The organism is Marinobacter sp. es.048, assembly GCF_900188435.1.
Classification (GTDB): Bacteria; Pseudomonadota; Gammaproteobacteria; order Pseudomonadales; family Oleiphilaceae; genus Marinobacter.
The window spans coordinates 2,057,684-2,115,217 of the sequence record NZ_FYFA01000001.1 but is presented as its reverse complement, the minus strand read 5'-3'; the positions used below and the strand labels follow the sequence as shown (position 1 = coordinate 2,115,217).

The 57,534-nt window shown below is 57.0% G+C and carries 54 protein-coding genes and 2 tRNA genes (2 of these 56 only partly in view); 25 read left to right on the top strand and 31 right to left on the bottom strand.

The features are described from left to right. The 8 genes from hpaE to CFT65_RS09755 form a co-directional block, all read left to right on the top strand. A protein-coding gene (gene hpaE / locus CFT65_RS09790; RefSeq protein ID WP_088827838.1) for a 5-carboxymethyl-2-hydroxymuconate semialdehyde dehydrogenase crosses the window boundary here: on the top strand, positions 1–860 show its 3' portion. It extends 676 nt beyond the left edge of the window; the window shows 860 of its 1,536 coding nt (coding positions 677–1,536); its start codon lies beyond the left edge, outside the window; the stop codon is at positions 858–860. Between the two features lie 33 nt (positions 861–893). Then, on the top strand, positions 894–1,865 hold the full coding sequence (gene hpaA / locus CFT65_RS09785; protein ID WP_216360416.1) for a 4-hydroxyphenylacetate catabolism regulatory protein HpaA: 972 nt from the start codon (positions 894–896) through the stop codon (positions 1,863–1,865). Positions 1,866–1,960: 95 nt separating this feature from the next. Beyond that, positions 1,961–2,383: a homoprotocatechuate degradation operon regulator HpaR gene (hpaR, locus tag CFT65_RS09780; RefSeq protein ID WP_088827837.1), complete on the top strand. Its 423-nt coding sequence runs from the start codon at positions 1,961–1,963 to the stop codon at positions 2,381–2,383. Positions 2,384–2,521: 138 nt separating this feature from the next. Then, a complete protein-coding gene (locus CFT65_RS09775; RefSeq protein ID WP_088827836.1) occupies positions 2,522–3,952 on the top strand; it encodes an aldehyde dehydrogenase family protein in 1,431 nt (476 codons plus the stop codon). Between the two features lie 14 nt (positions 3,953–3,966). Then, positions 3,967–5,169 carry a multidrug effflux MFS transporter gene (locus CFT65_RS09770; RefSeq protein WP_088827835.1) on the top strand — a complete coding sequence of 401 codons (1,203 nt, stop codon included), beginning with the start codon at positions 3,967–3,969 and terminating at the stop codon, positions 5,167–5,169. Between the two features lie 10 nt (positions 5,170–5,179). Further along, a complete protein-coding gene (locus tag CFT65_RS09765) occupies positions 5,180–6,406 on the top strand; it encodes a Bcr/CflA family multidrug efflux MFS transporter (protein ID WP_088827834.1) in 1,227 nt (408 codons plus the stop codon). 195 nt (positions 6,407–6,601) lie between these two features. Beyond that, positions 6,602–7,528 carry a 3,4-dihydroxyphenylacetate 2,3-dioxygenase gene (gene hpaD / locus CFT65_RS09760; protein ID WP_088827833.1) on the top strand — a complete coding sequence of 309 codons (927 nt, stop codon included), beginning with the start codon at positions 6,602–6,604 and terminating at the stop codon, positions 7,526–7,528. 236 nt (positions 7,529–7,764) lie between these two features. Next, positions 7,765–9,666 (top strand): FAD-binding monooxygenase, encoded by a 1,902-nt coding sequence (locus tag CFT65_RS09755; RefSeq protein WP_088827832.1) that lies wholly within the window; start codon positions 7,765–7,767, stop codon positions 9,664–9,666. A 187-nt stretch (positions 9,667–9,853) separates the two neighbouring features. On the opposite strand, the gene CFT65_RS09750 is transcribed toward CFT65_RS09755, so the two are convergent. From CFT65_RS09750 to CFT65_RS09690, 13 genes are all read right to left on the bottom strand, one after another. Continuing rightward, positions 9,854–10,600 (bottom strand): sulfite exporter TauE/SafE family protein, encoded by a 747-nt coding sequence (locus tag CFT65_RS09750; RefSeq protein WP_088827831.1) that lies wholly within the window; start codon positions 10,598–10,600, stop codon positions 9,854–9,856. A gap of 129 nt (positions 10,601–10,729) precedes the next feature. Beyond that, positions 10,730–12,220 carry a sodium/proline symporter PutP gene (putP, locus tag CFT65_RS09745; protein WP_088827830.1) on the bottom strand — a complete coding sequence of 497 codons (1,491 nt, stop codon included), beginning with the start codon at positions 12,218–12,220 and terminating at the stop codon, positions 10,730–10,732. A gap of 303 nt (positions 12,221–12,523) precedes the next feature. Next, the gene (locus tag CFT65_RS09740; RefSeq protein WP_088827829.1) at positions 12,524–13,303 is read right to left on the bottom strand and encodes an AraC family transcriptional regulator; all 780 of its coding nucleotides are present in this window, start codon (positions 13,301–13,303) and stop codon (positions 12,524–12,526) included. Positions 13,304–13,403: 100 nt separating this feature from the next. Then, positions 13,404–14,045 carry a dTMP kinase gene (gene tmk / locus CFT65_RS09735; RefSeq protein ID WP_088827828.1) on the bottom strand — a complete coding sequence of 214 codons (642 nt, stop codon included), beginning with the start codon at positions 14,043–14,045 and terminating at the stop codon, positions 13,404–13,406. Further along, a complete protein-coding gene (mltG, locus tag CFT65_RS09730) occupies positions 14,042–15,106 on the bottom strand; it encodes an endolytic transglycosylase MltG (protein WP_088827827.1) in 1,065 nt (354 codons plus the stop codon). The genes tmk and mltG overlap by 4 nt, the downstream gene beginning before the upstream one ends. Positions 15,107–15,111: 5 nt before the next feature. Beyond that, on the bottom strand, positions 15,112–15,930 hold the full coding sequence (gene pabC, locus CFT65_RS09725) for an aminodeoxychorismate lyase (protein ID WP_088827826.1): 819 nt from the start codon (positions 15,928–15,930) through the stop codon (positions 15,112–15,114). An 8-nt stretch (positions 15,931–15,938) separates the two neighbouring features. Further along, positions 15,939–17,186 (bottom strand): beta-ketoacyl-ACP synthase II, encoded by a 1,248-nt coding sequence (fabF, locus tag CFT65_RS09720; protein ID WP_088827825.1) that lies wholly within the window; start codon positions 17,184–17,186, stop codon positions 15,939–15,941. Positions 17,187–17,316: 130 nt separating this feature from the next. Continuing rightward, the gene (gene acpP, locus CFT65_RS09715; RefSeq protein ID WP_008174976.1) at positions 17,317–17,550 is read right to left on the bottom strand and encodes an acyl carrier protein; all 234 of its coding nucleotides are present in this window, start codon (positions 17,548–17,550) and stop codon (positions 17,317–17,319) included. Positions 17,551–17,683: 133 nt separating this feature from the next. Then, positions 17,684–18,427: a 3-oxoacyl-ACP reductase FabG gene (fabG, locus tag CFT65_RS09710; RefSeq protein ID WP_088827824.1), complete on the bottom strand. Its 744-nt coding sequence runs from the start codon at positions 18,425–18,427 to the stop codon at positions 17,684–17,686. Between the two features lie 18 nt (positions 18,428–18,445). Further along, entirely contained in the window at positions 18,446–19,384 is a 939-nt protein-coding gene (gene fabD, locus CFT65_RS09705) for an ACP S-malonyltransferase (protein WP_088827823.1), read from the bottom strand. 112 nt (positions 19,385–19,496) lie between these two features. Further along, positions 19,497–20,498, bottom strand: a complete 1,002-nt coding sequence (plsX, locus tag CFT65_RS09700) for a phosphate acyltransferase PlsX (protein WP_416376641.1) — start codon at positions 20,496–20,498, stop codon at positions 19,497–19,499. 43 nt (positions 20,499–20,541) lie between these two features. After that, positions 20,542–20,721, bottom strand: coding sequence for a 50S ribosomal protein L32 (gene rpmF / locus CFT65_RS09695; protein WP_008174968.1), 180 nt, complete (start codon positions 20,719–20,721; stop codon positions 20,542–20,544). A gap of 101 nt (positions 20,722–20,822) precedes the next feature. Next, positions 20,823–21,377 (bottom strand): YceD family protein, encoded by a 555-nt coding sequence (locus CFT65_RS09690; protein ID WP_088827821.1) that lies wholly within the window; start codon positions 21,375–21,377, stop codon positions 20,823–20,825. A 138-nt stretch (positions 21,378–21,515) separates the two neighbouring features. On the opposite strand from CFT65_RS09690, the gene CFT65_RS09685 reads away from it, so the two are divergent. Beyond that, positions 21,516–22,133 carry a Maf family protein gene (locus CFT65_RS09685; protein WP_088827820.1) on the top strand — a complete coding sequence of 206 codons (618 nt, stop codon included), beginning with the start codon at positions 21,516–21,518 and terminating at the stop codon, positions 22,131–22,133. Here CFT65_RS09685 and CFT65_RS09680 read toward each other — a convergent pair. Genes CFT65_RS09680 through rluC form a run of 3 tightly spaced genes read right to left on the bottom strand, consistent with a single transcriptional unit; the run spans position 22,130 to position 24,915 of the window. Further along, the gene (locus CFT65_RS09680) at positions 22,130–23,173 is read right to left on the bottom strand and encodes a S49 family peptidase (protein WP_088827819.1); all 1,044 of its coding nucleotides are present in this window, start codon (positions 23,171–23,173) and stop codon (positions 22,130–22,132) included. The genes CFT65_RS09685 and CFT65_RS09680 overlap by 4 nt on opposite strands. 39 nt (positions 23,174–23,212) lie before the next feature. After that, on the bottom strand, positions 23,213–23,860 hold the full coding sequence (locus tag CFT65_RS09675; RefSeq protein WP_088827818.1) for an HAD family hydrolase: 648 nt from the start codon (positions 23,858–23,860) through the stop codon (positions 23,213–23,215). Next, positions 23,857–24,915: a 23S rRNA pseudouridine(955/2504/2580) synthase RluC gene (rluC, locus tag CFT65_RS09670; protein WP_088827817.1), complete on the bottom strand. Its 1,059-nt coding sequence runs from the start codon at positions 24,913–24,915 to the stop codon at positions 23,857–23,859. The genes CFT65_RS09675 and rluC overlap by 4 nt, the downstream gene beginning before the upstream one ends. A gap of 595 nt (positions 24,916–25,510) precedes the next feature. Here rluC and rne point away from each other — a divergent pair. Beyond that, entirely contained in the window at positions 25,511–28,708 is a 3,198-nt protein-coding gene (gene rne, locus CFT65_RS09665; RefSeq protein ID WP_088827816.1) for a ribonuclease E, read from the top strand. A gap of 3 nt (positions 28,709–28,711) precedes the next feature. Then, positions 28,712–29,254, top strand: coding sequence for a YecA family protein (locus CFT65_RS09660; RefSeq protein ID WP_088827815.1), 543 nt, complete (start codon positions 28,712–28,714; stop codon positions 29,252–29,254). Here CFT65_RS09660 and CFT65_RS09655 read toward each other — a convergent pair. Further along, positions 29,251–30,129 carry a PHP domain-containing protein gene (locus CFT65_RS09655; RefSeq protein ID WP_088827814.1) on the bottom strand — a complete coding sequence of 293 codons (879 nt, stop codon included), beginning with the start codon at positions 30,127–30,129 and terminating at the stop codon, positions 29,251–29,253. The two genes, CFT65_RS09660 and CFT65_RS09655, sit on opposite strands and share 4 nt — an antisense overlap. Before the next feature lie 131 nt (positions 30,130–30,260). Between CFT65_RS09655 and CFT65_RS09650 the strand changes: the two genes are divergently transcribed. From CFT65_RS09650 to CFT65_RS09640, 3 genes are all read left to right on the top strand, one after another. After that, complete coding sequence (locus CFT65_RS09650; protein WP_088827813.1) at positions 30,261–30,560, top strand: YciI family protein; 300 nt, start codon at positions 30,261–30,263, stop codon at positions 30,558–30,560. A gap of 126 nt (positions 30,561–30,686) precedes the next feature. Beyond that, positions 30,687–31,358 carry a TIGR04211 family SH3 domain-containing protein gene (locus tag CFT65_RS09645; protein ID WP_088827812.1) on the top strand — a complete coding sequence of 224 codons (672 nt, stop codon included), beginning with the start codon at positions 30,687–30,689 and terminating at the stop codon, positions 31,356–31,358. A gap of 4 nt (positions 31,359–31,362) precedes the next feature. Further along, a complete protein-coding gene (locus tag CFT65_RS09640; protein ID WP_088827811.1) occupies positions 31,363–31,653 on the top strand; it encodes a PilZ domain-containing protein in 291 nt (96 codons plus the stop codon). Positions 31,654–31,704: 51 nt separating this feature from the next. Here CFT65_RS09640 and rraA read toward each other — a convergent pair whose 3' ends face one another. Next, positions 31,705–32,184, bottom strand: coding sequence for a ribonuclease E activity regulator RraA (gene rraA, locus CFT65_RS09635; protein WP_088827810.1), 480 nt, complete (start codon positions 32,182–32,184; stop codon positions 31,705–31,707). A 30-nt stretch (positions 32,185–32,214) separates the two neighbouring features. Beyond that, a complete protein-coding gene (ppsA, locus tag CFT65_RS09630) occupies positions 32,215–34,587 on the bottom strand; it encodes a phosphoenolpyruvate synthase (RefSeq protein WP_088827809.1) in 2,373 nt (790 codons plus the stop codon). 171 nt (positions 34,588–34,758) lie between these two features. Between ppsA and CFT65_RS09625 the strand changes: the two genes are divergently transcribed. Next, on the top strand, positions 34,759–35,574 hold the full coding sequence (locus CFT65_RS09625) for a pyruvate, water dikinase regulatory protein (RefSeq protein WP_088827808.1): 816 nt from the start codon (positions 34,759–34,761) through the stop codon (positions 35,572–35,574). 86 nt (positions 35,575–35,660) lie between these two features. Here CFT65_RS09625 and CFT65_RS09620 read toward each other — a convergent pair whose 3' ends face one another. After that, positions 35,661–38,585 (bottom strand): insulinase family protein, encoded by a 2,925-nt coding sequence (locus CFT65_RS09620; protein ID WP_088827807.1) that lies wholly within the window; start codon positions 38,583–38,585, stop codon positions 35,661–35,663. Between the two features lie 99 nt (positions 38,586–38,684). Between CFT65_RS09620 and CFT65_RS09615 the strand changes: the two genes are divergently transcribed. From CFT65_RS09615 to CFT65_RS09605, 3 genes are all read left to right on the top strand, one after another. Then, positions 38,685–39,146, top strand: a complete 462-nt coding sequence (locus tag CFT65_RS09615; RefSeq protein ID WP_088827806.1) for a hypothetical protein — start codon at positions 38,685–38,687, stop codon at positions 39,144–39,146. A 115-nt stretch (positions 39,147–39,261) separates the two neighbouring features. Further along, positions 39,262–40,581, top strand: a complete 1,320-nt coding sequence (locus CFT65_RS09610) for an MORN repeat-containing protein (RefSeq protein ID WP_088827805.1) — start codon at positions 39,262–39,264, stop codon at positions 40,579–40,581. Positions 40,582–40,633: 52 nt separating this feature from the next. After that, on the top strand, positions 40,634–41,719 hold the full coding sequence (locus CFT65_RS09605) for a response regulator (protein WP_088827804.1): 1,086 nt from the start codon (positions 40,634–40,636) through the stop codon (positions 41,717–41,719). Here CFT65_RS09605 and CFT65_RS09600 read toward each other — a convergent pair. Continuing rightward, on the bottom strand, positions 41,679–42,464 hold the full coding sequence (locus CFT65_RS09600; protein WP_088827803.1) for a nucleotidyltransferase family protein: 786 nt from the start codon (positions 42,462–42,464) through the stop codon (positions 41,679–41,681). The genes CFT65_RS09605 and CFT65_RS09600 overlap by 41 nt on opposite strands. Here CFT65_RS09600 and CFT65_RS09595 point away from each other — a divergent pair. Then, positions 42,456–43,307, top strand: a complete 852-nt coding sequence (locus tag CFT65_RS09595; RefSeq protein ID WP_088827802.1) for a 6-carboxytetrahydropterin synthase — start codon at positions 42,456–42,458, stop codon at positions 43,305–43,307. The two genes, CFT65_RS09600 and CFT65_RS09595, sit on opposite strands and share 9 nt — an antisense overlap. Before the next feature lie 96 nt (positions 43,308–43,403). On the opposite strand, the gene CFT65_RS09590 is transcribed toward CFT65_RS09595, so the two are convergent. The 3 genes from CFT65_RS09590 to gltX all read right to left on the bottom strand — a co-directional run bounded on the left by CFT65_RS09590 (position 43,404) and on the right by gltX (position 45,160). After that, positions 43,404–43,479, bottom strand: a tRNA-Glu gene (locus CFT65_RS09590). Positions 43,480–43,486: 7 nt separating this feature from the next. Next, positions 43,487–43,562, bottom strand: a tRNA-Ala gene (locus tag CFT65_RS09585). 113 nt (positions 43,563–43,675) lie between these two features. Further along, positions 43,676–45,160 (bottom strand): glutamate--tRNA ligase, encoded by a 1,485-nt coding sequence (gene gltX / locus CFT65_RS09580; protein WP_088827801.1) that lies wholly within the window; start codon positions 45,158–45,160, stop codon positions 43,676–43,678. 188 nt (positions 45,161–45,348) lie between these two features. Between gltX and CFT65_RS09575 the strand changes: the two genes are divergently transcribed. Continuing rightward, positions 45,349–46,347 carry a zinc ABC transporter substrate-binding protein gene (locus CFT65_RS09575; RefSeq protein ID WP_088827800.1) on the top strand — a complete coding sequence of 333 codons (999 nt, stop codon included), beginning with the start codon at positions 45,349–45,351 and terminating at the stop codon, positions 46,345–46,347. Here CFT65_RS09575 and CFT65_RS09570 read toward each other — a convergent pair. Together CFT65_RS09570 and CFT65_RS09565 are read right to left on the bottom strand one after the other, a co-directional pair. Continuing rightward, on the bottom strand, positions 46,324–47,232 hold the full coding sequence (locus CFT65_RS09570; RefSeq protein WP_088827799.1) for an AEC family transporter: 909 nt from the start codon (positions 47,230–47,232) through the stop codon (positions 46,324–46,326). The genes CFT65_RS09575 and CFT65_RS09570 overlap by 24 nt on opposite strands. 282 nt (positions 47,233–47,514) lie before the next feature. Then, on the bottom strand, positions 47,515–48,201 hold the full coding sequence (locus tag CFT65_RS09565) for a PEP-CTERM sorting domain-containing protein (protein ID WP_088828205.1): 687 nt from the start codon (positions 48,199–48,201) through the stop codon (positions 47,515–47,517). A 444-nt stretch (positions 48,202–48,645) separates the two neighbouring features. Here CFT65_RS09565 and dusA point away from each other — a divergent pair, with 444 nt between their 5' ends. From dusA to CFT65_RS09540, 5 genes are all read left to right on the top strand, one after another. Further along, positions 48,646–49,641, top strand: coding sequence for a tRNA dihydrouridine(20/20a) synthase DusA (dusA, locus tag CFT65_RS09560; RefSeq protein ID WP_088827798.1), 996 nt, complete (start codon positions 48,646–48,648; stop codon positions 49,639–49,641). A 127-nt stretch (positions 49,642–49,768) separates the two neighbouring features. Further along, positions 49,769–50,734, top strand: coding sequence for a transaldolase (gene tal / locus CFT65_RS09555; protein WP_088827797.1), 966 nt, complete (start codon positions 49,769–49,771; stop codon positions 50,732–50,734). A 42-nt stretch (positions 50,735–50,776) separates the two neighbouring features. Then, on the top strand, positions 50,777–51,226 hold the full coding sequence (locus tag CFT65_RS09550; RefSeq protein WP_088827796.1) for a TerB family tellurite resistance protein: 450 nt from the start codon (positions 50,777–50,779) through the stop codon (positions 51,224–51,226). Positions 51,227–51,237: 11 nt separating this feature from the next. Further along, positions 51,238–52,365 (top strand): 3-deoxy-7-phosphoheptulonate synthase, encoded by a 1,128-nt coding sequence (locus CFT65_RS09545; protein ID WP_088827795.1) that lies wholly within the window; start codon positions 51,238–51,240, stop codon positions 52,363–52,365. Further along, a complete protein-coding gene (locus tag CFT65_RS09540; RefSeq protein ID WP_088827794.1) occupies positions 52,362–53,156 on the top strand; it encodes a glycerophosphodiester phosphodiesterase in 795 nt (264 codons plus the stop codon). Before CFT65_RS09545 ends, CFT65_RS09540 begins: the two co-directional genes overlap by 4 nt. Before the next feature lie 56 nt (positions 53,157–53,212). Here the strand turns inward: CFT65_RS09540 and sthA are convergent, their stop codons facing one another. The 5 genes in view from sthA to nqrE are tightly spaced (at most 58 nt apart) and all read right to left on the bottom strand, a layout consistent with a single transcriptional unit that may run on beyond the window. Further along, on the bottom strand, positions 53,213–54,604 hold the full coding sequence (gene sthA, locus CFT65_RS09535; protein ID WP_088827793.1) for a Si-specific NAD(P)(+) transhydrogenase: 1,392 nt from the start codon (positions 54,602–54,604) through the stop codon (positions 53,213–53,215). Between the two features lie 58 nt (positions 54,605–54,662). Next, positions 54,663–54,902 (bottom strand): (Na+)-NQR maturation NqrM, encoded by a 240-nt coding sequence (gene nqrM, locus CFT65_RS09530; protein WP_088827792.1) that lies wholly within the window; start codon positions 54,900–54,902, stop codon positions 54,663–54,665. A 12-nt stretch (positions 54,903–54,914) separates the two neighbouring features. Next, positions 54,915–55,964, bottom strand: coding sequence for an FAD:protein FMN transferase (locus CFT65_RS09525; RefSeq protein WP_088827791.1), 1,050 nt, complete (start codon positions 55,962–55,964; stop codon positions 54,915–54,917). A gap of 9 nt (positions 55,965–55,973) precedes the next feature. Next, positions 55,974–57,200 (bottom strand): NADH:ubiquinone reductase (Na(+)-transporting) subunit F, encoded by a 1,227-nt coding sequence (nqrF, locus tag CFT65_RS09520; protein WP_014577567.1) that lies wholly within the window; start codon positions 57,198–57,200, stop codon positions 55,974–55,976. Positions 57,201–57,237: 37 nt separating this feature from the next. After that, on the bottom strand, positions 57,238–57,534 hold the end of the coding sequence (gene nqrE / locus CFT65_RS09515; protein WP_014577568.1) for an NADH:ubiquinone reductase (Na(+)-transporting) subunit E. It continues 312 nt past the right edge of the window; only the last 297 of its 609 coding nucleotides appear in the window; the start codon falls outside the window, past its right edge — the gene reads right to left on this strand; its stop codon occupies positions 57,238–57,240.

Below are 57,534 nucleotides of genomic sequence, written 5' to 3'. Positions count from 1 at the left end.
GCGTTGGCAAGCGAATGACCGAACACCCTGCCATCAAGGCGGTGGCACTGGTGGGAGAATCCGCCACCGGCTCCCACGTTATGCGCCAGGGTGCCGACAGCCTTAAACGCATGCACTTCGAGCTGGGCGGCAAGAACCCGGTCATCGTGTTTGACGACGCCGACTTCGAGCGGGCGCTGGATGCAGTCGTTTTCATGATCTACAGCCTCAACGGTCAGCGCTGTACTTCCTCGAGCCGTCTACTGATCCAGAGCGGCATTCGTGACAAGTTCCTCGCCGCACTGGAACAGAGAGTACGCAATCTGAAAGTCGGTCACCCGCTGGATCCGAATACCGAAGTCGGTCCGCTGGTCCACACGGAGCATTACGACAAGGTTTCGAGCTACTTCGACATTGCCAAAGAGGACGGCGCCAACATCGCCGTGGGCGGCAAGCGCATCACAGAGGCGCGCGGCGACCTGGACCCGGCCGGCAACTATCTGGAGCCAACCCTGTTCACCGAAGCCACCAGCAGGATGCGCATCGCACAGGAAGAGATCTTCGGCCCGGTACTGACCACCATCACCTTTGATACCGAAGAGGAAGCCGTTGCGATCGCCAACGATACGGAATACGGACTGTCCGGCTATATCTGGACGGAAAACACCGGCCGCGCCATGCGCATGGCCAAGCACGTCGAAGCTGGCATGCTCTGGGTGAATTCCGAAAACAACCGCAACCTGCCCTCTCCGTTCGGAGGCATCAAGATGTCGGGTATCGGCCGCGACGGCGGTGACTGGAGCTTCGACTTCTACATGGAAACCAAGAACGTCTGCATCGCCCACGGGACCCACCGGGTTCCGCAGCTTGGCAAAGGCTGATTGCAGGCTCAAGACCGAAGCAGCCGGAGCCCCATGCCGCGGCACGGGGCTCCGGCCCTTTCGGACTTTTGCTATATTCGCCCTATGAGCGAAGCCAATCACACCGAATGGATTCCCAACATCATCCTGGGACAGGATTACGACAGGCGCTATCTCGATGCGCCCATACATTACGATGTGCTGGAAAATCTGGCTGATTTCTATGGCCGCGACATGCCGGTGCACCGCCACGCCCAGTATGTCCAGATCCACTATATTGATCGCGGTACGATCGATTTCCATATTGATGACAAGGTCTATGAGGTAACCGGCCCCAGCTGTTTCTGCACGCCGGCCTCCATTCCCCATTCCTTCCGCACGGATCCCAGCGCCCGTGGACACGTACTGACGATTCACCAGTCCCTTGTATGGCAACTGATGCAAGACAATGTCGGTCGGGACATTGATACCAGCCTCACTGAAGGTATCTGCCTGGAACGGGACCGGCTGCCCGGGGAGCAGAAAACCCAGTGGGCACTGCTGGCCGGTATCCTGGAGGATATCCAGCTGGAATGGTCCTCGGATCAAATGGGAAAGGAACTGGCACTCAAGAGTCTGGTCCGGCTGTTACTGATCCGCCTGGCCAGACTCTCTTTCAAACGGTCCGCGAGCAGAACCGTCAACAGCGAGGATCTCCGGCTGTTCCGATGTTTCACCGATATGATCGAAGAACACTACCAGGAGCAGTGGCATCTGCCTCGCTACAGCATGGAAATGGCGATTTCGGAAAGCCGGTTGAACCAGACCTGTCAGCGCATTGCCAACAGATCCCCTAAAAAGCTGATTCACGACCGGGTTATTCAGGAAAGCAAGCGCCTGCTTATTTTCAGCAACCTTTCCAGCAACGAGATTTGCTTCCATCTTGGTTTTTCTGATCCTGCCTACTTCTCACGCTTCTTCAAGAAGCACACCGGGATGACCACCCAGCAATTCCGCAAGAAAACAGCGGTGCGCGGAACACAGTAGACATTCCTTAATACATTAATAAAATAGCCCATTGCTACTTTTTTATATGGCTAGCCAGATCGCCAGAGACCGGACCACTAAAGGTAATCCAATTCATGCGCAAGTTTGATGATTCGCTTCCCCTCCGGCTGCTCAAGGCCCGAGAGGCTGCCATGGCCTTTTTCCGCCCCCTGCTTCAGGAAATCCCCCTTACCGAACAGCAATGGCGCGTTATCCGGGCACTCAATGAATTCGAGGAATTGGAATCGAAACAGCTCGCTGAACTGTGCTGCATACTCAGTCCGAGCCTCACCGGAATCATCAACCGGCTGGAACAACAGGGTTACATAAAACGTCGCAAATCACCTGAAGATCAGCGCCGAATCCTGATCAGCCTGACTGACAAAGCCAAAAGCATGTTCACCAGCATGAGCCCGCGCATTGAGGCACGTTATCAAGAGATGGCGGAGCGTTTCTCGCAGGAAGACATGAGAACGCTGGAAGAGTTGCTGAACAAACTCTGTAACGTGAAGCCCTGAAACCCCCTCATGGAGGGCCTGCCTCCCGGACTTGACGACATTGACATTAGATAACATATTAACTAGGTTATTATTTAACATGTTAATTAAATTCGAACAGCACGTCCGCCCCCTCTTCCAAGTGGAGATGACCTCGTAATGCTTCAAGAAAGTTATCGGTACTTCCTCGCCAACACGCCAGTATCGCCGAACCACCTCCTGCCCGTTCATGACAAGTATTCCGGTGAAGTGGCAACCCACGTGGCACTGGCCGATGCCGAAGCCATCGATCAGGCGATAGAGGCCGCAGCCGACGCAGCCGAGCCAATGCGCAAGCTGCCGGCCTTCAAGCGTCAGGCGATCCTCTCCCACTGTGTTAAGCGTTTCGAGGAACGCTTCGAGGAACTGGCCGAGGCACTGTGCATTGAGGCCGGCAAACCGATCAAGGATGCCCGTGGCGAGGTTACCCGGCTAATCGACACTTTCCGCATTGCCGCCGAGGAAGCGGTGCGTATCGGTGGTGAAGTGGTACCGATGGACATCAGCCCGCGTGCCGAGGGTTACACGGGCATGTGGAAGCGCGTCCCCATCGGACCCTGTTCATTCATCTCGCCGTTCAACTTCCCGCTGAACCTGGCAGCCCACAAGGTGGCTCCCGCACTGGCAGCGGGCTGTCCCTTTATCCTGAAACCCGCCAGCCTGACGCCGATCGGCGCACTGATCATTGGTGAAGTCCTGGCTGAAACCGATCTGCCCAAAGGGGCTTTTTCCATCCTGCCGTGCCGCCGCGACGGTGCTGACCTGTTCACCACAGATGATCGGCTCAAGCTGCTCAGCTTCACCGGGTCGCCAGAAGTGGGCTGGGCCCTCAAGGCCCGCGCCGGCAAAAAGCCTGTCGTACTGGAACTCGGCGGAAATGCAGCCTGTATCGTCGACGAGGGCAGCGACATCGACGACGCCGTGGCCCGTATTGTCTTCGGCGCCTATTACCAGTCCGGCCAGAGTTGCATCAGCGTACAGCGCATCATGGTGCATGAGGCCCACTACGACGAAGTACGGGAGAAGCTGACCTCTGCCGTAAAGGGACTGGTCCATGGCGACCCCAAGGATGAAAGCACCTTTATCGGTCCGATGATTTCCGAGAAGGAAGCCACCCGCCTGCATGACTGGGTCCTGGAGGCAAAGGAAGCGGGCGCCACGGTACTGGCCGGGGGTGAGCGCGACGGTGCCATGCTGCAGGCCACTCTGCTGGAAAATGTTCCTGCGGACACCGATGTGAACTGCCAGGAGGCATTCGGTCCGGTCGCGATACTGTCCAGCTTCAGCGATTTCAATGCGGCATTGGACGAGGTCAACAATTCCGACTTTGGTCTGCAAGCAGGCATTTTCACCCGGGATATCTACAAGATTCAGAGAGCCTGGGACGAACTCGAGGTGGGCGGTGTCGTTATCGGCGATGTGCCATCCTGGCGAGTGGACCATATGCCCTATGGGGGCGTGAAGGACAGTGGTATCGGTCGTGAGGGTGTGCGCTATGCTATTGAAGACATGACCGAACTGCGCCTGTTGGTCGTGCGCGACCCAAACTGAGACAGCACCGAAAAATGCCAGCGGACACCCCGGCACGCACACCGTCCATCGCCCTGATGACTCTGATCGCCATGGCTAGTCCGTTGGCGCTCAACCTGTTCGTGCCGGCGATGCCGGACGCTGTGCGGGACCTCGGGACCGAAGTCGGGGTGATCCAACTGAGCTTTACCGCTTACCTGTTCACACTGGCGTTCGGACAATTAATGTCCGGCCCTCTGGCTGACCACTTCGGCCGCCGCCCGATCCTGCTCGGGGGCCTTGTCCTCCACACCGCGGGGAGCCTGCTGGCAGCCCTTGCCCCCGATGTCACGCTGTTGATCGCTGGCCGCGTGCTGCAAGCGCTCGGTGGGAGCGCTGCCATGGTACTGGCGCGCACGATCATCATCGACATCTACGGTCGCGAGGGTGCCGCCAGCCGCATGGGCTATGTCGTCATGGCGATTGCCATCGCCCAGACAATCGCCCCGACACTCGGCGGCTACCTGAACCTCTGGGCAGGATGGCATTCCATTTTCTATGTTTCTCTAGGCATGGGTGCTGTCGCGCTGTTGGTTGCGGCCCTGCAGCTGCCGGAGACCTGTCGCGATAGAAGTGACAGCTTGCGACTGGGGCCCGTCATTCAGCGTTACGCGGGTGTCTTCAGCTCGGGAGGCTATCTTGGCTATGCACTCTCCACCACGTTCATCGCTGCGGCGTTCTACATATTCATGGGTACCTCGCCCTACATCGTCGACAGCCTGGGCGGTAACTCTGCCCTGTTTGGCACCTGGTTTCTCGCGGTTTCACTGGCATTCATGTCTGGCAGTTTCCTGTCGACGCGACTGGCCAGGTACGCCAGCGCCGATCAGGTAATGCTGCTCGGCAACGCGCTTTCACTGACCGGCGCACTGGTACTGTTCGGTTTCGCGCTCGGTGGCGAGCTGAGCTACGGCTCCCTGTTCCTGCCAATGGCAGTGGTTACGCTCGGCCGCGGACTCAGCCAGCCCAACGCCCAATCCGCTGCGATCAGTTGCTCACCGACATCGGCGGCCACCGCTTCGGGGCTGATGGGGTTCATACAGCTTTTGACGGGCTCCGTGATTGCCCAGCTGATGCCGTTGCTTCTCGGTAAAGGTGTACTGCCGATCGCCGCCTGCATCTGCCTGGCCCCCGTAGCAGCGCTCGGCGCGCACTATTATGCGCTTACCCGGCAACACCGCACGAAAGCAGAAGCCTGAGGAGAGCATCATGGTCCCATTGCGACATCCCCGGAAACTGATCGTGCTATTGGCCGCCCTGCAGGCATTCGGGCCGCTTTCCATTGATATGTACCTACCGGGACTGCCGGAGATTGCCGAGGACCTGTCCAGCCCCGAGAGCAGTATTCAACTGACCATCACGGCCTTTCTGGTGGGCCTTTTCATCGGCATGCTGTTCTATGGCCCACTATCGGACAAGTATGGTCGCCGCCCCCTGCTCCTTGGCGGCATTTCCCTTTACCTGCTCGCCAGCCTGGGCTGCGTCCTGGCCCACGACGCCAACCAGCTTGTGGCGCTGCGGTTCGTCCAGGCCCTGGGCGGCGCGGCCGCCTCCGTGCTCGGGCGGGCAGTGGTCCGCGACCTCTTCCCCGTCAATGAAGCCGCCCGTGTGCTGTCGCTGATGCACCTGATCACCATGATTGCCACCCTGATCGCCCCCCTGCTGGGTGGATACCTGCTGCTGATCTTCGGCTGGCGCGCCCTGTTTGTGGCCCTGATGGTGTTCGCCGGTACCGTCCTGGTGATAACAGCCCTCAAGATCCCGGAAACCAACACCGGAGACAGCCGCAGCGTCAGCATCCCTGGCGTCTTTGCCGCTTATTTCCGGATCGTCCGCCATCCCCTGGCCCTCGGATACATACTGTGCATGTCCTTCTCCTTCGCCGGCATGTTTGCTTACATCACCGCGTCACCGTTCGTCTACATCAACTATTTCGGTGTCCAACCCCAGCATTATGCCTGGTTGTTCAGCCTTAACATCGTCGGCATCATTCTTTTCGTCACTATTAACGCCCGGACGGTGCGAAGGACCGGTCCACGCAGGATGCTCCTGATCGGTGCCGGTATTGCGGCTGCCTCCGGCATTGCACTTCTGGTAACCGGATTGCTGGGCCTGGGAGGGCTGACGGCCATCGTCGCCGGTCTGTTTGGCTATGTCGGCGTCACCGGCGTCCTCGGGGCCAACTGCATGGCGAGCCTGCTAAAGCACTACCCACAGCAGGCAGGGGCAGCAGCCGGACTCGCCGTGGCGACCCAGTTCGGGTTCGGGGCGCTGGCAAGTTCCCTGGTCAGCGCCCTTCACGACGGCACACCGCTGCCGATGACACTGGTAGTCGGCCTGGCAGGTCTTCTCTCGGCCTCGGCCCTGGCCGTGGCGCTGCTGTCAGAGTCAGAGAAGGAGCCGGCTCATGCCCCGCTCAAAACCACCGGAAAATAGACGGAGAATCAGTTAATGCCGGGAAACAGAACCGAAAAATGCAATTTTTAACGTGAATACTGCATTTCCTGTCAAAGAGGAGCCAAGAATAATTGGATTATAGAAGTTGGAACCAGGCGCTGCCAATAACAGTCAAAAACAAGGCACGTTGTCACCCAATGCACTCACAACGCTAAACAACAAAAGGAAACTGTCATGGGAAAACTCGCGCTTGCCGCCAAGATCACGCATGTACCCTCCATGTACCTATCCGAGCTGGACGGTCCGCAGAAGGGCTTTCGTCAACCGGCCATCGACGGTCATATCGAGATCGGCCGCCGCTGCCGTGAGCTGGGTGTGGATACCATTGTCGTCTTTGATACCCATTGGCTGGTTAACGCCAACTACCACATCAACTGTGGCGAACACTTCAAAGGTAATTACACCAGTGGTGAACTGCCCCACTTCATTTCCAATATGAAGTTTGAATATGATGGAAATCCTGAGCTCGGCAAAATCCTGGCGGCCGAATGCAATGCTCAGGGCGTAGAAACACTGGCGCATGACAAGACCACCCTCGATCCCGAGTATGGCACGCTGGTTCCGATGCGCTACATGAACGAAGACCGACATTTCAAGGTTATCTCGGTCTCTGCAATGTGTACCGCCCACTACCTGAATGACAGTGCCCGTCTGGGCTGGGCAATGCGCAAGGCGATCGAAGAGCACTACGACGGCACCGTAGCGATTTTTGCCAGCGGCTCGCTATCCCACCGCTTTGCCCAGAACGGTCAGGCACCGAAGTTTGCCACGAAAACCTGGTCTCCGTTTCTGGAACGCATGGATCACGAAGTGGTTCGGATGTGGGAAAACGCCGAGTGGGAAGACTTCTGCGAAATGCTGCCCGAATACGCCGTAAAAGGCCACGGTGAGGGCTTCATGCACGACACCGCAATGCTACTGGGCGCGCTGGGCTGGTCCGAGTATGACCAGCAAGCGGAAGTACTGACTCCTTACTTCGGCAGCTCAGGAACCGGACAGATCAATGCCGTGTTCCCGATATCTCAGGTCAGCGGCGACAAGGTTCCCGGCCCACAGGCCTCTGTTACCGAGTCCTTCATTCCCGGTTCAAGCCGCATCTGAGGGTAGACACCGAAAACGATCACGGCCTGCAACGGCAGGCCGTGATCCGTGACCACCCAAGATAAATACTGAAAAGTGCAATAACCAGCCTGAATTATACATTTCCTGCACAGGCCTAACTCCGCAGAATTGAGTCAGTCCATCACATACCGCCAGAAACCGAAATTCTGTAAGAAGCGGGCGGACCAATCTCCCTACCATCCGTCCGGCCTTGAAAACAAAAAGGAGAAGTCACCATGCAGTTTCACCATCACGGATACGTATCCACCGACCCGAGAGTCGAGGAAGCGTCCGGCACGGGCATTGACCGTCCCGAGACTCTGCCGGATGTTGTCGATGTTCTGATCGTTGGCAGCGGGCCTGCAGGCATGATTGCTGCCGCCCAGTTGGCGAAATTCCCGAACATCACTACCCGTGTCGTCGAACGGCGCTCGGGACGATTGGAAATCGGCCAGGCCGACGGTATCCAGGCACGCAGTGTCGAGACATTCCAGGCGTTTGGGTTTGCCGGAAGAATCACCGATGAGGCCTACCGTATAACCGAGATGGCGTTTTGGGCCCCGGATTCCGATAACCCGGAGCACATCGCCCGCTCCTCGGTGGCGTTGGATGACCCCGGCGGTAAGATCAGCGAGTTTCCTCATCTGATCGTCAACCAGGCCAGGGTTCTCGATTACTTCGCCGAGTTTGCCAAAAACGCCCCGGCACGGCTGGAAACCGACTACGGCCTCGAATTCGTAGGGCTGACGGTTCATGACGGCGAGGAATACCCTGTCGAGGTCACATTGCGCCATACCTCGGGCGATAAAGAAGGCCAGGAATGCACGGTGAAAGCCAAATACGTCATCGGTTGCGATGGCGCGCACAGTCGCGTTCGTGAATCCATTGGCCGCAAGCATATCGGCGCCGTCTCGAATCATGCCTGGGGTGTCATGGATGTGCTGGCCAGCACCGACTTCCCCGACATTCGCACCAAGTGTGCCATTCAGTCATCAAGCGGTGGCAGTATTTTGCACATTCCCCGCGAAGGCGGTCATCTGTTCCGGATGTACGTCGACCTGGGCGAAGTCCCCGAGAATGACAACCACCAGATACGCCAGACCACCCTCGAGACCACCATCAAGAAGGCCAACCAGATCCTGCACCCCTATACCCTGGAGGTGAAGGACTGCGCCTGGTACACCGTCTACGAGGTTGGCCACCGCGTGACCGACAAATTCGATGACGTAGCACCCGGCGAAGAAGGCTCCCGGACTCCGCGGGTCTTCATCACCGGTGACGCCTGCCACACCCACAGTGCCAAAGCGGGTCAGGGGATGAACGTGTCCATGCAGGACGGCTGGAACATCGCCTGGAAACTGGGACATGTGCTGTCGGGCATCGCGCCCGAATCTCTCCTGGAGACCTATTCCAGTGAGCGCCAGGTCGTCGCACAGAACCTGATTGACTTTGATCGGGAATGGTCGAGCTTGATGGCCAAGCCCGCCGAGGAATTCGAAGATCCGCAGGAGTTGGCAGATTTCTACGTCAAAACTGCGGAATTTCCGGCCGGCTTCATGACCGAGTATACGGAGTCGATGATCACCGGCACCACCGCGCATCAGAGCCTCGCTACCGGTTTCCCTGTCGGCAAGCGATTCAAATCAGAGCGGGTAATGCGGGTCTGCGATGGCAATGATGTCCACCTGGGCCACCATGCCACCGCCGATGGGCGCTGGCGGATCTACGCCTTCGCGGACAAGGCGCGTCCCGGGGAGGATTCCCGTCTGGCCGCCTGGGCGGAGTGGCTATACAGCTCACCAGACTCGCCGGTTGTGAAGTACACCCCCGAGGGCTCGGACCTGGACAGCATCTTCGACGTCAAAGTGATCTACCAGCAACCCCACGGCGAGGTCGAATTCGGCCCGGACATCCCGGCCATTTTCGCGCCGAAGGTGGGCCCCTTCCAGGTGACCGACTATGAAAAAGTCTACGCCATAGATCCGGAGATCGACATCTTCGAAACGCGCGGTGTCGACAGAAATGGGGTCGTTGTCGTAGTGCGACCTGATCACTATGTTTCCCAAGTACTGTCATTTAGTGATGTTGATGAGCTTGCAACGTTCTTCGACGGTGCACTGCAACGCAATTTCCGGTAATGACACGCGTTGGATATTTTCGCGCAATGGGAGAGTGCTGGTTTCGGCAAAGCTTCGGGATAAGTTGGTGCCGTTGAGCCAAGGGATTTCCATGCGAAGCGCGGAGTCTGTATATCCTTTACTAGCGCCTATTTAGGGTCAGCCAGGCCGTTAAGCTACACACGGCCTGGCGTTTCGTTATTATCCCCTAGAACAACACCAGCCTTATCATTATAGCGGCCACCATCGTCAGGGTAATCCACTTCACCCACTTTGCGCCCTGCTCACCCATATTCACCCTCGCCGCAACAAAGGCACCAACGACATTACCGACCGCCAGGGTCAATCCCATTCCCCAGCGCACCTGTCCGTTGAACGCAAAAACCAGGAGAGCGGCAAAGGTGAATAGCAAGACGATGAAAACCTTGAGCACATTCACCTGACGCAAATCTATTTTCAGCATGTGGTAAAGAACCACAATGAACAACACCCCGACCCCTACCTGGATAAACCCTCCGTAAACACCAATCACAAACATGGCCAGATAAATCGCAGGCCTGAGACGATCCTTCGTCAGGGGCCTGGTATCCAGCTTTGGCTGAGGGAGAAGCAGAAACACAGATGCTCCTATCATGGCTGCAACCAGCACGAACTGAAACACCGTATCGGCAACCCAGGTAGCCACCCAGGCGCCCAGCAGGGAGCCAACAACCGCCGGGATGGCCAGATGCAAGCTCACCACCAGGTTGCTATGACCCATGCGGTGAAAACTGCTCACCGCCATCACGCTCTGCAACGTGATAGCCACCCGGTTTGTGCCGTTGGCGACCTGTGGCGGCAGACCCAGAAACATCAACAGGGGCAGGGTCAGCATGGATCCGCCAGCTGAGAGAACGTTAATAAACCCGGCAATGCCGCCGATCGACAGTAAAGCCAGGATTTCCGGAACAGTCACTCATCGCGCTCCATCGAGGATTGGAGGATTCGAAAGGAGGAAACCCCCGATCCGGAATCGTTATGACCAAAAAAAGGACTCCCGGAGGAGTCCTTTTCGTTTCGTTCGACGCGTTTTAAGCGTTCTTCTTTACCGCTCGATGTGCTGGTACTCACCCGCATCGGCAGTGGCATTGCTCACCACCAGTATCGCGATCATGGAGGCAATGAAGCCCGGAATGATCTCGTAAACACCGGGACCACCCATGAACTCGCCGTTCCATCCCAGTGAGATCCAGATCATAACGGTGGCTGCACCGACAACCATACCGGCGATGGCACCAGCACCGTTGGTGCGCGGCCACATCAGTGAAAGGATGATCAGCGGGCCAAATGCGGCACCGAAGCCAGCCCACGCGTTAGCAACCAGAGCCAGAACCTGAGAGTTCGGATCGGATGCGATGACGGCAGCGACCAGGCCGACGAGGACTACGCACACACGGCCAATATTCACGCATTCTTTGTCGCTTGCTTCCTTACGCAGGAACAGACGATAGAAATCCTCTGTCAGCGAAGAAGACGACACCAGCAGCTGACTGGAGATGGTACTCATCACCGCCGCCAGCAGAGCCGCATACAGGAAGCCTGTAATCAGCGGATGGAACAGCATATCTGACAGGATAATAAAGATGGTTTCCGGATCCTGTACGTCCATGCCGTTGCGGATAGCGTATGCGCGGCCGAACACACCCAGAGAAATAGCGCCGATCAGGGAAATCAGCATCCAGCTCATACCGATGTTCCGGGCAACCGGTACATCTTTCAGGGTGCGGATGGCCATGAAGCGCACAATGATGTGCGGCTGTCCAAAATAGCCCAGGCCCCAGGTAACCGCAGACAGCCAACCTATGAAGGTCAGGCCTTCCGTCCAGGACAGCAGCGTGGCATCCACTTCATTCAGGGTTTGCGACGCCTGGGCAAAGCCCCCGCCGCCCTCACCGAAGAGCACAACCGCCGGCATGATGACCAGCGCCAGCATCATGATACAACCCTGAACAAAATCCGTCAGACTCACCGCCAGGAAGCCGCCCACGACGGTGTAAGCCAGAACCACACCCAGGGTAATCACAATACCTGCGGCATAATCACTCAGGCCGCCAAAGTTGAAGATACCGGCAAACGCGCTTTCGAACAGCTTGCCTCCGGCTACCAGACCGGATGCGGTGTAAACCGCGAAGAAAATAACGATAACGATGGCCGAAACCGTACGCAGGGACAGGGCTTGTGTCGGAAAGCGATTCGCCAGAAAGGACGGGATGGTAATCGCGTTGCCGTAGTGAACCGTCTGTTCACGAAGACGTGGCGCGACCAGCGTCCAGTTGAAGAATGCCCCCACGAGCAGACCAATACCGATCCAGGCCGACCCCAAACCCGACGCAAACAGCGCCCCGGGCAGCCCCAGGAGCAACCAGCCACTCATGTCAGAAGCGCCAGCGGAGAGCGCTGCCACCTTTGGACTCAGGGCGCGACCGCCCAACATATAGTCCTCAGATGAAGACGTCGCTCTGCGCATTGCAAAAACGCCAATGGCAATCATGAGCGCGAAATATAAAAAGAGACTTATCCAAACACCAATAGCCATAGGGGCTCCTCCGGTTTAATGAGTCGGACTATGTCCGCTCGCAAAGCACATGGATGACCTGACGCCAACTCGCTGCACTGTTCTTCTTTTCTTTCCGAGTTCCATCTCGATTGAAGCAGGAATTTTCCATGTGACAACTTCCTGAACCTGAGCACGCAAAGAAGGTTTGCGACTTGCGCCCCGCTCGCATGCGTGAGACCGGGCTTCAGTCGCTATAACTTAGTATCAGTACGGATTCCGGGCTTACGAAATCCTACGATTCTTTTGCACAATCCTACGGGACTGGGAAACCGCCAGGCCATATCAGGCCACTCGGTCGCCAACCTGCAGTTTTGAGGGCGTAGTCCCTTTGTATTTCCGCAAGGCATTTGTCAATGCGCTTTGAGACGAGAAACCAGTACGGTAACTGATTTCAGACACCGTAAGGGTCGTTGTTGTAAGGAGGGTAGCGGCCTGATCGAGACGTGTCTGTAACAGGAACTGGTGGGGCGTTATGCCTGCCACCTCTCTGAATACCTCATGGAAACGGCTGACACTCAGGCAAGCCTCTCCTGCCATATCTTCGACGGTGATCTTCTTGTGGAGATTTTTGAGAATATAACGACGGACTGCTTCAGAACTGATGGCATTCCGGTTTGAGGGGAAGGAACGGCCTTCGGTGATACGATCGGCCATGCAGTACAGAATGCTCGAAGCCAAGTGCTGCTGTAGCGTTGTATGATCAGGAACGCGGTCGAACTCGCTGGCCGCAAACTGGACCAGCCCATGCAAACGATTGTCCATTTGCAGGGTCCGCGGCTTTTCAAAGACCCGCATCATACGCTCGTAATCAGCGTGTGCTGGAGAGTTGACGGCGGGAGTGAGCGGATCAAGATTGATGACCAGGACATGGTTCTTGTCGTTACCGCGATAATCGTGGCGGGCTTCCGTGGGCACCAGATAAGCTCTCCAAGTGTCCAGTTGGGCCCCTGCCCCATCGACGCTTAACTCGGCTTCGCCGCGCACCCCAATGACAATCTGGTGGTGTTCATGCCGGTGCTGGTGCGCGGCCATGGGAAGCTTCAGAAGTTTCGCGTTAACCATTAAAACTGCCAGCGTTTAACTGAGAATGTACCTCAATTAAAGCAGAACATTACAGAAAGTGCACGAATGGAACTGAAACTCGAGGGAAAACTCACCGTTTTCAGTCAGCCTCTGAACGGCTTAACCAGTGATTCAACAATCCCGAAACCTGCCCGGAAACCTCAGCCAGCGGGCGTGCAGCATCAATCACGTGATACCTGGAGGGCTCGGCCATGGCGCGAGCGAGATAGGTCTCCCTGATTCGCTGAAAGAATTCCAAATCCTCCTGTTCAAAACGATCGAGGTCGCCCCTCTTTCGAGCTCTGGCCATGCCGGTGTCCACGGGGGCATCCAGGACAATCACATGGTCTGGACGGATATCACCCTGAACCAGTGTTTCAAGCAGGGAAATTCGCTCCTCCGGAACACCACGCCCCCCGCCCTGATAGGCAAAGGTCGCATCGGTGAAACGGTCGCATAAGACCCACTGGCCCTGCTCAAGCGCTGGCAGGATTCGGGTATGCAGATGCTGTGCCCTGGCCGCAAACATTAGCAGCAACTCTGCGGTTTCGTTGACCGGTTCATCCCTGGGCGTCAACAAAAGCTCGCGAACAGCCTCAGCCATTGGCGTGCCACCCGGCTCACGGGTGACGATATAATCGACGCCCAGTCTAGCGAGCGTGTCAGCTGCATTCTTCAGCTGGGTCGATTTGCCGACCCCTTCCGTGCCTTCGAAGGTTATGAACTGCCCTCGCACTGTCATCCGGCATCCTCATCAGAATCACTGTTTTTTGGCGCCGGTGAAGAGCGGTAGTCTTCACGCCTGTTCAACTGAAACTCACGTACGGCTTTCTGATGTTCTGCAAGCGTGCGCGAGAATTTGTGGGTGCCGTCTCCCCGGGCAACGAAGTACAGGGCATCACCATCATCCGGGTGCAGGGTCGCATGAATGGCTTCGCGGCCTGGCAGGGCGATGGGAGTCGGGGGTAAGCCATTGATTCGGTAGGTGTTGTAGGGAGTGTGCGTGCGCAGGTCCTTACGCCCAATCCGGCCTTGATAGCTGTCCCCCATACCGTAGATAACAGTGGGGTCGGTCTGCAGTCGCATTCCCTTCTGTAAACGACGGACGAACACCCCTGCCACCTGCTCCCGCTCATGGGGCGCACCGGTTTCGCGTTCCACAATTGATGCCATGATCAGGGCTTCGTATGGATTGTCATAGGGCAGCCCCTCTTCCCGCGCCGCCCATTCCTCGGCCAGTACTGTCTCCATTCGGCTGAAGGCCCGCTTCAACAAATCCAGATCGGACTCGCTACTGGTAAAGGCGTAGGTATCGGGGAAGAATCGACCTTCGGGATGCTCACCCTCGGCTCCAACAGCCGCCATGACCTGCTCGCTGGTCCACTCGCCGGTGACCTTCTGAAGTCGCTCAGCCTGCGCCAGAGCGGCTCGCATATCCTTGAAGGTCCAGCCTTCGATAAACTGAACGTACCAGTGCTTGGTGTCTCCCGACACCATGACACCGATCATGTCTCTGGGGCTCATGCCATCAAGAAACTCGTACTGGCCGGCCTTGATCCGCGTCTGCTCCGGCTCTAGCCGACCGTATAACCTCAGCCAGAGCCGGTCTGAAACCAACCCCTCAGCTTCGAGTCGACCAACGACTTCAATAAATGAACTGCCCTGGGGAACGTCAAACAGTAGCGGTTCTTCAAGCACCACCGGCTTTTTCAAGCCTTGTAGCCCCTGCCAAACCCACAGCCCGGATCCCGCAGACGCGAGGACGGCGACACAAACGCACGCAAGCAATAACTTCTTGAGCAAACGATTTATTCCAGTGTTTCGAGAGGATTGAAGATTGTCGCAAGTCCGCTATCCACAGGCAAATGATGGCCGGCAATAGTGAGAACCGGAACAATGCCCAGAACGCTGTTCAGGAGAAACATTCCCTGGCAATCGGGGCCAAGGACATCAGGCACAGTGACGGGGCGCTCGGTTACCGGCTCCCCTCCCTGCCTCAGACGCTCCAGCAGCCACTGCCTGAGAACACCGGCAACCGCCAGACTGGCCGCCGGCGGCGTCACCCAGCCATCGCCCTGCCGGAGCAGGATGTTGGTGCGAGTGCCTTCGACCAGGTTGCCATCACGATCGGCCATGATGACCTCGAACAGCGATGGCTTGAGCTCGGCGGCCGCCAGGACCTGCTCCATCCGGTTCAGCGACTTGACCCCGGCCAATAACGGATTAACCGCCAGAGTTACCTTGGAGAAATCAACGGCGACACCATCAGGGTCCGGTGTCGGCGGCAAAGCCGATGCCGAAACCAGCAAATTGGGCTCCATCCCCGGATCAGGGCGATACCCTCGACCGCCACTGCCGCGGGTCAGGGTCAGCTTCAGAACCCAGCCGTCGTCCTTGAAGCGATCCGCAAAACGTTGCCCCGCCTCGACGCAAACGCTGGCAAGCTCTTTGCGCGACACCTCGATACCCAATCGACTGGCATCGCGCGCCATTCGCTCCAGGTGGCGGGATAGCAGAACCCCATTCTGACCAGACATTCGAATGGTTTCGAACAGCCCATCTCCATAGGCCAGACCCCGGTCATTGGCGGGCAGGCCACCTTCGTCAGCCCAGTAAAGACGAAACACGGCGAGGGTCAGCCTTCGTAGCGACGGAAAATCAGGGTTCCGTTGGTACCACCGAACCCGAACGAGTTGGATAGAGCTACCCGCACATCCGCCTGACGGCTCGCATGTGCGACGAGGTCCAGATCGCAACCCTCATCCGGATTGTCCAGATTGATGGTGGGCGGCAGGACACCATCCCGAATCGCCAGAACCGAGAAGATCGCTTCCACAGCACCGGCAGCTCCAAGCAGGTGACCTGTCATGGACTTGGTGCTGCTCATGGCCAGCTTTTCGGCATGTGCGCCGAATACCCGACGAACTGCGGCCACTTCGGCGACGTCGCCAACCTGGGTCGAGGTGCCGTGGGCGTTGATGTAGTCGATTTCTTTCAGATCAAGGCCAGCGTCACGAACTGCGTTCGCCATGGATCGGGCGGCGCCCTCACCATCTTCGGGCGGCGCTGTAATGTGGTGGGCATCGTCGCTCATACCAAAACCAACAACTTCGCCGTATATGGTGGCACCCCGTTTCTTCGCGTGTTCAAGCTCTTCAAGCACAACGACACCGGCGCCATCGCTGAGCACAAAGCCGTCCCGCTCTTTGTCCCAGGGCCGGCTGGCCTTTTCCGGTTCGTCGTTGCGGGTAGACAGAGCCCGCGCAGCCGAAAACGCAGCCATACCGGTACGCGTCGTCGCCATTTCCGAGCCACCGGCCAGCATGACATCGGCGTCGCCATAGGCAATCGTGCGGGCCGCGTAACCAATATTGTGGGTGCCGGTAGTGCAGGCTGTCACGATCGCAATATTGGGCCCACGGTATCCGAAACGGATAGCGGCATTACCGGAGATCATGTTGATGACAGAGGCGGGCACGAAAAACGGCGAAACCTTCCGGGGCCCGGACTGGTCCATGGTGAGAACGCTTTTCTCAATGTACTCAAGGCCACCAATTCCGGAGCCGATGGCAATGCCTACCCGCTCCCGATCAAGCTTGTCGAATGACTCCAGGCCACTGTCGTCGACAGCCTGCTGCGCGGCAATCAGGCCATAATGAATAAACGCATCGAGCTTTCTGGCGTCCTTGGGGGAAAGATAGGATTCCATATCCAGATCCCGGATGGCCCCTCCAATCCTTGTGTTATAGGCAGAGGCGTCAAACCGGTCGATCATACCAATTCCGCTACGCCCGGCCTGAATCGCTTGCCAGGACGACTCCACGCTATTGCCGACTGGAGACAGCATGCCCATACCTGTAATGACAACTCGCCGTTTAGCCATAACCTATTGCACCTGATCTTGTCCGAATGAATCTGAACGCAGATTGAACCTGATTTTCAGCCAATAAAAAAGCCGTCCCTCGCTGTTTCACAAGGACGGCTTTTTGCCTGGCTTTCTTAAATGCAGAGTATCAGGTGTGCGCGACGATGTAGTCGATCGCGTCCTGAACACTTGTCAGCTTCTCGGCTTCCTCGTCAGGAATCTCGGTTTCAAATTCCTCTTCCAGCGCCATAACCAGCTCAACGGTGTCCAGTGAGTCAGCGCCAAGATCCTCTACAAAAGAAGATGAGTTCTGAACTTCGGACTCTTTAACGCCCAACTGTTCACAAACGATCTTCTTCACGCGCTCTTCAACTGTACTCATAATGTCCTCACTTTGTGTGTCAACCAAGCAACTCTAGTGCTGCCAGTTTAGTTTAAACCCTACCTGCAAACAAGCAGGGATTCTGATAAACATGTTGTGCGACAAGGAGTTGCGCACAGACCCCGACTGGGGCTTATCCCATGTACATTCCGCCGTTCACGTTGATGGTTTCACCCGTCACGTATCCGGCCACATCTGATGCCAGGAAGGCAACCACGGCTGCCACTTCTTCCGGCTCGCCCAGACGACCCGCGGGTATGATTTCCAGCATAGCCTCGCGCTGCTTGTCGTCCAGTTTTTTCGTCATATCCGTGTCAATAAATCCGGGAGCCACACAATTTGCGGTAATACCCCGGTTCGACATTTCTTTAGCCAGGCTTCGGGTAAAGCCTTCCACCCCGGCCTTGGCTGCGCAATAGTTGCCCTGCCCCGGGTTGCCCATACCGGCAACCACGGAACTGATGTTGATAATCCGACCCCATTTGGCCTTCGCCATGCCACGAAGCACCGCCTTGCTGGTGCGGTAAACGCTGGACAGATTGGTTTCCAGAACTGATGCCCAGTCCTCGTCCTTCAATCGCATCAGCAGGTTATCACGGGTAATGCCAGCATTGTTGACCAGAATCAGAGGTGCACCGGATTTTTCCGTCAGCGCCTTCAGACCTGCTTCAATGCTGGCAGGATCTGCCACGTTCATAACCATGCCGTAGCCTTTGTAACCGGCCGACTGGAGGTCATTGGTGATGGACTCGGCACCGGCCTCACTGGTTGCTGTTCCGACAACTTCGGCACCCTGCGCGGCCAGCGCACGGGCAATTGCCTGACCAATACCGCGGGTAGCACCGGTTACCAGTGCGGTTTTACCTTCCAGAGACATGAATAACTCCCTTTCGTTTCAGGACTGACCGAAGGCGTCCAGCGCCTTCGCCAGCGAATCCGGGTCTTCGATACTGTGAACTGCCAAAGCCCGGTCGATACGTTTGACCAGCCCTGCCAACACTTTTCCGGTGCCGCACTCGACTGCAACTTCGACATCATTGGAAACGAGGGCACGCACAGAGTCCGTCCAGAGCACCGGAGAATAAAGCTGCTTGAGAAGGTTGGCCTTCAGTGTAGCGGATTCGGTCTCGGCGGCAGCGTTAACATTTTGTATAACCGGGATGACAGCATCATTAAAGCGCACATCCTCCAACGCTTCCGCCAACTCCTCCGCAGCGCCTTTCATAAGTGCGCAATGGGATGGCACGCTTACAGGCAATGGCATGGCCTTCTTCGCGCCTTTTTCCTTGCACGCTTCAATGGCCCGTTCAACTGCTGCAGCCGAGCCAGCAATAACCACCTGACCAGGGGCATTGAAGTTTACCGCAGATACCACATCGCCCTTTGCCGCATCCTGACAGGCTGCCACAACGTCCTCATCCTCAAGCCCAAGGATGGCTGCCATCTTCCCTTCTCCGGCCGGCACAGCATCCTGCATCAGCTCACCACGCAGGCGAACCAGCTTGACCGCTTCAACAAAATCGAGGCTCTCTGCTGCCACCAGGGCGCTGTACTCTCCCAAACTGTGACCGGCGAGAAAATCGGGAGAAGCACCACCGGCAACAAACCACTGCCGCCAAAGGGCAATACTGGCCGTCAGGAGCGCAGGCTGGGTCACCATGGTTTTATTCAATTCCTCCGCCGGCCCTTTCTGGCAGAGATCCCAGAGATCATAGCCGAGGACATTGGAGGCTTCGGAAAAGGTTCTGTTGATTATGGGCCAGGCTTCAGCGGCAGCCGAAAGCATGCCCACCGATTGCGACCCTTGTCCTGGAAAAATAAAGGCTGATTTCATAAGCGGGATCTTATCGTCATTGGGTGGTTACGTGAGATTAGCCAATAGTACAAGTTAGGCCAATTATCCGCGAATGCGTGGCCAAACCGGGACAGACTTTAGTCTCAGGCACTCAAAGCATGAGATCGTCAAGACGCTCGTTGATACGGCGGGGTACTTCCAGCTCAACTTCCCGAACGGCCTGCCGAATGGCCGACAACATGGCCCGCTCGTTGGCGTTGCCATGACTTTTTATCACCACACCCTGGAGACCAAGCAAACTGGCACCATTGTGTCGGGAAGGATCCATCAACTGCAGAAGCCGACCGATAATCGGACGAGCCAGCAGGCCGACCAGCCTGCCGTAGAGATTACGTGTGAAGGCCTGCTCCATCAGCTCGATGAGGAGACCGGCGACACCCTCGCCGGTTTTCAGGGCAATGTTGCCAACAAAGCCGTCACAGACGACCACATCAGCAACGTCCCGGAACAGATCGCTGCCTTCCACATAACCGATGTAGTTGATGGTATCGCACTGGGCCAGCATATGAGAGGCCAGCCGAACCTGTTCATTGCCCTTGATCTCTTCCTCACCAACGTTCAGAAGAGCGACCCTCGGTTCAGCCTGGCTGCAGATCGCAGAGGCCATCAGGGATCCCATCAGGGCGTACTGGTAGAGATTCTCGGCGGTTGAGTCGACATTGGCGCCAAGATCAAGGACGTGACAACGCCCCCGAAGCGAGGGAATCAGTTTGGCAATGGCCGGGCGCTCGATACCCGGATACATGCGGATAATCGTGCGGCCGAACGCCATCAATGCACCAGTGTTACCGGCACTGACACAGCCCTGGGCCTCGCCATCGCGAACAAGGCTCAGGGCGATGGCCATGGAAGAGTTTTTCTTGTGGCGAAGGGCGTGGGAGGGGCGCTCGTTCATCCGAACCACGTCCGCCGCTTCGACAATTCGAATTCGGGCGTGCCCCTCACGCAACAAAGCCTCGAGCTCGCTCCGGATTCCCACCAGAACGATGCTCAAGGCTTCGTTTTCGCGCACCGCCCGCAGCGATGCGGCAACCACAACGGCAGCGCCGCGGTCGCCACTCATTGCATCAATCGCGATGGTGACCGGTTTCACCGTTCTGCCATCCGATTCGGGGCGGTGCATAGAGACTACGAGATTACTCGTCGCGAGCTTCGATTACCTGCTTGCCGCGGTAAAAGCCGTCCGGAGAAACGTGGTGACGACGGTGAACCTCACCTGTAGTCGCATCAGTGCTCAGAGCAGCGGCGCTCAGAGCGTCGTGCGAACGGCGCATGCCACGCTTGGAACGGGTCTTACGGTTTTGCTGTACAGCCATGATTATGCTCCTGACCTGTTAACGTAAACTTTGTCTTGCTTAATAAGTAACGTCTGTTCGTTAAATGTGCGCCAGTATCCCGAGGGACAACCCACGCCCGGTTAATGCTTTGTCTTCTTGAGATCCGCCAGGACACTGAACGGATTCTCGCCCGACTTTCTCACCGGCTCTGCCCCGGAGCCGTCAGGCTCGTAGGCTTCCAGATCTTTCCGGGCCGGACACTGGTCCCGTTCGTGAAGCGGGAACGGTGGCAAAACCAGCAACAGCTCGTCTTCCACCATCGACCAGAGATCCGCCGTGAAATCATCGGTCAAAAACGGCTCAAGCTTTTTCGGCAGCTGCTGCGCCTGCTCGTCACTGGTAACAAGACCCAGCTTGAACTCGGAGACCAAAGTCACGCTCATGGCGCCCATGCACCGCTGGCATTCCAGATCAACCGGAGCGGCCAGTTCGCCCGAAACAACGCGACGACGCTCACCATCCATATAAAAAGACAGCTTCACCCGGCACGCAGCGCCTTCCGAAAACCCGAGAACGGCTTCTCGAAAACGGCCAAGCCCGCTGATGGGAATCAATCCCTCCAGTGTGCTGTTCTGTTCCGCTAACCGGTAAGGATCAACAGATTTGGGCAACTCGGCGTTGGACGCATTTGACATAGGCGCGCAATTTTAGGCGCGCAGCCCGCTGCTGTCAAAGACTTCGTTGCTTTTTCACAAGGGTTTCCGCGCAGATAGGTGTAATTTACGATAACCGCACGTCAGATACGCTGACCACGCACTTAAAGGATACTAACGATGACCCAAAAACCGCTTTTACTGGCATCTTCATCACTTTACAGAAAGGCACTTCTCGAGCGGCTGGGCCTGCCCTTTACCTGCGCCAGCCCCAATATCGACGAATCGCCACAACCAGGCGAATCCGGAGATTCGCTGGCCACGCGACTGGCCGAGAGCAAGGCACGCGCGTTGGCAGATCGCTTCCCCGGCCACTGGATCATCGGATCCGACCAGGTCGCCTGCCTACCGGATGGCTCGGTGCTGAGCAAGCCCGGCAACCATGAACAGGCAACAAACCAATTGCGCCAGAGCAGCGGTCACCGTGTGTTATTTCTTACCGGCCTGGCGCTGCTTGACGCCGATTCCGGAAAGCTCGAAAGTCTCTGCGAACCCTACAACGTCCGGTTCCGTGAACTGACTGACGAGGAAATCGAGGCCTACCTCCGGCAAGAACAACCCTACGACTGCGCCGGCAGCTTCAAGATGGAAGGTCTGGGCACCACACTGTTCGAGACCCTGGAGGGCCGAGACCCGAACAGCCTGGTGGGATTACCCCTGATTGCCCTAAACGACATTCTACGGCGCTGGGGCCGGAACCCCCTACTGGAAAACCGGCCCGCCTCCAACGGGACTTAACGCAACTCCAGGCGGGATTCGATCAGTTGACTGGCAAAGCCCTCACCGAAGGCGACACCAAGCTGATCAACAATATCCCGGAACGGCGACTTGCGTCGGCTGTAGTCCACCAGCTTTTCCTGCCCAATGATCTGCCGGGCCACATGTGATGCACTGCCAAGCCCATCAGCAAGCCCCAGCTCAACGGCCCGCTCGCCACTCCAGACCAGACCGCTGAAAAGGCGCTCGTCATCCGCCAAGCGATCACCACGCCCCTGCTTGACCGCTTCAATAAACTGTTGATGGGTGTTTTCCAGCACGCTCTGCCAGAACATCACCTCCTCTTCCTCCTCCGGAGAGAACGGATCCAGGAAAGCTTTGTTCTCACCGGCGGTATAAAGGCGGCGATCCACACCAATTTTCTCCATGACACCGGTAAACCCGAAACCGCCCGCTACAACGCCAATGGAGCCGACGAGGCTGGCACGGTTGGCGTAGATTTTATCCGCAGCTGCAGCGATGTAATAGGCCCCGGAGGCGCCGATATCGGAGATCACGGCATAAACCTTTTTCTCCGGGTACTCCTCCCGCAGACGTTTTATCTCGTCGTAGACGTATCCCGCCTGAACCGGACTACCGCCCGGACTGTTAATGCGCAGGATCACGGCCACCGAATTTGGCTCTTCAAAGGCCGTTCGGAGGGAACCAACAATATTGTCCGCACTTGCCAGCTCATCTGCAGCGATCGGGCCGTTAATCTCCACCAGAGCAGTATGCTTTCCTGCCACCCCTTCAAGGGAATCACCGAGTGGCAACTTGAACATGAACAGCAAGGCGATCAGGTAACCGAAGGTCAGAAACTTGAAAAAGATGCCCCAGCGCCGACTTCTGCGCTGCTCAGCCTGCAGCGACATCACCAGCTTTTCGATCAGCTTCCAGTCACGGCCGGACTCGGGAGGAAGCTTCGGCGATTTACGCCCGAAAAATGGCTTGCTTTCCTTGTCCGGCTCAACGGGTTTGTCACCCCAATCGGCAGACTTGTCAGATTCCCAGTCACTCATGAACGCATCCTGTCAGCAACTTCAATGAATTCGGTCTGTTTACAGCCCCAGTACCCGACGGAGATCAGGCACGGAATCAACAATGGCGTGCGGCGAATAGTCACCCAACACATCCCGCTTATGAACACCCCACTCAACCCCGATAGAAGGCATGCCAATACGTCGGGCCATTTCCAGGTCGTACCGCGTATCACCAATCATCACCGCGTCCTCCGGCTCGATGCTGTAGAAACGGAGGATCTCCTCGAGCATGACTGGATCGGGCTTCGAACGGGTCTCATCCGCGCACCGGGTAATTTCGAAATGGCCACCAAGCCCGCTGGAGTCCAGGGCAAAGTCCAACCCGCGCCGACTCTTGCCGGTTGCAACGGAACAACTGCGACCGGATCCTCGCAGATCCGCGACCACATCGGCCATACCGTCAAACACGTTTTGCGGCGTTGTCACCTTGCTGAAGAAATAGCGCCCGTACCCGTCGCGAATTCTGTTCATTTCTTCCCGACTGATGCCGGGATAAAGCTTCTCCAACGCCTCGACCATGCCAAGCCCGATAATATCCCGGTAAGCCTCACGCTCCAGGGCCGGAAAGCCCAGCTCGGTTGCCGCCTGATGCAGGCTGTCAGCAATATGCTCAACCGAGTCCACCAGGGTCCCGTCCCAGTCAAAAATTACTACTCTGACGTTCATTGATTGATTCCTTTAAGACGCCCGGAAAGCTTCCTGAGTACGTCATTGAATGCATCGTCGTAAGGCGCTTCAAGTCGCATGGCCTCACCCGAGACCGGCAAGGTGAACTCCAGGCCCCGGGCGTGCAGCATCAATCTTTGCCCGCCAATGGCCCGGAATGCTTTGAGGCTGACATCATCCATATACTTGTCATCACCCGCAATCGGATGACCCGCCCAGGCACTGTGAACCCGTATCTGGTGTGTCCGGCCGGTGACCGGCGAGGCCTCAACCAGACTGTACCCCGCATAACGGTTCAGACAGCGAAAGGTGGTCAGAGACGCCTTTCCAGCCGCATCCACCTTCACTCGGCGCTCGCCGTTGGGCATCTCATATCGCAGCAGCGGTACATCAACCCGGTTGACGCTATCCGGCCAGTCTCCGGCAACCAGCGCATGATAGTGCTTACGGATACGTTTCTGGCGCAGCTCGTCCTGCAAATAGCGCAATGCCGATCTCTTCTTCGCCACCATGACCAGACCAGATGTATCTCGATCCAGACGGTGAACGAGTTCCAGAAATTTTGTCGATGGGCGAGCCGAACGAAGCACCTCAATCAAACCGAAGCTCAACCCGCTGCCCCCGTGAACCGCGATACCGGAGGGCTTGTTGACCACCAGCATCTGGTCGTTCTCGAAAACAACAGCCGACTCCATAACACCCTGAACCCGGGACCCGGGCGCCACCTGCTCGGGCTTTTCCTTGCGGGTTACAGGCGGTATGCGCACCCGGTCCCCGGTATTGACGCGGGTGTCCGGCTTCACCCGACCCTTATTGACCCGCACTTCGCCCTTTCGGATCAGCCGATAAATAATACTCTTGGGCACGCCACGAAGCTGGGCGAGAAGGAAGTTATCCACTCTCTGGCCATCGTTATCCTCATCCACGGTAACCCACTGAACGCCTTGACGGACCTCGCCACGGACAGCCGCGTTGTCGCCACCAACCTTACTCGTCTTGACCGGCCTCCCGGGCCTGACTCGGACTGGCTTTTTGCTCGCAGACTTTCGGGACATGAAGCTCCTTGGGTGATGGAGTGACTGCAGGATTGAACGGCTGCATGAATACTGGTATATTCCGGCGTGTTCTGCCGTTTGTCTACGGCCTGACGAACTCAAGTCAGAAGCCGGAGCGGCAGAAGTATACCGACACTATTCGAGAGTTTGAACGCCGTGCACCCAATCACTACCGGGAACGGCGAGAGAAATGCTCCCGGAGGACCAGGACAGATCTTCAAAAGGCTGAATCCTGTACCCGGGCGAAGGAAAAACCGCGCGGAAAACCGCGGGCGACATCGCGAAGAATCACTGCCACCCAGGGCCGGGCCGTCCAGCTTACGAATACGACGTGAGACCCAGGCACCTGAGTGAACCTGAAAACGGATAACATGCGTCAACAGACACGAACCTTACACGACCTCCCCCTGCTTTCAGGCAGCCGGATCGTCGGCGTTGGTCTCAGACCGAAAGGATCAAACCCCGGAAGGGTCTGATTCGTCTGGCCGCCGGTCCGCCCTTGATGTATCAGGGCCCGCGGCACGCACATCCTGCTTCGCTGATGCGAATCCCTCCGGTTTTCTGTCAAATTAAACGACAGGAACTTTTTCTTTCCATGAAAAGAATGCTTATCAATGCAACTCATCCTGAAGAGTTGCGCGTCGCCCTGGTTGACGGCCAGCGTCTGTTTGATCTTGATATCGAATCCAGCTCCCGCGAGCAGAAGAAAGCCAACATCTACAAAGGCCGCATTACCCGCGTTGAGCCCAGTCTTGAGGCTGCCTTTGTGGATTTCGGCGCCGAGCGCCACGGTTTTCTCCCGCTGAAGGAAATCTCCAAGGAGTACTTCAAGAAGTCTCCCGGCCAGATTGAAGGCAAGATCAACATCAAGGACGTCGTGTCCGAAGGCCAGGAAGTAATTGTTCAGGTCGACAAGGAAGAGCGTGGCAACAAAGGCGCGGCTCTCACCACCTTTATCTCCCTGGCTGGCCGTTATCTGGTGCTGATGCCCAACAACCCCCGTGCCGGCGGCATTTCCCGCCGAATTGAGGGCGATGAGCGAGCACAGCTCAAAGAAGCCATGAACGATGTTCAGGTGCCGAAATCCATGGGCATCATCGTTCGGACCGCCGGCATTGGCCGTAGCACCGAAGAGCTGCAGTGGGATCTGGATTACCTGGTGCAGTTCTGGGAAGCCATCACCCAGGCCGCTGGCGAGCGCAAGGCACCCTTCCTGATTCACCAGGAAAGCAACGTTATCATTCGTGCGGTTCGCGACTACCTTCGCCAGGACATTGGCGAAGTTCTCATTGACGCCAACGGCGTCTACGAAGACGTTCTGAATTTCGTTCGTGCGGTCATGCCCACCTTCGAAAACAAGATCAAGTTGTACAAGGACGAAATCCCCCTGTTCAGCCGCTACCAGATTGAGGGCCAGATCGAGACAGCGTTCCAGCGGGAAGTAAAACTGCCCTCCGGCGGCTCCATCGTGATTGACCCGACCGAAGCCCTGGTTTCCATCGACATCAACTCCTCCCGTGCCACCAAGGGCCAGGACATCGAGGAAACTGCTCTCCAGACCAACCTGGAAGCGGCCGAGGAAATTGCACGCCAGTTACGCCTGCGTGACATGGGTGGCCTGATTGTCATCGACTTCATCGACATGACGCCGGCCAAGCACCAGAGGGAAGTTGAGCAGAAGATGCGCGAGGCCCTGGAAATCGACCGGGCCCGGGTTCAGGTAGGCAAGATCTCCCGATTTGGTCTGCTGGAAATGTCCCGACAGCGCCTGCGCCCGTCCCTCGGTGAGACCCGGAGCGAAGTGTGCCCCCGATGTGAAGGCCAGGGCACCATTCGTGGCATCGAGTCCCTCGCCCTGAGCATCATGCGCCTGATCTACGAGGAATCCTCGAAGGACAAGACCGGCGAGGTACGAGCAGTTGTGCCTGTTTCCGTCGCCACTTTCCTGCTCAACGAAAAGCGCAAGCAGCTGGCCGACATTGAAGCCCGCCAGGAAGTAAGCGTGGTGGTGGTTCCGGTTCCGCACATGGAAACACCGCATTTCGAAATCATCCGGATGCGTCAGGATGAAACAACGCCCGAGCATATTTCCAGCCACCAGGTGGCCCAGGAATACAGCGAGCGTGAAGAAGAAATCTTTGAGGCCCCAGCCCCCGAAAAGCCAGTGCGCGAACAGGCCGCGGTGAAGGCCATCCGACCCAGTGCACCCGCACCCGCATCCGCGCCTGCCCCGGCCGCAGCAAAGGCTGATGAAGCAACGGAGCAGGAGGAAGGCCTGTTCCGCCGGCTCGGACGCAAGATCGCCGGCTTCTTCAGTGGCGAGGAAGAGCAGAAGATCGAAAGTCGCGAACAGGGCCAGAGCCAGCGCGAGGATCGCCGCAGTCAGGGCCGTCAGGACCGTCGCAAATCCCGGGTAGCCCGCGGCGATGAGCAATCTTCAGGCGGCAATCGCAGTGGCAACGACCGTCGCCAGGGCGGCCAGCAGGGACGCGGTGACGACAACCGTGGCCGCGCGCGCAACCGCAATGACGACCAGAGCCGTGGCAACCAGAATCGCCAGGCATCAGACAGCAAAGGCCCGGATAATCGCGGAGGCGATAACAAGGGCGTCGATAGCAAAGGCTCTGACAATCGCCGTGACAACCGTCGCGACAACCAGGGCCGTGGCCGCAACAAGCCCCAGCGGGACCAGAAAGACAACCGCGATCAGAAGGCCCAAAAGGATCAGGCCCCGCAGGAAACCGCGGCCAAATCTGGTCCGGCCGACAAGTCTGGCTCTGACGAAAAGCGCCGCAAGCCACGTCGCCAGCGCAGTCGTGACGGCTCTCCCTCTGAAACACCAGCTTCTTCACCGGCAGATCGTAAAGCTGCCCGCAGCGAGAAGCACCAGAAGGATACCCAGCCGGAAAAAGGTCGTGACGACGCCAAGGTGGAAGTAAAAGCCGAGCAAACGCAGGAAACCGCGGGCAAGGCAACGCCAGAAAAGTCCGAGAAACCCGAAACCCGGACCGAGCCAGCGCCCGCTGCCAAGGAAGCGCCGAAAGCACCGGCAGTCGAGCAAGAGCCCAAAAAGGAGCAGAAGCCTGAGCCGGCACCTGCAGACAAGGCGACTTCAGACAGCAAGCCCGAGGCTCAGCCGGAAGAAGCCGCAAAAGCCGCCGACCAGCCGGCTGAAAAACCGGCTGAAAAGCTTGAAGCAGGTAAAACGAAAGCTGAGAAATCTGAAAAAGCCGAGCCGGTCAAGGGCGAAAAAGTTGCCGAAAAGGCTCAAAAACCAGCCACGGACAAAGCGCCTGCCAAGAACAGCGCCGTCGCTGATGAGCAACAACCGGTGACCGACCAGGCTCCAAAGAAAGAGACCGCCGCCACCGAGCCAGAGCCGGAACCCAAGGCAGCTCCCAAAGGCGAACAAGCGCCTGCGGCCAAAGAGCAGCCTGCGGAATCAAAGGAAGCGCCCGCGCCCAAGGCTAAACCTGAGGCGTCGGCAGAACCCGAGAAGGCTGAAAAGCCCGCGGAGAAAAAGGCAGCAACCGAGAGCCAGGCTCCGAAGATCCAGCCGGAACCGAAGCAGCCGGCACCTGCACAGGCCGAAGCTGATAAGGCCGTGACTGAAAAAGCAGAGCCGGATAAGGTCGAGAAGCCTTCCGCCCCCGAAACGGCGGCGCAGGACACGCCTGCCGAAGCCCCGGCACTCGAAGTTCCAGTGACACCGGGCCGCGCCTACAATGACCCAAGAGAAGTCCGCAAGCGCCAGAAGGCTGCGGAAGAGGCCAAAAAGGCCGGGAGTAACTAACTGATGCTATCGAACTCCGACATTGAAGCGCTGGAAGACATCCTCTTTGCCGAGCCTTGGGGCGATGACGCCCTGGATTTCTTCGGTTTCCACGGGGTGGTTTGCGCCAGCGTCGTCGGCCCGGCTGAACTGAGCGCGGAAGAAATCTTCCGCCTCGCCACGGGTGCCGATCAAGTGCCCGACACCGGGATTCCCGAGGTGTTCAGTCGCTGCTCCACCCAGCTGGCCAGTGACATGGCCCATGCCCTGGATATGGGGCAGGCCCTGGAGTTGCCGGAGCCGGAGGACGGCGACCCGATGAACGCCCTGGAAAACTGGTGCGCCGGGTTCGTGGACACTTTCCTTGAAAACGAGCAACAGTGGCTCGAAGCAGCCAGCGAGGAAGAAACCGCCGATTTGATGGTGCCCATGCTGACCCTTTCGGGACTGTTTGATGACGAGGACTTCCAGAAGGTTCGCAACAGTGACAAGTTGTCCCGGCAGATGGCCGATGCCATTCCGGACTCACTAACGGATCTGTACCTGCTGTTCCACGCGCCGGATTAGGCCGGCGCTGGGCTCAGAATGGGTTGTCTGAACGAATGCCAGACCGGCTCAAGCCCGTCTGGCATTTTCATGATACGGCCAAGCTCACACCAGGGAGCGCCGGGAAAGTGAAAATCGCTCCCCTGGGATGCCAACAACTTCTCTTTGCGGCATAGCTCTGCCAGAAAGCCCAAGTCGCCGCTGGACTGCCCGGAGGTAGACACTTCAATTGCTTGCCCCCCTGCCCTCCGGAAATCAGCTGTCAGCTCCCTAAGCTTGGTTGCCGTCAGCTGATATTTTCGGGGATGGGCAAGAACTGCAATGCCGCCCGCCTCGATAAGCCAGCGAACTACTTCCGTCAGCTCCGGCCAAAAGGCTTTTACATCACCGACCTTACCGTTGCCCAGATATCGCTTGAATGCCTGAGCGGTATTACGAACCACGCCAGTCTCTGTTAGAACCTGGGCAAAGTGCGGGCGCCCCGGCACATCGCCGCCGGCAGCCTCAGAGGCCCTACCCAGAAGATCCTCAATACCAAGCTTGCCCAGGCGCTCAGCGATCATTCGAGCGCGACCCCAGCGATTCTCGTTCTGCTTCTCCAGAGCCTGCCGGAAATCGTCTGCATCGGGATCAAAGTCGAGGCCAACTATATGGATGGTGCGGCTTTTCCAGAGGCAGGAAAGCTCAACTCCCGTAATCAGAACAATGCCCTGTGCCTGTGCTGCCGTTTCTGCCTCGGCAAGTCCCGCGATGGTGTCATGGTCGGTCAGGGAAAGATGGGTGACGCCGCGACCGGCAGCCCGTTCAACAAGCGCCGCCGGTGATAGCGCGCCATCAGAAGCCGTGCTATGGCAATGCAGATCAATGCACAAATGCGGGTCTTGCGGTATAGTCACAAAGTATCCTGAATCATCAGATGACTGGCGGTATCCCATGGCATGATAGTGTACCAGCCAACCCTTGTGCGACACGACCGCTCATTATCTGCCCGATTCTCTCGTGTATGAGAGTCATTACGGAGAGTTGAATGTATTACGCGATTATCAGTGAAGACGTCGAGAACAGCCTGCCGCTGCGCCAGTCCGCTCGCCCTGCACACATCGAGCGACTGCAGGCTTTAAAAGCCGAAGGCCGATTGCTTGTAGCGGGTCCTCACCCGGCGCTTGATACACCAGAGCCTGGCGATGCCGGCTTTACCGGCAGCCTGGTGATCGCGGAATTTGACTCTCTCGAAGCAGCCCAGGCGTGGGCCGATGCCGATCCCTACGTGGATGCGGGGGTGTACGAGAAGGTTGTGGTGAAGCCCTTCAAGGCGGTTTTGCCATAAACAACTACATGGAGATCCATGAGGTTATTGTAATGATGGCCCGCTTGCACGGTGGGGCATTTATGACAAAATTGCGCCTTTAATGACGCTCAGATTTCAATCGCAGAATTTCAGGGAACGTAACCAGTGACGCTTTTTCGTCTCGCCATCAGTGTATTGTTCGCAGTGTCCTCCATTGCCGTTGCCCAGGCCAAAACTGTCTGGGTGGACGACCAGTTGTACCTTCCGGTGAGGTCCGGCGCGGGCTCACAGTTCCGGATCATCGAAAACGCGGTTCCCAGTGGCACACCGCTGGAAGTGATCGAGGCGTCGGACTCCGGATATACCCTTGTTCGTACCCCTAAGGGGACTGAAGGCTGGGTTTCCAGCCAATACCTGAGCGAAACGCCCATCGCGGCAGACCGCCTTCAGACCGCTAATCGCCAGCTGGAGCAAACCCGCGCCGAACTGGCCCAGGTAAAGGAGCAATTGTCGAACGTGGTCAGTGAGCGTAATGCTCTGGAAAACTCGGAGGCCTCTCTTTCTGACCGTTCCCAGGAGCTTCAGGAAGAGCTCCAGCGGATCAAGAGTATTGCCGCAGATTCCATTAACCTTGAACGTCGCAATCGCGAGCTCCGTGAAGAAAACCAGAAGATTCGCAACGATCTTGAGGTACTTACGGCCGAAAACGAACGTCTTGAAGCCAGCAAGGAATACGACTTTATGCTGCTGGGCGCTGGCCTGGTTCTCGGTGGTGTGCTGCTGGCACTGATCATCCCGATGCTAAAACCGACAAGAAAAACCGACAATTGGGCCTGATGTCATGAAAGATTACTCGGAAAAACGCGACTTCCACCGCATGCAAGTAAACTCGGAGATTGAAATCACCGATAGTCACGGCAATCGCTTTAAAGGCGTTTGTCGCGACCTGAGTGCCACCGGCATGCAGCTGCACGTCGAGCAGGAAGTAGCCGTGGGCGAGGAGCTCCACACGGTTCTACACCCCAGCAGTGATCAATTCCCGCCACTGGAGGCGGTTTGCGAAGTCATCCGCTGCGAACCAGACGGGGATGGTTTCCTGCTGGGAACAAACATCAGCGAAGTCACGCGCTGAACGAAGAACGGCGGCCATTGGCCGCCGTTCTTGTCTGTGCCGGCAGAAGCCTCAGAATAGAGGCTTCTGCGAAACGATGATGCCGTTGTTATCGGCATAAACATAGTGCCCCGGGTGGAATGTCACGCCATGAAAGGTGACCGGAACGTTCAGGTCACCAAGGCCACGCTTCTCACTCTTTCTGGGGTGGGTACCCAGGGCCTGGACACCCAGGGCGGTATTGCCAATCTCATCCACATCGCGGACGCAGCCGTAGATGATCAGACCGGCCCAGCCATTGCTCGCCGCTTTCTCTGCTAGCATGTCGCCCAGCAGCGCATGACGCTTTGAAGCACCACCGTCCACAACCATCACACGACCGTTACCGGGTTGGCCGACCTGCTCTTTCACCACGGAATTATCTTCAAAGCACTTCACGGTCACAATCTCGCCGCCAAAGGCCTTGTTCCCGCCGTAGTTATTGAACCCGGGCTCAACCACCTGCACTTCCGGAAATTCGTCACACAGATCCGGGGTAATTATCGTCGTCACGTCGTCGCTCTCCTTATCCTGGAAGTAAATTCAGTCGATTTTTTCGTCGGCCAGGAAGAACCAGGTGTCCAGCACCGAATCCGGGTTCAGTGACACTGTATCTATGCCCTGATCCATCAGCCACTTGGCAAGATCGGGGTGGTCTGATGGCCCCTGCCCACAAATACCAATGTACTTATCGGCCTTCTTGCAGGCCTGGATCGCATTGGAAAGCAATGCCTTGACCGCATCGTTGCGCTCGTCGAACAGGTGGGCAATGATGCCGGAATCCCGGTCCAGACCCAACGTAAGCTGGGTCAGGTCGTTGGAGCCGATAGAGAATCCGTCAAAGTGTTCCAGGAACTGATCCGCCAGCAGCGCATTGGCTGGCAGCTCGCACATCATGATCACGCGCAGACCGTTGTCACCGCGCTTGAGCCCGTTTTCCGCCAGCAGATTCACGACCTGTTCCGCTTCACCCACGGTGCGCACAAACGGAACCATGACTTCCACATTGGTCAGGCCCATCTCGTTACGCACTTTCTTCAGAGCGCGGCATTCCAGCTCGAAGCAGTCCCGGAAGGTATCAGAAATGTAACGGGAGGCACCCCGGAAACCGAGCATCGGGTTCTCTTCATCCGGCTCATACAGAGTACCGCCGATCAGGTTGGCGTACTCGTTGGATTTGAAATCCGATAACCGCACGATCACCTTCTTGGGCGCGAATGCAGCAGCCAGTGTAGAGATACCCTCTACCAGCTTGTCGACGTAGAAATCCACGGGCGAGTTGTAGCCGGAAATGCGCTTTTCGACCGTCTGCTTGATATCCCGGGGCAGACCGTCAAAGTTCAACAGTGCCTTGGGGTGAACGCCAATCATCCGGTTAATGATGAACTCAAGCCGTGCCAGACCAACGCCCTCATTGGGCAGAGCCTGGAAATCGAAGGCGCGGTCAGGGTTGCCCACGTTCATCATGATCTTGAACGGAATGTTGGGCATCGAGTCCACGGTGTTTTCCCGCAGCTCGAAATCCAGGGAACCTTCATAGATCATGCCGGTATCACCTTCGGCGCAGGAAACAGTCACTTCCTGTCCATCGGTCAGCAACTCGGTGGCATCACCGCACCCAACCACAGCCGGAATGCCCAGCTCGCGGGCAATGATGGCCGCGTGACAGGTGCGGCCACCACGATCGGTGACAATGGCGGAGGCCCTTTTCATGACCGGCTCCCAGTCGGGGTCAGTCATGTCGGTAACCAGCACATCGCCGGCCTGAACACGGTCCATTTCCTTGATGCTGGTGATGATCTTCACCGGGCCGCTACCAATCTTATGTCCGATACTCCGGCCTTCAACCAGTATTTTACCGGTTTCATTCAGCAGGTACCGCTCCATGACATTAGCGGATGCGCGGCTTTTAACCGTTTCAGGGCGGGCCTGAACGATATAGATCTTGCCGTCATCACCATCCTTCGCCCATTCAATGTCCATGGGGCGCTGGTAGTGCTTCTCGATAATCATGGCCTGGCGGGCCAGATCTTCCACCTCGGCATCGGTGATGCAGAAGCGGTTACGGTCTTCCTGCTCGACCTTCACCGTTTCAACGAACTCACCTTCACCGGGCTTGGTGTGATAGACCATCTTGATGGCCTTGCTGCCCAGATTGCGGCGCAGAACAGCCGGACGGTTAGCTTCCAGTGTGGGTTTGTGCACGTAGAATTCGTCTGGGTTCACGGCGCCCTGGACGACGGTCTCACCCAGACCGTAGGAGGCCGTTACAAACACCACGTCACGGAAGCCGGATTCGGTATCCAGGGTGAACATAACGCCACTGGCCGCCGTTTCGCTACGTACCATCTTCTGGATGCCGGCGGACAGAGCAACCATCTTGTGGTCAAATCCATGGTGCACGCGGTAGGAAATAGCGCGGTCATTAAACAGCGACGCAAACACTTCCTTTACAGAGGTGCGTACCTGCTCGAGGCCCACGACGTTCAGGAAGGTTTCCTGCTGGCCGGCGAATGACGCATCCGGCAGATCTTCTGCAGTCGCAGAAGAACGAACCGCAACCGCCATATGGTCATTGCCATCCTTAAGGGCGGCAAACGATTCTTTCAGGGCATTTTCCAGGACATCCGGAAACGGCGTTTCAATGATCCACTGGCGGATCTGCGCACCTACCCGGGCCAGTTCATTGACATCATTGATATCCAGAACATCAAGAGCGTTGTCGATACGCTCCTTCAATCCATCGGTGGCGAGGAATTCGCGATAGGCGTGCGCTGTGGTGGCAAAACCACCTGGAACGGTAACACCGGCGTTGGCGAGATTACTGATCATTTCGCCGAGTGAGGCGTTCTTGCCGCCTACCCGATCGACATCGGACATTCCCAGGTGATCAAACCAGATAATGTAATCTTCCAAAGCGTGTCTCCCTTGAGTCTGTGAAGCAAAGAGCAAAACCGGGCCAGCGATAAAAGCAGGTAATATCCACTGCGGAGTCTCGAACTTGGCGTGTATGATACTGTAACCTGCGGAAATTACCTAGGCCACAAGCCCAGGGAATCAAGGAACCATGGAACCGGACAATACAGCATGAAACGCACTGCTTTTTTCATTTCTGATGGCACCGGCCTGACAGCCGAGGCTCTCGGGCACAGCCTTCTGGCCCAGTTCGAAAAGATCGAATTTGAACGGGTCACCGTTCCCTATATTGCGGACGAAGAAAAAGCCCGGGAAATGGTCAAACGGATCAACAAGGCGGCCGAGACCGATGGCGCACGCCCGCTGGTGTTCGACACCATTGTAAACAGCGATATTCGGGAAATCATCGCTACCGCCGAAGGCTTCATGGTGGACATTTTCGGGACCTTTCTCAAACCCCTGGAGCAGGAGCTGCAGTCTTCGTCTTCTTACACCGTGGGTAAGTCCCATGCCATCAATAACGAAGGGAGTTATGAGCGCAGGATCAATGCGGTCAACTTTGCGCTGGATAACGACGATGGCGCGCGCACACGGCATTACGATGAAGCCGATCTGATCCTGGTGGGGGCCTCCCGAAGCGGAAAAACGCCCACCTGCCTCTATCTGGCGCTGCAATACGGCGTAAAAGCGGCGAACTATCCGATTACGGAAGAAGATCTGGCAGACCAACAGATCCCCAAAGCCCTCAAACCTCACAAAGAGAAAATTTTCGGGCTGACTATCGAACCGGAGCGTCTTGCAACCATCCGCAACGAACGCAAACCAAACTCTCGCTACTCATCCATCAAGCAATGCATGCACGAGATTGAGGAAATCGAGTTGATGTATCGGCGTGAGCGGATTCCGTACCTCAACACCACGGCCTATTCCGTGGAGGAAATATCCACCCGAATCATGGTGACAACCGGATTGAAGAGACAGCGTTAAGGGGGCCAAAACCCCAGGAAAGTGATCGGGCTCAGACGAAAAAGGGGGCAGATGAAATGCTCATCTGACCCCTTTCAGTATCAGCTTTACAGGTCCTGAATCGTCAAGCCTAGCTCCTCGACCCTGGCCCGATTTTCCGGACTGGTTACCACGGCTGTACTGGCTTTTTCCGGTACCAGCCAGGCTCTCGCCACACGCCTCAGATCATCCAGTGTGACCGACAGCACGCGCTCCCGGAACCTTGCCCGCTGTTCCGGGGTGCGGCCAAACAGCTTGTTGTGGAAGGCATGACGAGCCGCACCCGCCGGAGAACGGGGCCTGTCGAGTTGACCAATCACACCAAGGATCGACTCTTCCAGCTCCTGATAGTCGTGATCGTTGTCCTGCAGCCACGCCAGGGCCGCGTCGAAATCGTCCAGTGTTTCCTCCAGGCGCGGATCACGGTAGGAGAAGAACCGGAACGTGCCATTCACGCTGTCCTGGCCGGCACCACCGCCGTAGGCCCCGCCCTTTTCACGGATGGCACGGTGCAGGTAACCATTGCGCAGAAAGCCACCCAGTACAGTCAGTGCCGCCGCATCCGGATGGTCCACGGCTACCGTGCTGTAGGCTTTGGAACAGAAGTTCACCTGAGTGGAGGTCAGCCATGCCTCGCGGGTGGTGTAATTGACCGGCTCCATTTGCCAGCCTGAAACGCCTGCTTCGGAGGCACCTCGCCAGCATGACTTCAGGTCATCAACCATCGCAGGGAGCTGCTCCTCCTCACCAATCACCAGAAACTCGCGGCCCTGGTTGCCGATCTTCTCGTGCAATGCGGAAAGCTTGTCGCACAGCGCCGTCAATTCTTCCGGATCTTTCAGGGCCTGATCCAGCTGTTTGGTGCCGCGAATACCGGCCAGACCACCCAGCCGGAAAGACAGCCAGGCTCCGGGGCTCATACCCTGTGAAGCCGCGCCCATGGCCAGGGCATGACCACTGCCGGTTACGGCCTGCTCGCGCCGGGCACGGATCTGGGCAATGATCTCCCGGATTCGCTCTTTTTCATCGAAGCGGGCATTGGTGTAGACATCCCGCAGAAGACGGGTCAATTCACTGCGGTTACGGGCCAGTGCCTTGCCGTTAAAGATGATGTATCCGGACAACGCCTGAACATCATCAATACGGCCTTTGGCGCTGAATGCCGCGCCGATACCGCCAGACTCCGCAGAGATACGGTCCTGCATCTGCAGGTAATCCAGCTCACCACAACCCACTTCGGAAATCAGGGTGGTGTAGTAAGGCACCAGCAGCAGCTCCTCTTCGGTCAGCGCCGGCACCGGGACAACAATCTGTTCGTAAACCAGGCCATTAGTACCACGGGCATACACCGTCGCCGAAATATCGCCGTCATAACGCCCTTCAGGCTCAGGCATCTGCAGCGGTACATCGGACAGATCCACTTTCGGCAGGATGGAGTCGTCATCCTTGTGCATCTGGCGCTCTTCCAGTGCCTTGGCCCGGTCAACAATCATGCGCACTTCTTCTTCGGTCAGCTCGGCCTTGCGACGGGCCAGCGCTTCACGGATCGCCTCCTGCCGGCGAGACTCGAGCTTTTCGTCAGGTCGCAGGGTCAGCGTGACCCGGTGAGGGTTCTCCAGAAGCTTGCGCCGGATCAGATCCGGCACGTACTGCGGATCCCGGATTTTTTCCCGGAGCGTTGCCAGAACCGGCTCCAGGTCGAGCAATTCAACAGGGTCCCCACCATGCACCATGGGCGCGATGGCACTCATGATGAGTTGCAAGCCATAGGGGAACTGGTCACCGGCGATTTCCCGCTGGTGCAGTTCGAGCTGATGCAGGATAGCTTCCAGACGATCCTGGCTAACACCCTCCTCCACGACCTTCAGCAGCGTGGACTCGAGCAGCACCTCCAGATCCTTGTGCTTGTCCGGCTCGCTGCCCTCGATGCCGCAGACAAAGGTCATCTCACGGTTGGAGTCTTCCAGGCCACACATGGGTGACGGAGAGTGCCCCAGATCGGTGGTTTCCAATGCCCGCATCAGAGGCGAGGCGCTGTTTTCAAGCAGAACGGCAGACAACAGCTGCCCCTCCAGATTTTCCTGCAGATCAAAACTGTGGCCCAGAAGCCAGCCCACCACGATGTGAGTCTTGTTGTCGGTACCCTCACCTTCGTTGACAGCGTAGCCCTGCTCGACCCGCACCGGTGCGAACATCCGCTTCTCGTCGCGAACCGGGAGATCGATGTCCAGCCGATCGAACCGTTTCAGCGCGAGTTGTTCAAACTTTTCATGGTGCTCATGAGCCGGAATATCACCATAGGTAGCAAATATCGCATTGCTGGGATGGTAGTGGTGGCGGTAGAACTGCTGCAGGTCGTCGTAGCTCAAGTCGACAATATGATCAGGCTCACCGCCACTGTTGTAGTGATAGGTCGTGGTTGGGAAAAGATGGCTGCTAAGGTTCTGCCATAGCTGGGAGGTAGGCGAACTCATGGCGCCTTTCATTTCGTTGTAGACAACGCCCCGATAAACCAGATCGGTCGAGGGATCTTCCGGCTTGTCGAACTCCAGGCGGTGGCCTTCCTGAGCGAAATCCAGCGGATCCAGCTTGGAGAAGAACACGCAGTCCAGATAAACCGACAACAGGTTGTCGAAATCTTTCCGGTTCATGCTGGCGAACGGATAGGCGGTCCAGTCGCTGCTGGTAAAGGCATTCATGAAGGTGTTCAGTGACCGCCGGATCATCATGAAGAACGGGTCACGGACCGGATAACGCTCACTGCCACACAGTGCGGTATGTTCGAGAATGTGGGCTACGCCGGTGGAATCCATCGGGAAGGTCCGAAGCGCCACGAAAAATACATTTTCGTCGTTATCTGCAGCCAGATGCAGGTGGCGGGCGCCGGTCTTCTTGTGGCGATACTCCTCAACCTCGAGGTTGAGCGTGTCGATCCGGTGACTGCGAAGCTTCTCAAAGGCCGGATGGGTTGCGTTGTCGATCACTGCAGCCATTCAAACTATCCTGTCTTTAAACAATTGGAGAATTGTAGGGTAACACGTAGTATCGCTTATCATGCATCACTCCAGTAGCTATAGGGTACCGCGCCGTCCATGACAACTCCCGCACCGCAATCAAAGGCAGTTGACGCCCCGGAAGTAGCCGCCTATTGGGCAGAACGTCGCCTCTACCTTGATCGGATCCGAAAGGTACCGGAAATCAGACAGCGCTTCTGGCGGGAAGTTGCCGTTTACCTGCTCCGCCGAGTGCTTTGGTCATTCGGGTTCTTTCCGGTCTTTATCGCCTTCTGGGTGCCCTTCGTACTTGCGAGCTTCAATCCGGTCGTAATGGCCTCGGATCTGATTCCGTTATTGGAAAATTTCGTCAACTCCAACCCGGAGGTCCAAGCCACTACCATCAGTACATTGGTCATTGCCTGGGCGTCCATCGGGTTTTTCTTCCTGGTGTTCGATTTCGTGCTCACCCCGTTCAAATCACCTTATGAATACGAAGCCGACGTGTACATGAGATCATGGGAGCAACTCAACCATGACCAGCTTCCGGATAAAGTGTGATTTGGCCTGCATTCTCGGTAACTGCAGGACACTTTCTGTTACATAGCGCTGCACTCACTGGGTAAGATGAAGCGGTAGACAGAATTCCAAGAATGCAGGATCACGAGGTTCCCTCATGGTCGATTTCAGACCGCTGCTGTTCGTCAATGCCCTGACACTTATGCTACTGGTTACCGCCGGGTTCGCATCAGTCCGGGACGACCTGCGGCCGACGGAATCCTTCGAACCACCCGCCACTGATCAAGTTGTTGCGTCTGCCGCTGCCGAACCCGAGACCAGGCCGGTCCCTCAGCCTGCTCCAGAGGCATCCGCCAAAACTGAACAGGCTGCCCGAGATTCGCGCTCACCTGTGGTAGAGGCCACCCCGTTTGCCGTTCCATCCATGCCGGAGAACCCGGAGGTTCTGGCTGTGGCTGAACCACCAGAGGTGATGGCAACCCGAATAGACGCCGCTCCGACAATTCCGGAAAAACCGGCAAAACAGCAGCAACCGCAGCCACAGATGCAGGCTCTGCTGGTGCTTCGCTCTAACATTGTCGGCGATCAGGTCACCATCAACGGCAAGGAATATGGCGCGACCCGCCTGGATCTGGAGCTGGATCCGGGCCGATACAATGTCACCATCAGCAAGCCCGGCTTCAAGCCCTGGAACCGCACCGTTGCCCTGCAAGCCGGCAACGAAATGACACTGGTGGGCAAACTGGAAGCCTTGACCACCGTGAACTTCCGTGACGGCACCTGGATCGGCGGCGTCAAAACCGGTGACGGCAGCTATCAGGATGCCAACGGCCTGCGCTACGAGGGCCATTTTGTAGACGGTGAATTCCACGGCCAGGGCACCGCCTTGCATACCGACGGCAGCCGTTATGACGGAGGCTGGTCTGCCGGCAAATGCGAGGGCGAAGGTGAATGGCGCAGTGCTGACAGTTCCCGCTACTCCGGCAAGTTCCGGGCCGACCAGTTTAATGGCAAAGGCACCCTGACACTGGCAAACGGAGACATACTGACCGGGCACTGGCAGGACGGACAACTCAATGGCCATGGTTCCCTGACCACCGCGGACGGCATGCTTTATGTGGGCGGCTTCCGAAACGACGAATTTCATGGCAGCGGCACACTGACCTACCCCGACGGGCGCCATTACGAAGGCGAATTTTCCAACGGCGCCTTCCACGGCACCGGGGCCGAAGTCTTCGCCAGTGGAAAAAAATACGAAGGTCAGTACATCGAAGGAAAATTTCACGGCAAGGGGTTATTAAAAAATCCCAACGGAAGCTCGATCGAAGCCACTTTCCGTCATGGTGAACCTTACGGACAGGTGCGTCTGACCACGGCGGCAGGAGAGATTTTCACTGCCCGAACCACTGAACCCGGTGTCTGTTATCGGGACAAGAGCTACCGGGCCACAGAGTGCCCGAAACTGAAAGGCTGGTAATCAAAACGGCCCGATAAAAAACGCGTTTGCAGTAAACAATTGAGGTAGTGACATGGCGATCAAAAACGCTCTGCTGGTAGATGACTCCAAGGTGGCACGATTTGCCCTGAGTAAACTGCTGGAGAGTCGCGATATGGAAATCAACATGGCTGGCTCAGCCGAAGAGGCCCTGGATTTCCTCAACAGCCATGGCCGCCCGGATGTCATCTTCATGGATCACCTGATGCCCGGAATGAATGGCGTGGAGGCCATCAAGGACAATCCGGAGACCGCCGGCATCCCCATTATCATGTGCACATCCAAAAAATCGTCGTCATTTATGGAAGAGGCCAGAAACTTCGGTGTTTACAACATCCTGACCAAACCACCGCAAACCGAGGGTCTCAAAGACGTTCTGGACCAGCTGGCCAGTGATGTCACAGAGGGAACCCTGCCGGAACCGCCCGCTGAATCTGCGCCCTCCTCAAGGCACGAGGACGAACTACTGAACGTACCTGCCGATGCCTCAGTGGAACTGTCGCCCAAGACAGGCGATTCAGCCGGTCGCGGAAACCCGCAGGCCAATGTGGTCCCTCTGACCAGCGAGCTCATCGAGCAGATCGCCCGCTCCGCGGTCAAAACCCATATCAACAACCGCCTGCACGAACTGCTGAGCTCCCTCTTCGACGAACAGTTCGACCACCTGAAGCGCGCCCTGGACGAATCCCGCAGCAAACAGGACGCAGTGATCGAGGAACGTCTGAACGCCGTTACCGAAATGGTCAACGAGCGTACCAAAAACCTGCGCGACGAAGTTGCCGCCGAGGTCAACCTCAACCTCCGGAGTGAGCTGGCAGTACTCAAGAAGGAGTTGAAAAAGAACTCCGGATTCACCAGCGAACACATGGCCGAGCTGAAAGATCACATTACCAGCGTTCAGACGATTGATACGGAGTTCTGGCAGACTCTGCAATCCGAGGCCATTCAGCAGGCCCACGAGATTTCCCGGGAAACTGCTGAAGACATCGCCCAGCGCACAATCGACCTGTTTGTTGCCCAGCAGCGTTCGACGGCGTCACGTATCTACACCACTGGCCTTGCCGTAAGCCTTGGGATCTTCAGCGTCGGGATTGCCTGGCTGTCGGGCCTGTTCGGCTGAGCAACGCCCTGATTCTTTTCCAGTCTGCCGGGGTGTCCACATCGTCGTAGACCCCCGGAATATCGACCCGGGTTGCCCGCACCTCCGCCAGCAACCGCCCGGCACCCCTATCCCCTTCCAGATCCAGTACCAGCGGCCAGAGCCATCGGGGCAAGTAGGCCGGCACACCCGGCCCGCCACTATAATCAGCGGCAATGGGCTGTTCCGGTAAGCAGCGGGCTGCCTTGCCAAAGGCCTCAAGGGCGTTCAGATCCAGTAGCGGCTGGTCCGCTACCAAAACAAAAACGCCTTTCACAGCCGGCCCAAGGCTTCGAAGCCCCGCAGATAGTGAGGCCGACATGCCCTCGTGCCAATCCGGCGCCCGTAACCACGAGGACGGCTGGCGCCGGCAACGAAACCGGATCAGGGGGTACCAGGCACCGCACACTACCCGGACATCCGGGCTCAAAACCCGGCCCTGGCCAATGGCGGCGTCCAGAAGCGTGTGGTTGTGGGAATCCGTCTCCGCCCGGTTTCCAGACACCACGGGCAACAGGGCTTTAGGCCGGCCAAGGCGACTGGAAGCACCGGCAGCCAGTATAAGTACCGGGAATTGCTGATCGTTGCGCTTGTCGAAGTTTAAGATGATGAGCTGTATCCGAAAAGAAATGGAGCGCTGGCCAGCCGCCAGACTGCTGTACTCGGTGATTTTTGCTAGAATTCGGCCATCAATCAACCATACCCGCCTGGAAATTTGATGAACCATCTGTTTGTAGACAACCTGACCGTTATCGATTTCGCCTACCTGGACCCGACCCGGGGGCTGGTGGGTGAAAGCTGGATTGCGGATGTGGTGCTTGGCGGGGAGCTGGACGAACAGGGCATGGTGTTCGACTTCAGCAACGTAAAACGCACCATCAAACGGGTGATCGATGAGCGAGTTGACCATCGTCTGGTGATTCCCCGTGGCTACCAGGGACTGTCCTGGAACGAGGAAGAGCCAGACACCTTTACCTGGGCGCTCACCGACGGCAGCCAGATCATTCACCGCTCGCCGGACGAAGCCATCGTCTGGCTGTCCGCCGACCGGGTTGTGCCTTCTGCCGTTGCCTCGCTGCTGGAACAGGAAATCAAGGCAGTCCTTCCGGCCAACGTGATTTCGGTGGAGATCAATCTCCGGGAAGAGGAAATCGACGGTGCCTACTACCACTACGTGCACGGCCTGAAGAAACACCTGGGCAACTGCCAGCGCATTGCCCACGGCCATCGCTCACCGATTCGTATTGATCGTAACGGCCACCGCGATTACGATCTGGAACGTCACTGGGCCAAGCTCTGGCGGGATATTTACGTCGGGTCCGAAGAAGACGTAGTACGACGCCATGTGGGCGATGACGGCGTTCGGTACGTGACCTTTGAATACGAGGCCAACCAGGGCGAGTTTGCGCTGACCCTGCCAGAAGAGCGCGTATACATGCTCGATACCGACACCACGGTGGAGCTGATTGCCGCCCATATGGCCGACAAGCTCAAGGTAGAGTTTGCGAAGGACACCATCCGGGTGAAGGCATACGAAGGCGTTGGCAAGGGGGCGATTGCCGAACGTTGAGTTAAATTGGGCCTGCCCCGAAATTCAGACACAAAAAAACCGCCCGAAGGCGGTTTTTTTGATGGCTTTCCGGTGGACTAAACCGTCAAGCCGTATTGGCGTCCCCTAGGGGGTTCGAACCCCTGTTGCCGCCGTGAAAGGGCGGAGTCCTAGGCCACTAGACGAAGGGGACTAGAAATTGGTGGAGCCAGGCGGGATCGAACCGCCGACCTCAACACTGCCAGTGTTGCGCTCTCCCAGCTGAGCTATGGCCCCTCAACGGCTGCGTATATTAAGGATCCGCCCTATGGGCGTCAACCTCTGAAACACACTTTTTTTCAGTTTTCTGAACATCCTTGTTCAAGCCGTTTATTAATCCACCAAAGCGGTTAATGAATACCCAGAGCCGCGTATTCCTTTTCCACCTTCTTGGTTTCCTTCTTGGAGAAACCACCCATCACTTCCAGCGCACGCCGAAGCCTTGAACGGGTCATGTCCGGGCCCAGCAGCGCCATGGAGTCCATCACAGACCAGGAATTCGGCGTACCGGCAACCGCCACAAAAATGGAGAACATGAAGTCTCCCATCTTCAGGTCCATGGCTTTGGCCAGGGCCTTGATGTCCGCGAAGATGGTCTCCTTGCTCCAGTGGCGCTGTGCTTCAAGCTTCCACAGCGTAAACTGCAGAACCCGCTTGATCTGGGCCTCTTCAAGTTTGTTATGGGCAAAGTCCTCCGGCTTCAGGTTGAGCATGCCGGAGAACATGAACTGGGCCATGGGCGCCACATCCGAAAACACCTCTGCCCTACCCTTGATGTGAGGCACCAGAGAACGCAGGGCGTCCTCGTTAAACCACCACTGGCGCATGCGCTCCATGAACTGCTCTTCAGCCAGCTCTTCGCGCAACCACTGGCCGTTGAGCCAGCGAAGCTTCTCCACATCGAATACCGGGCCACCGAGAGAGACACGCTGGATATCGAAGTTCTCGATCATCTCGTCCAGAGTGAACTTTTCCCGCTCGTCGGGCATGGACCAGCCCATGCGCCCGAGATAGTTGGTGACGGCCTCCGGCAGAAAGCCCATGCGCTCATAGAAATTGATGCTGGTGGGGTTCTTGCGTTTGGACAGCTTGCTCTTGTCCGGGTTACGCAGCAGCGGGAGGTGACAGAGCACCGGCATATCCCAGCCAAAATACTGGTACAGCAGTTTGTGCTTCGGCGCCGAGTTGATCCACTCCTCGCCCCGCAAAACATGGGTGATTTCCATCAGGTGATCATCAACCACGTTGGCCAGGTGATAGGTGGGCATGCCGTCGGATTTGAGCAGGATCTGGCAGTCCACCTGGGCCCAGTCAATCTCGATGGTGCCCCGGAGCATGTCATCAATCTCGCAGACGCCCTCGTCGGGCACTTTCATGCGAATCACATATGGCTCGCCCGCGTCCAGACGACGCTTCACTTCGTCATCGGACAACTCCAGGTCGCCCTTGATGCCCGGATTCAGGCCCTGAGCCTTGCGTTCTTCCCGAATGGCTTCCAGCTCTTCCGGTGTACGGAAGCAATAAAAGGCGTGCCCGGCGGTCACCAGGTCCTCGGCGTACTGACGGTAGGAGTGCTTGCGCTCGGATTGGCGATAGGGGCCGTGGGGGCCACCTACATCGGGGCCTTCATCCCAGTTCAGGCCAAGCCAGCGTAACGCCTTGAGAATGTCCTGCTCGGATTCCGCGGTACTGCGGGCCTGGTCGGTATCCTCGATACGCAGGACGAACTGGCCGCCGTGCTGACGGGCAAAGCACAGGTTGAACAGGGCCACGTAGGCGGTACCAACGTGAGGGTCACCAGTGGGTGACGGAGCAATTCGGGTACGTACAGTCATGAAACCTTCCTGAAAAAGTCGGTGGCCGTTTGATAAAGCGGGCATTATACCGGCCATCGTCAGGTTTCGCATGATCAGGAAGTTAACGAGCGAAACGCTAAGCACCTGCGGAAAGTTTCTTTTGCCCACACCCTCCCGATTTGTTATATTATAACATTACACAATTGCATCGCAGGATCTCATTTATCATGCGCGTTCCCGGAAAAGCACTTTCTCTGGCACTCGGTGCCGGCACCCTTTTGATCAGCGGCGCTCTGCAGGCCGAGACCCGTATTGTTACTTCCATCAAACCGGTTGAGCTGATTGTCAGCGCGATCGCCACGGAGGACATGCAGACAAAGAGCCTCGTCCCGCCTGGCTCCAGCCCCCACAACTACACCATGAAGCCATCCCAGCGTCGGGCACTGGAAAACGCCGACGTGATTTTCTGGGTGGGACCCGACATGGAAACCTTTCTTAATCGCCTTTTGACCGGGCAGGATTTCAGCAGCAGAACGGTCGCGCTCATGGATGCCGAGCACGAATCCGGGGAAGATACCCACGACCAGCACGCTCACGATGAACACGCGGACGACCATCATGGCCACGCTGATCATGAGGAGGCCAAGGAAGAAGAGCATCACAACGAGGGACACGGACACGGCCATGATCACGGTGACGGCGAAGACCCGCACATCTGGCTGGATCCCGAATTGGCCATCGAAATGGCCGCGACTATCCGCGATGCTCTCTCAGGACTGGGCGGTGTTGACGCTGGCGCGTTAAACGAGAACTTCGAGCAGTTCAAAGTCAGCGTTCGACAAACGGATGCCAACATTCGGGACCGTCTTGCGCCGGCACAGGACATCAGTCTGTTCGCCTATCACGAAGCCTTCACCCGGTTTGCCGAACACTATGACCTGAAACTTGAGGGCGTCCTTACGCTGAACCCGGAGCTGTCGCCGGGGGCACGCCATATCGCAGAGGTTCAGGAAAAGCTGCGCAACGCCAACCACCCCTGTCTGCTGACCGAACCGCAGTTCAATCGGCAGTGGTGGCGCTCGATCACCGAGAGCCTGGACGTAACCTTCAGCACCTGGGACCCTCTGGCCACTGACATTGAAGCAACGCCGGAGGGTTACAACAACTTCCAGCACAGCATTGTCGACGCGGTACTCGAGTGCCTACCAGAGAATACTGAGCACTAGCGGTATGGTGACGATGGCCAGCAAGGTCTGGCCACTGATGATGCCTGCCATCAGGGGGGCATCGCCACCAAGCTGTCGAGCCAGAATGTAGGCCGATGTGGCCGTGGGAAGCGCCGACAACAGCACGGCCACCTGCACCATCATTCCCTCAAGACCTAGCAACAACGCCAGCCCCGCAGTCATCATCGGAAACCCGACCAGCTTCAGCGCCGACGAGACAATAAACGGCAGTGAGGCGCCTCTGAGGGCCTTGAGCTGAAGCCCGGCACCGACTGTCATCAGCCCCATCGGCAACGCCAGATTACTGAGAGGCTCGAGAATTCCGCCGATCAGCGGATGAAACCCGATCTCGAAGAAGCTCCAGACCACGCCGATCACCGAGCCCACAATCAGAGGATTGGTCACGATCGCCTTGAACACCGGCACCAACCTCACCGGCCCTTCCGTGGCCACCAGGGAAAACATCAGTATGCAGAGCAGATTCAGCAACGGCACCATGATGGCAACCGCAATCGCCGTCAGCGACAGTCCCTGATCCCCCAACAACATTCCACCAGCAGCCAGACCCACATAGGAATTGAACCGGATAGACCCCTGGTAAACCGAAGAAAAAACCGGACCGGACCAGCGCCAGAACCACTGGGCGAGCGCCAGGACCAGCGTCATCGCGATCAGCATAGCACCGATCAGCAAGGCGATGTCGCCATAAGCGGAAGCAGGCAACCGGGCCTGCCCCAGCTTGAAAACCAGCATGGCTGGAAACAGTACGTAGTAAGTAAACCGCTCCGCCTGGGGCCAGAAATCGCCGCCCGGAAAGTCAATGCGGCGGAACACATGCCCGAGCATGATCAGAACAAATACCGGCAACAGGGCTTGTACCGCCATCAATCTCTCACAACTCGACTATTAAAAAGTGAAGTAAAACTTGGAAGAAACAGATTAGTGGCATTGCGGCACCATAACTCGATATGCTTTGAGTCGCAGCATATCAAGGTTTCTAACTAACTAAAGCATCAGGCCCAATTCCACGTTTCAATGTAAACAGACCTGTGTATTGAGAGATGAGCTGCTCCAAGCAAATCAGATTCTTTAGGAGCAGCCCGATACTGCGGTCAATTATGATTCAACTTCTTAGCTTGATCCACCACCGGAAAGCCACCCTGCTCGTTAGACAGAGTTGTCAGATTTCCTCCTTCGAGCGATTCCCAGCCCCAAGAGCCCTAAGCCAAGTAGAGCAATAGAACCTGGCTCTGGCACACTGACAGGGTCGCCTGGGTTGTTTTCAGATCGCCCAAATCGAAGATCATCAAACCCGAGAATATCATTGGTCGCATTAAAGGTGACACTCGAAATCAGTTGCCCGAAATCAATAAAGCCAACAAAGGCTCCACCGCCACCGAGCGCAGTTGGGAAGTTGATAATTTGAGTTGCCGAAGACCCATCAACATACTCAATGGTTTGCTGAGGCACTAGGTCGGTTTGCAGGCCATTGACATAAAAACCAAATGCGTCAACAGGATCTGCAAAGCTGAACGTAACCGAACCACCAAATACCTCGCGATGCAAGGCCCCTCCGACTGTCGTATTAAAGCCACAAAGAGCCCCGCAGGAGGATCCATTGACTGTAGATCCTCCTGAGATCGTCAGATTACTTGGCACCGGCGCTTCGAAATCAAAGACGTTCAAATTACCAGCCACAGAGAGAAAATTACTTGCTGCCGCCTGGGAATTCACCATATCCGCAAGCGAAGCGACGCTGTCATCCGTACCAAGGTAAGTGACGGGCACCGCGTTGGCGGATAGCCCCATCACGGATAATGACAAAGTTGCGATTACCTTTAGTTTCATTTTCATGTTGTCTCTCCATTGCAATCGAGCCGTTTTAAAGGCCAAACACACTGTCACCATATTCCTTGGCGGTGCTGCGAAGACCTTAACTACTAGCCAGCAATACTCGAACCGGCTAGCGCTTTTTCTCGTTTTTTTATGCGGTTAACGCTTAACTCTCGAATCGAGAACCAAGAACCTGTTTATTTTTTCGACACCCTGAGAGCAATTATGTAAACGCCCGTACAAACATCGACCTCCTTGATAGATATAAACAAGGAGAAACTCCATACTCTTCAAGAACCGTCCCGATGACTGATAAAATCCCTTTCAATACTCAATCTGCCGTGTGCTGTATGGACTCGGCACACTCTTCGCCCAGTCAACAGTCCCATAACCGAGCACAACTTGAATCAATCAACTGTTTTCAATCAACCCGGAGAGCACTCGAAAGCCACCGAAAGTGCTCACGTGCATCCCTCCCGCCGCTTCTGCGTGGCCCCGATGATGGACTGGACCACCAGTCACTACCGCTATCTGGCACGCCAGCTTAGCCGGCATACCCTGCTCTACACCGAGATGGTCACCACAGGCGCGCTGATCCACGGCGACACAGCACGCTTTCTGCACCACGACGAAGCAGAATACCCGCTGGCCCTTCAGCTTGGCGGCAGCGATGCTGGCGAACTTGCCCACTGCGCCAGACTGGCACAGCAATACGGCTTCGATGAGGTCAACCTCAATGTCGGGTGCCCGAGCGATCGGGTTCAGAACAACATGATCGGTGCCTGTCTGATGGGCCACCCGGACAAAGTCGCGGAAGGGGTACGCGCCATGATCGAGGCAACCGACCTGCCGGTCACCGTGAAGCACCGGATCGGTATTGATGGGCGGGAATCCTGGGACGATCTCTGCGAGTTCGTGGAAAAGGTGTCGGAAGCTGGCTGCCGGACGTTTATCGTGCACGCGCGGATCGCGATTCTTGAGGGTTTGAGTCCCAAGGAGAACCGGGAAGTCCCTCCGCTCAAATACGACTGGGTTTACCGGCTGAAAGCAAAATATCCGCATCTGGAGATCATCATCAACGGCGGCATCAAGACCTTTGATGAGTGCCACGAGCATCTCCGGTATACCGATGGCCTTATGCTGGGCCGGGAGGCGTATCACAATCCCTGGCTGCTGGCAGGGGTTGATCCGGAGTTTTTCGGGCAGGCGGCGCCGGTGGAAACACGACATCAGGCACTTCGGGCCATGCTTCCGTTTATCCAGAGCGAACTCGAGCGCGGCGTATTCCTGACCCACATGTCCAGGCATCTTCTCGGTCTGTTCCACGGCCAACCTGGCGGTCGGCAGTTCCGTCGCTATATCAGCGAGAACGCCCATAAATCCGGTGCTGGCCTGGAAGTGATCGAAACCGCTCTAGAAAAGGTTCGTGAACCGGCGGCGCCGGAGATTGCCGAAGCTTAATCGCCGGCGATTGCCAGTATACCTTTTGTTGTCTTGTTCCTGTCAGGGCGGCCCGTTATTGTAGGCATATAGCCGGCGCCCGGGATTGGGGCGCACCAATAACAATGCAACCGGGACGACAGGACGAATGACCAGCAAGCTCGACCAACTGAAAACCATGACCACGGTAGTGGCGGATACCGGCGATATCGAAGCCATTGCGAAATGGCGGCCGGAGGATGCCACCACCAATCCATCCCTGCTGCTCAAAGCTGCCGCTTCCGACGCTTACCGGCCGATGCTGGACAAGGCTGTGGCAGAAGCCCGGCGGCATGGCGGCTCAGACGCCGAGCAGTTGACCCTGGCCACGGACATGCTGGCCGTGCTTGCCGGCCGGGAAATCCTGAACCTGATTCCCGGCGTGGTGTCCACCGAGGTTGATGCTCGCTTGTCCTTTGATACCGCCGGTACGCTGGAGCGCGCCCGCCGCCTGGTTGAGCTATACGACAAGCAGGGCGTCGACACCAGTCGCGTACTGATCAAGATTGCTTCCACCTGGGAAGGCATCCGGGCTGCCGAACAACTGGAGAAGGAAGGGATTCGCTGCAACCTGACGCTGCTGTTTTCGTTCATCCAGGCTGCAGCCTGCGCCCAGGCCGGCGCGTTCCTGATTTCGCCCTTTGTCGGTCGGATTCTGGACTGGCACCTTGCCAGCACCGGCCGCGACAGCTACCCGGCCCCGGAAGATCCAGGGGTGCTTTCGGTTTCCCGCATCTACAATTATTACAAAGCCAATGGCTTCAACACCGTGGTGATGGGTGCCAGCTTCCGAAATGCCGGGGAAATCGAAATGTTGGCAGGCTGCGACCGTCTGACCATCAGCCCTGCCCTGTTGCAGGAGTTGCAGGATGACCATGGCGATTTGCCCAGGCAACTGGTTGCTGAAACGGCCAACTCACCGGATCGGTTTGGCACTATCGACGAGAAACTGTTCCGCTGGGAATCCAACGAGGACGCCATGGCGACCGAGAAGCTGGCCGATGGCATTCGCCGGTTCACAGCCGACCAGATAGAACTGGAAAACCGGGTCCGGCAGCTAGCCAAGGCCGCCTGACGCAAAGCCCCGAACCAAACATAGAAGTAGGACGGTCCGATCATGATCGAGAGCCTGAAAAAACTGTTTGCGGCACCGGAAGCTGAGAGCGAGAAACCGGATTCTCACCAATTGGCCGTGGCTGCAACCGCTTTGATGGTTCAGGTTTCACGGATCGACCAGCACGAAGACAAGCGCGAGCTACAGGCCATTGTGGATGGGGCGGTGAAAGCGCACCAGGTTACCAGGGCCGAAGCAGAAGAGATCCTTCAGGATGCCCTGAGCCATGCAGACGATGCCACATCGCTCTATGAATTTACCGGCCAGATCAACGAGTGCCTGGACCAGGAGGGCAAACAGGCCCTGCTTGAGAGTATCTGGCGAGTGGCGTTTGCGGACGGCCGCATCGACAAGTACGAAGAACATCTTATTCGCCGCATGGCAGACCTGCTGCATCTTAATCATCGGGAGTTCATGCAGGCGCGGCACCGGGCGCAAGACGCCGGTTCTTAAAAGGAGACAGCATGCTAGCGATTCTTCATCCGAATACCGCTCTGGACAGCGAAGAATACCGACAGACCATGCACTACCTCGAGAATCTTCCGAACGTCTCTGTTCGGGTTCATGAGGTTCAGGGTGCGACCCAGAGGCTGACCGAAATCTATCTTCTCGGGGACACCAAACCCCTGAACAAAGAAGAAATCGAGGCCCTGCCTGCAGTTGAACGCGCCATTCGCATCTCGGACGACTACCGTATTCTCGGCCGCCACCGGGATGATCGACGGCAAAGTGGCTTCACCTACAACGGTGTAGAGTTCAACCAGTCCAATCTGAACATTTTTGCCGGTCTGTGCGCCGTCGATGTGCCCGAGCATGTCGACATGATGATGCAAGCCCTTGAGGACAGCGGCGAAGTTTGCACCCGAATGGGCGCCTACAAGCCGCGCACGAACCCTTACTCGTTCCAGGGCCACGGCAAGGGCTGCCTGCCCTGGGTGTTCGAGAAGGCGGGCAAGCATGGCATCAAGGTGATTGCCATGGAGATCACCCATGAAAGCCACATTGAGGAAATCGACACCTGCCTCGAAAAACTCGGCCGGCCCACCGGCGTGATGCTGCAGGTGGGCACCCGTAACACCCAGAACTTCGAGCTGCTGAAGGCTATTGGCCGCCAGAATACCTATCCGGTACTACTCAAGCGTGGATTCGGGATCACCCTGAATGAATCCCTCAACGCCGCCGAATACCTGGCCAGCGAAGGCAACGCCAACGTGATCTTCTGCCTGCGGGGAATGAAAACCGAGGCCGGCCAACCCCACCGGAACATGGTGGATTTCGCGCATGTGCCGGCGGTCAAGCGCCTCACACGTATGCCGGTATGTGTGGATCCTTCCCATTCGGTTGGAAGCCGCGAGCAGTCTCCGGACGGCATTCTTGATGTCATGCATGCGACCGCCCAGGGCGTCGTGGCCGGCGCCAACATGGTGCTGGTGGATTTCCACCCCAAACCTGAAAAAGCCCTGGTGGACGGTCCTCAGGCCCTGCTGATGAACGAGCTGCCGGCGTATCTGGAAGACATTCGCCTTTGCCATGACACCTGGAAGAAGCGCCAGGCCATTTACCAGCGGCTGAAGGATGACAAAGCGGAATGATTGTCTACGGACACAGAGGCGCAAAGGGAGAGGCCCCCGAAAACACTCTTCCCGGATTTGTTCATGCTTATCGGCATGGCATCCGGCATTTCGAGCTGGATCTTGTGCTGTCAAAGGACGGCAAGCCGGTACTGGTACATGATCTGTCGGTAGACCGGACAACCAGCCAGAAAGGCAGCATCAGCCAATACACCGCTGCCGAGCTGGCGACTATGGACGCCCGGCGCAACACCAGCTCCTGGCCCTCTCCCACCGGTATTCCGACACTCGAAGACCTGCTGGATCAGTTCGACGATATCGAGCACTTGCAGCTGGAAGTCAAAAAAGACAGTCGCCAGCGGCTCAATATCCTGTGTAACCGTCTGACCGAGGTCATTCAGCGCAGGAACCTCTATCAGACTGCGGCAATCACCTCTTCAGACATCTGGTTTCTGAAGCAGATACGGCGGCGCAACAGGAACATCCGTCTTGGCCTGGTAGCCGAACGAAAATTCCCGCGGCCCCTCAGTATCGCAAGCCGTCTGGGCTGCGAGTATCTCTGCATAAACTGGAAGTTGTGTTCAAAAGCGCTGGTGGAACAGGCACATCGACGCGGCATGCACGTGTCTACGTGGACTGTGAACCGCATTCACGACATGCTGCAGTTGGAAGAGATGGGAGTGGACAGCATCATTACTGACTACCCCACAAGTACCCGTATCTTTTTCGACAACAGGGCGAGGTCCGCCCTGTCCTTGCCTCAGAGCCGGGAATCAACGTCACTCAACAGTGAAGCAGTATCTACTGGCTGAAATTGCCGGCTTGGGTCAGATGAAAACACTCATCTGACCCCGTTTTCGCAGATGGCTCAGAAGATCCGGTTGAGGCCGTTCAGTGCCGCGACCCGATAGGCCTCAGCCATGGTCGGATAGTTGAACGTGGTGTTGATGAAGTAGTTCAGAGAGTTAGCCTCCCCTTCCTGATTCATGATCGCCTGACCGATGTGGACGATTTCCGCTGCCTGATCCCCGAAACAGTGGATACCCAGAATCTCGCGGCTCTCCCGGTGGAACAGGATCTTAAGCATGCCAACAGCTTCTCCGGTAATCTGGGCTCTGGCCAGATCCTTGAAGAACGCCTGCCCGACTTCATAGGGCACCTTGGCTTCGGTCAATTCACGCTCGGTTTTGCCAACGGAACTGATTTCCGGGATGGTGTAAATCCCGGTCGGCACATCCGACACAAAACGGAAGTACTCATCGTCAACGATATCCGAAGATGCCGAGCGGCCCTGGTCATAGGCCGCGCTTGCCAGACTCGGCCAGCCGATCACATCGCCGGCCGCGTAGATGTTTTCCACCTCGGTGCGGTAGTGCTCGTCAACGGCCAGTTGGCCGCGACCATTGGGAACCAGGCCAATATTCTCAAGACCCAACTTCTCGGTGTTGCCACTGCGGCCGTTGCACCACAGGAAGGCGTCGGCACGGATTTTCTTGCCGGACTGCAGCGACAGCACCACGCCGTGGTCATCACCCACAACCGATTCATACTGCTCATTATGGCGAACCAGAACGCCGTTATTGCGCAAGTGATAACTCAATGCATCCGAGATCTCGTCATCCAGGAACGACAACAGCCGGCTACCCGGGTTGATCAGATCTACCTTCACACCCAACCCGGCGAAGATCGAGGCATATTCTGAACCAATAACGCCAGCGCCATAGATAATCAGGGTTCTGGGGGTATGAGACAGATTAAGAATGGTGTCCGAGTTATAGATCCGGTGGTGACGGAAATCCACGTCCGGTGGCAGATAGGGCCTGGAACCGGTGGCAATGATCGCCTGCTTGAAGTGCAGGGTCTCCGAGGACTTGCTGCCACGGACTTCTATGCGGTTCTGGTCGATGAAAAAGGCCCGACCGTTGATCAGATCAACCCGGTTGCGGGAATAGAACTGGGTCCGGAGCTTGACCTGCTTGCCAATGACCTTCTGGGCGTTCTGAAGCACCCGCGGGAAGGAGAACCAGCGAGGCTCCCCGATATCCCGGAACATCTGATTGGTGTTGAAGGTGATGATCTGTTTGACGGAGTGGCGCAGCGCCTTGGAGGGGATGGTGCCCCAGTGAGTGCAGTTCCCGCCGACGGTAGGCTTGTCTTCGATGATCGCGACTCGTTTGCCGTGTTTCGTCGCATTCATCGCCGCGCCTTCGCCGGACGGACCGGCGCCGATAACGACGACGTCGTAATGATGTTCTGCCATGCGCGCAGTGACTCCTTATCTACGTCGTGAAAAAATGGTTGTAATTGTCAGGAACAGATCAGTGCTTGCTGGCGTCGTAAGCCAAAGCCTCGGGGTCTTTACCTTCACTGGCCAACCGCTCGTTTTCCTCTTCGCACTTCTGGGTATTGCCACCGCAGATATCACAGGACTGGCTGATACCTAGAGCCCCGATCCCACCGCAGGTTCCACTGATGGGCTTACGCCCCAGAATCACGCCGATGGACATGGCTGCAACCAGCAGCACCACAATAAACAAAACCAAAAGAAAGGTACCCATGTTGCCCTCCCCTCATTGAGTCACGTAGGACGAAAAGGCCGGCGTCTGGTGCGTCTCGAAGCCCTCTTCCGTCCTGACAATAAAATAGGCCGGGATATTTTCCCTCACCGCGACCTCATTGGCCCGCTCGTAGCCCATCACATTAAAGCCGGTCGCCAGAGCGTCTGCTGTCATACAATCGTCTGCGATAACGGTGACCGATGCCAGCTTGTGTGCAATCGGTTCACCAGTCGCAGGGTCTATTGTATGGGAATAGCGACGCCCTTCCGATTCGTAATAGTTACGATAATCACCCGATGTTGCCATAGCGCGTGATTCCAGCGCCACCACCCGGTTGACCTGGCGCCCCTCAGACATCGGCTGTTCGATGGCCAGACGCCAGGTGCTACCATCCGGTTTCCGACCATTGACCCGAACTTCTCCGCCGATCTCCACCAGATAAGCCTCTACGCCTTCACTCTCGAGAAAGCGAGCAACTGCGTCCACACCATAACCCTTGGCAATGGCCGACAGGTCCACATATTGCGGTGGTGTCGCACGCACGGCTGGCGGATCTGCCCGCAACTCAAGCTTTTCGAAGCCGGTCGCGGCAAGGGCGTTCGTGAGCGATTCTCTCGACGGAATCTGTTCCGGCCGTGCCTGGGGCCCAAACCCCCATAGATTCACAACAGGCCCGATCGTTACATCGAAAGCGCCATCGGTCATCGTTGATATCTCATCGGCCTTCTGGAGCACCTGAAACAACCGGGCTGAGACGGGGATCCACTCGGACTGATCGGATAGTTGATTGAAGCGGGATAACTCCGAATCGTCGCGCCACGTCGACATCGACGCGTCAACACCCTCCAGCACCTCGTCAATGCCACTTGCGAGAGTCTCAAGCCTCTGCTGATCCTCGGTCAATATGACATTGATGTGGTAACTGGTACCGAAAACAGGGCCGGAGATTTCCCAGATTTTTTCTTCTGGCTCAAACGAACAACCCGCCAGAACGGCAAGGGCCAACGCTATAAAAGCGCTGGCCAAGGCCACCCTGGCGGGTCGTAACATGCTGAATGTCATCAGGACTGCTTAGCCTCCAAAGTCATCCAGCATGATGTTTTCGTCCTCTACACCCAGATCTTTGAGCATCTTGATGCAGGAGGCGTTCATGATTGGGGGCCCACACATATAGTACTCGCAATCTTCCGGAGCCGGATGGTCCTTCAGATAGTTTTCATACAACACGTTATGGATAAACCCGGTGGGGCCTTCCCAATTGTCTTCGGGCAGCGCATCGGAAAGTGCAACGTGCCACTCGAAGTTGTCGTTCTCTTCCTGCAGCCCGTCGAAATCTTCCACGTAGAACATTTCGCGAACGCTTCGCGCGCCGTACCAGAAGCTGATCTTGCGCTTGGAGTTCAGACGCTTGAGCTGATCAAAGATATGGGAACGCATTGGCGCCATACCGGCACCACCACCGATAAATACCATCTCGGCGTCGGTCTTCTTGGCGAAGAATTCACCGAATGGCCCCATCACGGTAACCTTGTCACCCGGCTTCAGGTTGAACACGTAGCTCGACATGATGCCCGGATTGTGGTCTGTGCCAGGAGGCGGCGTGGCGATACGGATGTTGAACTTGAGAACACCCTTCTCTTCCGGGTAGTTCGCCATAGAATAGGCCCGGATGGTCTCTTCCTTGTTGACCGCCTTGTAGCGCCAAATGTTGTGCTTGTCCCAGTCCTCGTGGAACTCTTCCTCGATATCAAAATCCTTGAAGTCAATTTCGTAGGGAGGGCACTCGAGCTGAACGTAACCACCGGCCCGGAAGTCCACTTCCTCGCCTTCAGGCAACTTGAGTACGAGTTCTTTGATGAAGGTAGCCACGTTGTGGTTGGAGACAACCTCGCATTCCCACTTCTTCACGCCGAAGAATTCCTCAGGCACTTCCACCTTCATGTCCTGTTTAACAGGAACCTGACAGGACAGGCGCCAGCCTTCTTTCTCTTCACGGTTAGTGAAGTGGGTCTTCTCCGTTGGCAGCATGGCGCCGCCGCCCTCAAGGACCTTGCACTTGCACTGGGCACAGGTACCACCGCCACCACAGGCAGAAGACAGGAAAATGCCACTGTTCGCCAGAGTACCGAGCAGCTTGCCGCCGGCTTCGGTCTTCAGCGTATGTTCGGGATCATCGTTGATCTCAATGGTCACATCACCGGTGCTTACCAGCCTGGACCGGGCCGCAAGAATCACTGCGACCAGGGCCAGAACGATAACGGTGAACATGACCACGCCGAGAATAATTTCTGTATTCATGGTCTCGCCTTTTCGTTAAACCGAATCACCGGGTGAATTACAGTGAGATACCGGAGAAGGACATGAAGCCCAGGGACATCAAACCAACGGTAATGAAGGTGATACCCAGGCCACGCAGGCCTTCCGGAACGTCACTGTACTTCAACTTCTCGCGGATACCCGCCAGGGCAATGATCGCCAGAGCCCAGCCGAGGCCGGCACCGAAGCCATACACCACACTCTCGCCGAAGGTGTAGTCACGCTCCACCATGAACAGCGAGGCACCAAGGATGGCGCAGTTCACTGTGATCAGTGGCAGGAATACACCCAGAGCTGCATAGAGCGCAGGAATGTA

Bases quoted from the DNA above. Each gene is read 5' to 3' on its own strand.
- hpaA (WP_216360416.1), top strand. From the start codon at position 894: ATGCCGCGGCACGGGGCTCCGGCCCTTTCGGACTTTTGCTATATTCGC.
- hpaR (WP_088827837.1), top strand. From the start codon at position 1,961: ATGCGCAAGTTTGATGATTCGCTTCCCCTCCGGCTGCTCAAGGCCCGA.
- CFT65_RS09775 (WP_088827836.1), top strand. From the start codon at position 2,522: ATGCTTCAAGAAAGTTATCGGTACTTCCTCGCCAACACGCCAGTATCG.
- CFT65_RS09770 (WP_088827835.1), top strand. From the start codon at position 3,967: ATGCCAGCGGACACCCCGGCACGCACACCGTCCATCGCCCTGATGACT.
- CFT65_RS09765 (WP_088827834.1), top strand. From the start codon at position 5,180: ATGGTCCCATTGCGACATCCCCGGAAACTGATCGTGCTATTGGCCGCC.
- hpaD (WP_088827833.1), top strand. From the start codon at position 6,602: ATGGGAAAACTCGCGCTTGCCGCCAAGATCACGCATGTACCCTCCATG.
- CFT65_RS09755 (WP_088827832.1), top strand. From the start codon at position 7,765: ATGCAGTTTCACCATCACGGATACGTATCCACCGACCCGAGAGTCGAG.
- putP (WP_088827830.1), bottom strand. From the start codon at position 12,220: ATGGCTATTGGTGTTTGGATAAGTCTCTTTTTATATTTCGCGCTCATG.
- CFT65_RS09740 (WP_088827829.1), bottom strand. From the start codon at position 13,303: ATGGTTAACGCGAAACTTCTGAAGCTTCCCATGGCCGCGCACCAGCAC.
- tmk (WP_088827828.1), bottom strand. From the start codon at position 14,045: ATGACAGTGCGAGGGCAGTTCATAACCTTCGAAGGCACGGAAGGGGTC.
- fabF (WP_088827825.1), bottom strand. From the start codon at position 17,186: ATGGCTAAACGGCGAGTTGTCATTACAGGTATGGGCATGCTGTCTCCA.
- acpP (WP_008174976.1), bottom strand. From the start codon at position 17,550: ATGAGTACAGTTGAAGAGCGCGTGAAGAAGATCGTTTGTGAACAGTTG.
- fabG (WP_088827824.1), bottom strand. From the start codon at position 18,427: ATGTCTCTGGAAGGTAAAACCGCACTGGTAACCGGTGCTACCCGCGGT.
- fabD (WP_088827823.1), bottom strand. From the start codon at position 19,384: ATGAAATCAGCCTTTATTTTTCCAGGACAAGGGTCGCAATCGGTGGGC.
- rpmF (WP_008174968.1), bottom strand. From the start codon at position 20,721: ATGGCTGTACAGCAAAACCGTAAGACCCGTTCCAAGCGTGGCATGCGC.
- CFT65_RS09690 (WP_088827821.1), bottom strand. From the start codon at position 21,377: ATGTCAAATGCGTCCAACGCCGAGTTGCCCAAATCTGTTGATCCTTAC.
- CFT65_RS09685 (WP_088827820.1), top strand. From the start codon at position 21,516: ATGACCCAAAAACCGCTTTTACTGGCATCTTCATCACTTTACAGAAAG.
- CFT65_RS09680 (WP_088827819.1), bottom strand. From the start codon at position 23,173: ATGAGTGACTGGGAATCTGACAAGTCTGCCGATTGGGGTGACAAACCC.
- CFT65_RS09675 (WP_088827818.1), bottom strand. From the start codon at position 23,860: ATGAACGTCAGAGTAGTAATTTTTGACTGGGACGGGACCCTGGTGGAC.
- rluC (WP_088827817.1), bottom strand. From the start codon at position 24,915: ATGTCCCGAAAGTCTGCGAGCAAAAAGCCAGTCCGAGTCAGGCCCGGG.
- rne (WP_088827816.1), top strand. From the start codon at position 25,511: ATGAAAAGAATGCTTATCAATGCAACTCATCCTGAAGAGTTGCGCGTC.
- CFT65_RS09660 (WP_088827815.1), top strand. From the start codon at position 28,712: ATGCTATCGAACTCCGACATTGAAGCGCTGGAAGACATCCTCTTTGCC.
- CFT65_RS09650 (WP_088827813.1), top strand. From the start codon at position 30,261: ATGTATTACGCGATTATCAGTGAAGACGTCGAGAACAGCCTGCCGCTG.
- CFT65_RS09640 (WP_088827811.1), top strand. From the start codon at position 31,363: ATGAAAGATTACTCGGAAAAACGCGACTTCCACCGCATGCAAGTAAAC.
- CFT65_RS09625 (WP_088827808.1), top strand. From the start codon at position 34,759: ATGAAACGCACTGCTTTTTTCATTTCTGATGGCACCGGCCTGACAGCC.
- CFT65_RS09620 (WP_088827807.1), bottom strand. From the start codon at position 38,585: ATGGCTGCAGTGATCGACAACGCAACCCATCCGGCCTTTGAGAAGCTT.
- CFT65_RS09615 (WP_088827806.1), top strand. From the start codon at position 38,685: ATGACAACTCCCGCACCGCAATCAAAGGCAGTTGACGCCCCGGAAGTA.
- CFT65_RS09610 (WP_088827805.1), top strand. From the start codon at position 39,262: ATGGTCGATTTCAGACCGCTGCTGTTCGTCAATGCCCTGACACTTATG.
- CFT65_RS09605 (WP_088827804.1), top strand. From the start codon at position 40,634: ATGGCGATCAAAAACGCTCTGCTGGTAGATGACTCCAAGGTGGCACGA.
- CFT65_RS09595 (WP_088827802.1), top strand. From the start codon at position 42,456: ATGAACCATCTGTTTGTAGACAACCTGACCGTTATCGATTTCGCCTAC.
- CFT65_RS09600 (WP_088827803.1), bottom strand. From the start codon at position 42,464: ATGGTTCATCAAATTTCCAGGCGGGTATGGTTGATTGATGGCCGAATT.
- gltX (WP_088827801.1), bottom strand. From the start codon at position 45,160: ATGACTGTACGTACCCGAATTGCTCCGTCACCCACTGGTGACCCTCAC.
- CFT65_RS09575 (WP_088827800.1), top strand. From the start codon at position 45,349: ATGCGCGTTCCCGGAAAAGCACTTTCTCTGGCACTCGGTGCCGGCACC.
- CFT65_RS09570 (WP_088827799.1), bottom strand. From the start codon at position 47,232: ATGGCGGTACAAGCCCTGTTGCCGGTATTTGTTCTGATCATGCTCGGG.
- CFT65_RS09565 (WP_088828205.1), bottom strand. From the start codon at position 48,201: ATGAAAATGAAACTAAAGGTAATCGCAACTTTGTCATTATCCGTGATG.
- tal (WP_088827797.1), top strand. From the start codon at position 49,769: ATGACCAGCAAGCTCGACCAACTGAAAACCATGACCACGGTAGTGGCG.
- CFT65_RS09550 (WP_088827796.1), top strand. From the start codon at position 50,777: ATGATCGAGAGCCTGAAAAAACTGTTTGCGGCACCGGAAGCTGAGAGC.
- CFT65_RS09545 (WP_088827795.1), top strand. From the start codon at position 51,238: ATGCTAGCGATTCTTCATCCGAATACCGCTCTGGACAGCGAAGAATAC.
- CFT65_RS09540 (WP_088827794.1), top strand. From the start codon at position 52,362: ATGATTGTCTACGGACACAGAGGCGCAAAGGGAGAGGCCCCCGAAAAC.
- sthA (WP_088827793.1), bottom strand. From the start codon at position 54,604: ATGGCAGAACATCATTACGACGTCGTCGTTATCGGCGCCGGTCCGTCC.
- nqrM (WP_088827792.1), bottom strand. From the start codon at position 54,902: ATGGGTACCTTTCTTTTGGTTTTGTTTATTGTGGTGCTGCTGGTTGCA.
- CFT65_RS09525 (WP_088827791.1), bottom strand. From the start codon at position 55,964: ATGACATTCAGCATGTTACGACCCGCCAGGGTGGCCTTGGCCAGCGCT.
- nqrF (WP_014577567.1), bottom strand. From the start codon at position 57,200: ATGAATACAGAAATTATTCTCGGCGTGGTCATGTTCACCGTTATCGTT.